The 54,578-nt window shown below is 69.4% G+C and carries 57 protein-coding genes, 1 tRNA gene and 3 pseudogenes (1 of these 61 running past the window's edge); 24 read left to right on the forward strand and 37 right to left on the reverse strand.

Annotation, left to right across the window (positions count from 1 at the left end; genetic code table 11):
* Positions 1–1,470: 1,470 nt before the first annotated feature.
* From MOX02_RS04550 to MOX02_RS04575, 6 genes are all read left to right on the forward strand, one after another.
* Positions 1,471–2,298, forward strand: a complete 828-nt coding sequence (locus MOX02_RS04550; RefSeq protein ID WP_238178803.1) for a hypothetical protein — start codon at positions 1,471–1,473, stop codon at positions 2,296–2,298.
* Positions 2,299–2,519: 221 nt separating this feature from the next.
* Entirely contained in the window at positions 2,520–2,879 is a 360-nt protein-coding gene (locus MOX02_RS04555) for a hypothetical protein (RefSeq protein ID WP_147024624.1), read from the forward strand.
* 301 nt (positions 2,880–3,180) lie between these two features.
* Complete coding sequence (locus MOX02_RS04560; protein ID WP_147024626.1) at positions 3,181–3,420, forward strand: DUF3302 domain-containing protein; 240 nt, start codon at positions 3,181–3,183, stop codon at positions 3,418–3,420.
* Positions 3,417–4,352, forward strand: a complete 936-nt coding sequence (locus MOX02_RS04565) for an HlyD family secretion protein (RefSeq protein ID WP_147024628.1) — start codon at positions 3,417–3,419, stop codon at positions 4,350–4,352. Before MOX02_RS04560 ends, MOX02_RS04565 begins: the two co-directional genes overlap by 4 nt.
* A 40-nt stretch (positions 4,353–4,392) precedes the next feature.
* Entirely contained in the window at positions 4,393–5,841 is a 1,449-nt protein-coding gene (locus MOX02_RS04570) for a DUF1254 domain-containing protein (RefSeq protein ID WP_147024630.1), read from the forward strand.
* A 71-nt stretch (positions 5,842–5,912) separates the two neighbouring features.
* Positions 5,913–7,361: a DUF1254 domain-containing protein gene (locus MOX02_RS04575; RefSeq protein ID WP_147024631.1), complete on the forward strand. Its 1,449-nt coding sequence runs from the start codon at positions 5,913–5,915 to the stop codon at positions 7,359–7,361.
* A gap of 36 nt (positions 7,362–7,397) precedes the next feature.
* Here the strand turns inward: MOX02_RS04575 and MOX02_RS04580 are convergent, their stop codons facing one another.
* The 9 genes from MOX02_RS04580 to MOX02_RS32010 all read right to left on the reverse strand — a co-directional run bounded on the left by MOX02_RS04580 (position 7,398) and on the right by MOX02_RS32010 (position 15,277).
* A complete protein-coding gene (locus MOX02_RS04580; protein WP_238178801.1) occupies positions 7,398–8,702 on the reverse strand; it encodes a hypothetical protein in 1,305 nt (434 codons plus the stop codon).
* Positions 8,699–9,364: a tetratricopeptide repeat protein gene (locus tag MOX02_RS04585; protein ID WP_147024632.1), complete on the reverse strand. Its 666-nt coding sequence runs from the start codon at positions 9,362–9,364 to the stop codon at positions 8,699–8,701. Before MOX02_RS04585 ends, MOX02_RS04580 begins: the two co-directional genes overlap by 4 nt.
* Positions 9,361–10,278 carry a VWA domain-containing protein gene (locus MOX02_RS04590; RefSeq protein WP_147024633.1) on the reverse strand — a complete coding sequence of 306 codons (918 nt, stop codon included), beginning with the start codon at positions 10,276–10,278 and terminating at the stop codon, positions 9,361–9,363. Before MOX02_RS04590 ends, MOX02_RS04585 begins: the two co-directional genes overlap by 4 nt.
* Positions 10,275–11,288 carry a VWA domain-containing protein gene (locus MOX02_RS04595; protein ID WP_147024634.1) on the reverse strand — a complete coding sequence of 338 codons (1,014 nt, stop codon included), beginning with the start codon at positions 11,286–11,288 and terminating at the stop codon, positions 10,275–10,277. Before MOX02_RS04595 ends, MOX02_RS04590 begins: the two co-directional genes overlap by 4 nt.
* Positions 11,289–11,290: 2 nt before the next feature.
* Entirely contained in the window at positions 11,291–11,785 is a 495-nt protein-coding gene (locus MOX02_RS04600) for a DUF4381 domain-containing protein (protein ID WP_147024635.1), read from the reverse strand.
* A complete protein-coding gene (locus tag MOX02_RS04605; protein ID WP_147024636.1) occupies positions 11,778–12,788 on the reverse strand; it encodes a DUF58 domain-containing protein in 1,011 nt (336 codons plus the stop codon). Before MOX02_RS04605 ends, MOX02_RS04600 begins: the two co-directional genes overlap by 8 nt.
* 14 nt (positions 12,789–12,802) lie before the next feature.
* Complete coding sequence (locus tag MOX02_RS04610) at positions 12,803–13,810, reverse strand: AAA family ATPase (protein ID WP_147024637.1); 1,008 nt, start codon at positions 13,808–13,810, stop codon at positions 12,803–12,805.
* A gap of 460 nt (positions 13,811–14,270) precedes the next feature.
* Entirely contained in the window at positions 14,271–14,687 is a 417-nt protein-coding gene (locus MOX02_RS04615; protein WP_147024638.1) for a Ros/MucR family transcriptional regulator, read from the reverse strand.
* 8 nt (positions 14,688–14,695) lie between these two features.
* The gene (locus tag MOX02_RS32010; RefSeq protein WP_238178799.1) at positions 14,696–15,277 is read right to left on the reverse strand and encodes a hypothetical protein; all 582 of its coding nucleotides are present in this window, start codon (positions 15,275–15,277) and stop codon (positions 14,696–14,698) included.
* Between the two features lie 205 nt (positions 15,278–15,482).
* On the opposite strand from MOX02_RS32010, the gene MOX02_RS04625 reads away from it, so the two are divergent.
* Positions 15,483–16,559, forward strand: a complete 1,077-nt coding sequence (locus tag MOX02_RS04625; protein WP_147024639.1) for an AraC family transcriptional regulator — start codon at positions 15,483–15,485, stop codon at positions 16,557–16,559.
* A 193-nt stretch (positions 16,560–16,752) separates the two neighbouring features.
* On the opposite strand, the gene MOX02_RS04630 is transcribed toward MOX02_RS04625, so the two are convergent.
* From MOX02_RS04630 to MOX02_RS32015, 10 genes and pseudogenes are all read right to left on the reverse strand, one after another.
* The gene (locus MOX02_RS04630; protein WP_238178797.1) at positions 16,753–17,766 is read right to left on the reverse strand and encodes a SphA family protein; all 1,014 of its coding nucleotides are present in this window, start codon (positions 17,764–17,766) and stop codon (positions 16,753–16,755) included.
* A 203-nt stretch (positions 17,767–17,969) separates the two neighbouring features.
* Positions 17,970–18,836 carry a DUF4344 domain-containing metallopeptidase gene (locus MOX02_RS04635; protein WP_147024641.1) on the reverse strand — a complete coding sequence of 289 codons (867 nt, stop codon included), beginning with the start codon at positions 18,834–18,836 and terminating at the stop codon, positions 17,970–17,972.
* Complete coding sequence (locus MOX02_RS04640; RefSeq protein ID WP_147024642.1) at positions 18,833–19,207, reverse strand: hypothetical protein; 375 nt, start codon at positions 19,205–19,207, stop codon at positions 18,833–18,835. Before MOX02_RS04640 ends, MOX02_RS04635 begins: the two co-directional genes overlap by 4 nt.
* Entirely contained in the window at positions 19,207–19,575 is a 369-nt protein-coding gene (locus MOX02_RS04645; RefSeq protein ID WP_238178796.1) for a hypothetical protein, read from the reverse strand. Before MOX02_RS04645 ends, MOX02_RS04640 begins: the two co-directional genes overlap by 1 nt.
* A 29-nt stretch (positions 19,576–19,604) precedes the next feature.
* Positions 19,605–19,970, reverse strand: a complete 366-nt coding sequence (locus MOX02_RS04650; RefSeq protein ID WP_147024644.1) for a hypothetical protein — start codon at positions 19,968–19,970, stop codon at positions 19,605–19,607.
* 47 nt (positions 19,971–20,017) lie between these two features.
* Positions 20,018–20,749 carry an aquaporin Z gene (aqpZ, locus tag MOX02_RS04655; protein WP_147024645.1) on the reverse strand — a complete coding sequence of 244 codons (732 nt, stop codon included), beginning with the start codon at positions 20,747–20,749 and terminating at the stop codon, positions 20,018–20,020.
* Between the two features lie 144 nt (positions 20,750–20,893).
* A complete protein-coding gene (locus tag MOX02_RS04660) occupies positions 20,894–22,567 on the reverse strand; it encodes an arylsulfatase (RefSeq protein WP_147024646.1) in 1,674 nt (557 codons plus the stop codon).
* Positions 22,564–23,534, reverse strand: a pseudogene (locus MOX02_RS04665) (formylglycine-generating enzyme family protein). The gene MOX02_RS04660 and the pseudogene MOX02_RS04665 overlap by 4 nt, the downstream one beginning before the upstream one ends.
* Positions 23,531–24,553 carry an HAD family hydrolase gene (locus MOX02_RS04670; protein ID WP_147024647.1) on the reverse strand — a complete coding sequence of 341 codons (1,023 nt, stop codon included), beginning with the start codon at positions 24,551–24,553 and terminating at the stop codon, positions 23,531–23,533. Before MOX02_RS04670 ends, MOX02_RS04665 begins: the two are co-directional and overlap by 4 nt.
* Before the next feature lie 28 nt (positions 24,554–24,581).
* Positions 24,582–25,148 (reverse strand): hypothetical protein, encoded by a 567-nt coding sequence (locus tag MOX02_RS32015; protein WP_238178794.1) that lies wholly within the window; start codon positions 25,146–25,148, stop codon positions 24,582–24,584.
* Positions 25,149–25,464: 316 nt separating this feature from the next.
* On the opposite strand from MOX02_RS32015, the gene MOX02_RS04680 reads away from it, so the two are divergent.
* The 3 genes and pseudogenes from MOX02_RS04680 to MOX02_RS04690 form a co-directional block, all read left to right on the forward strand.
* Positions 25,465–25,815 (forward strand): GCG_CRPN prefix-to-repeats domain-containing protein, encoded by a 351-nt coding sequence (locus MOX02_RS04680; protein ID WP_147024648.1) that lies wholly within the window; start codon positions 25,465–25,467, stop codon positions 25,813–25,815.
* Between the two features lie 286 nt (positions 25,816–26,101).
* Positions 26,102–26,200 carry a hypothetical protein gene (locus MOX02_RS32830; protein WP_308631793.1) on the forward strand — a complete coding sequence of 33 codons (99 nt, stop codon included), beginning with the start codon at positions 26,102–26,104 and terminating at the stop codon, positions 26,198–26,200.
* Positions 26,201–26,463: 263 nt separating this feature from the next.
* Positions 26,464–26,646 (forward strand): annotated as a pseudogene (locus MOX02_RS04690) (integrase core domain-containing protein); the annotation flags it as partial.
* A gap of 146 nt (positions 26,647–26,792) precedes the next feature.
* On the opposite strand, the gene MOX02_RS04695 reads toward MOX02_RS04690, so the two are convergent.
* Positions 26,793–27,011: a hypothetical protein gene (locus tag MOX02_RS04695; RefSeq protein WP_238178791.1), complete on the reverse strand. Its 219-nt coding sequence runs from the start codon at positions 27,009–27,011 to the stop codon at positions 26,793–26,795.
* Positions 27,012–27,137: 126 nt separating this feature from the next.
* Positions 27,138–28,145 carry a bile acid:sodium symporter family protein gene (locus MOX02_RS04700; RefSeq protein WP_147024650.1) on the reverse strand — a complete coding sequence of 336 codons (1,008 nt, stop codon included), beginning with the start codon at positions 28,143–28,145 and terminating at the stop codon, positions 27,138–27,140.
* Positions 28,146–28,232: 87 nt separating this feature from the next.
* On the opposite strand from MOX02_RS04700, the gene MOX02_RS04705 reads away from it, so the two are divergent.
* Complete coding sequence (locus MOX02_RS04705; protein ID WP_147024687.1) at positions 28,233–29,120, forward strand: LysR family transcriptional regulator; 888 nt, start codon at positions 28,233–28,235, stop codon at positions 29,118–29,120.
* Between the two features lie 64 nt (positions 29,121–29,184).
* Positions 29,185–29,466 (forward strand): annotated as a pseudogene (locus MOX02_RS32025) (transposase); the annotation flags it as partial.
* Between the two features lie 89 nt (positions 29,467–29,555).
* On the opposite strand, the gene MOX02_RS04715 reads toward MOX02_RS32025, so the two are convergent.
* Positions 29,556–29,849, reverse strand: coding sequence for a hypothetical protein (locus tag MOX02_RS04715; protein ID WP_244948428.1), 294 nt, complete (start codon positions 29,847–29,849; stop codon positions 29,556–29,558).
* 120 nt (positions 29,850–29,969) lie between these two features.
* On the opposite strand from MOX02_RS04715, the gene MOX02_RS04720 reads away from it, so the two are divergent.
* Positions 29,970–30,314 carry a hypothetical protein gene (locus MOX02_RS04720; RefSeq protein WP_147024651.1) on the forward strand — a complete coding sequence of 115 codons (345 nt, stop codon included), beginning with the start codon at positions 29,970–29,972 and terminating at the stop codon, positions 30,312–30,314.
* An 18-nt stretch (positions 30,315–30,332) separates the two neighbouring features.
* On the opposite strand, the gene MOX02_RS04725 is transcribed toward MOX02_RS04720, so the two are convergent.
* The 6 genes from MOX02_RS04725 to MOX02_RS04750 form a co-directional block, all read right to left on the reverse strand.
* Complete coding sequence (locus MOX02_RS04725; protein WP_147024652.1) at positions 30,333–31,907, reverse strand: SpoVR family protein; 1,575 nt, start codon at positions 31,905–31,907, stop codon at positions 30,333–30,335.
* A gap of 54 nt (positions 31,908–31,961) precedes the next feature.
* A complete protein-coding gene (locus MOX02_RS04730) occupies positions 31,962–33,263 on the reverse strand; it encodes a YeaH/YhbH family protein (RefSeq protein WP_147024653.1) in 1,302 nt (433 codons plus the stop codon).
* A gap of 111 nt (positions 33,264–33,374) precedes the next feature.
* Positions 33,375–35,327 carry a PrkA family serine protein kinase gene (locus tag MOX02_RS04735; protein WP_147024654.1) on the reverse strand — a complete coding sequence of 651 codons (1,953 nt, stop codon included), beginning with the start codon at positions 35,325–35,327 and terminating at the stop codon, positions 33,375–33,377.
* A 231-nt stretch (positions 35,328–35,558) separates the two neighbouring features.
* On the reverse strand, positions 35,559–36,005 hold the full coding sequence (locus tag MOX02_RS04740) for an Ig-like domain-containing protein (protein ID WP_147024655.1): 447 nt from the start codon (positions 36,003–36,005) through the stop codon (positions 35,559–35,561).
* A 126-nt stretch (positions 36,006–36,131) separates the two neighbouring features.
* Complete coding sequence (locus MOX02_RS04745) at positions 36,132–36,551, reverse strand: hypothetical protein (protein ID WP_147024656.1); 420 nt, start codon at positions 36,549–36,551, stop codon at positions 36,132–36,134.
* Between the two features lie 122 nt (positions 36,552–36,673).
* On the reverse strand, positions 36,674–37,381 hold the full coding sequence (locus tag MOX02_RS04750) for a glutathione binding-like protein (protein WP_147024657.1): 708 nt from the start codon (positions 37,379–37,381) through the stop codon (positions 36,674–36,676).
* Positions 37,382–37,533: 152 nt separating this feature from the next.
* On the opposite strand from MOX02_RS04750, the gene MOX02_RS04755 reads away from it, so the two are divergent.
* The 5 genes from MOX02_RS04755 (at position 37,534) to MOX02_RS04775 (ending at position 39,605) form a co-directional block, all read left to right on the forward strand.
* Positions 37,534–38,424, forward strand: coding sequence for an alpha/beta hydrolase (locus MOX02_RS04755; protein WP_147024689.1), 891 nt, complete (start codon positions 37,534–37,536; stop codon positions 38,422–38,424).
* A gap of 74 nt (positions 38,425–38,498) precedes the next feature.
* Positions 38,499–38,780, forward strand: a complete 282-nt coding sequence (locus tag MOX02_RS04760; protein WP_147024658.1) for a type II toxin-antitoxin system RelE/ParE family toxin — start codon at positions 38,499–38,501, stop codon at positions 38,778–38,780.
* A 35-nt stretch (positions 38,781–38,815) separates the two neighbouring features.
* Positions 38,816–39,100 (forward strand): HigA family addiction module antitoxin, encoded by a 285-nt coding sequence (locus tag MOX02_RS04765; protein ID WP_147024659.1) that lies wholly within the window; start codon positions 38,816–38,818, stop codon positions 39,098–39,100.
* Positions 39,101–39,190: 90 nt separating this feature from the next.
* A tRNA-Pro gene (locus MOX02_RS04770) sits at positions 39,191–39,267 on the forward strand.
* A 26-nt stretch (positions 39,268–39,293) separates the two neighbouring features.
* On the forward strand, positions 39,294–39,605 hold the full coding sequence (locus MOX02_RS04775) for an ETC complex I subunit (RefSeq protein WP_147024660.1): 312 nt from the start codon (positions 39,294–39,296) through the stop codon (positions 39,603–39,605).
* Positions 39,606–39,612: 7 nt separating this feature from the next.
* On the opposite strand, the gene MOX02_RS04780 is transcribed toward MOX02_RS04775, so the two are convergent.
* The 3 genes from MOX02_RS04780 to MOX02_RS04790 are packed head-to-tail and all read right to left on the reverse strand — an operon-like array spanning position 39,613 to position 41,986.
* Positions 39,613–40,086: a nucleoside deaminase gene (locus MOX02_RS04780; protein ID WP_147024661.1), complete on the reverse strand. Its 474-nt coding sequence runs from the start codon at positions 40,084–40,086 to the stop codon at positions 39,613–39,615.
* A 52-nt stretch (positions 40,087–40,138) separates the two neighbouring features.
* Positions 40,139–41,206 (reverse strand): spore photoproduct lyase family protein, encoded by a 1,068-nt coding sequence (locus tag MOX02_RS04785; protein ID WP_147024662.1) that lies wholly within the window; start codon positions 41,204–41,206, stop codon positions 40,139–40,141.
* A gap of 54 nt (positions 41,207–41,260) precedes the next feature.
* A complete protein-coding gene (locus MOX02_RS04790) occupies positions 41,261–41,986 on the reverse strand; it encodes an SHOCT domain-containing protein (protein ID WP_147024663.1) in 726 nt (241 codons plus the stop codon).
* A 164-nt stretch (positions 41,987–42,150) separates the two neighbouring features.
* Between MOX02_RS04790 and MOX02_RS04795 the strand changes: the two genes are divergently transcribed.
* The gene (locus MOX02_RS04795; protein WP_147024664.1) at positions 42,151–42,705 is read left to right on the forward strand and encodes a hypothetical protein; all 555 of its coding nucleotides are present in this window, start codon (positions 42,151–42,153) and stop codon (positions 42,703–42,705) included.
* A gap of 9 nt (positions 42,706–42,714) precedes the next feature.
* Here the strand turns inward: MOX02_RS04795 and MOX02_RS04800 are convergent, their stop codons facing one another.
* Positions 42,715–43,137 (reverse strand): CBS domain-containing protein, encoded by a 423-nt coding sequence (locus tag MOX02_RS04800; RefSeq protein WP_147024665.1) that lies wholly within the window; start codon positions 43,135–43,137, stop codon positions 42,715–42,717.
* A gap of 153 nt (positions 43,138–43,290) precedes the next feature.
* On the opposite strand from MOX02_RS04800, the gene glgX reads away from it, so the two are divergent.
* From glgX to MOX02_RS04815, 3 genes are all read left to right on the forward strand, one after another.
* Positions 43,291–45,570 carry a glycogen debranching protein GlgX gene (glgX, locus tag MOX02_RS04805; RefSeq protein ID WP_147024666.1) on the forward strand — a complete coding sequence of 760 codons (2,280 nt, stop codon included), beginning with the start codon at positions 43,291–43,293 and terminating at the stop codon, positions 45,568–45,570.
* A gap of 114 nt (positions 45,571–45,684) precedes the next feature.
* On the forward strand, positions 45,685–46,068 hold the full coding sequence (locus MOX02_RS04810) for a response regulator (protein WP_147024667.1): 384 nt from the start codon (positions 45,685–45,687) through the stop codon (positions 46,066–46,068).
* A gap of 62 nt (positions 46,069–46,130) precedes the next feature.
* On the forward strand, positions 46,131–48,098 hold the full coding sequence (locus MOX02_RS04815; protein WP_147024668.1) for an AI-2E family transporter: 1,968 nt from the start codon (positions 46,131–46,133) through the stop codon (positions 48,096–48,098).
* An 11-nt stretch (positions 48,099–48,109) separates the two neighbouring features.
* Here the strand turns inward: MOX02_RS04815 and MOX02_RS04820 are convergent, their stop codons facing one another.
* Entirely contained in the window at positions 48,110–48,364 is a 255-nt protein-coding gene (locus MOX02_RS04820) for a hypothetical protein (RefSeq protein WP_147024669.1), read from the reverse strand.
* Positions 48,365–48,670: 306 nt separating this feature from the next.
* Here MOX02_RS04820 and MOX02_RS04825 point away from each other — a divergent pair, with 306 nt between their 5' ends.
* Positions 48,671–50,293: a hybrid sensor histidine kinase/response regulator gene (locus MOX02_RS04825; RefSeq protein WP_147024670.1), complete on the forward strand. Its 1,623-nt coding sequence runs from the start codon at positions 48,671–48,673 to the stop codon at positions 50,291–50,293.
* A gap of 32 nt (positions 50,294–50,325) precedes the next feature.
* Positions 50,326–50,646: a plasmid stabilization protein gene (locus tag MOX02_RS04830; RefSeq protein WP_147024671.1), complete on the forward strand. Its 321-nt coding sequence runs from the start codon at positions 50,326–50,328 to the stop codon at positions 50,644–50,646.
* Positions 50,647–50,673: 27 nt separating this feature from the next.
* Here MOX02_RS04830 and MOX02_RS04835 read toward each other — a convergent pair whose 3' ends face one another.
* From MOX02_RS04835 to MOX02_RS04850, 4 genes are all read right to left on the reverse strand, one after another.
* Positions 50,674–51,747 carry a tetratricopeptide repeat protein gene (locus MOX02_RS04835; RefSeq protein ID WP_238178789.1) on the reverse strand — a complete coding sequence of 358 codons (1,074 nt, stop codon included), beginning with the start codon at positions 51,745–51,747 and terminating at the stop codon, positions 50,674–50,676.
* Positions 51,744–52,409 carry a thiamine phosphate synthase gene (locus tag MOX02_RS04840; protein WP_147024672.1) on the reverse strand — a complete coding sequence of 222 codons (666 nt, stop codon included), beginning with the start codon at positions 52,407–52,409 and terminating at the stop codon, positions 51,744–51,746. The genes MOX02_RS04835 and MOX02_RS04840 overlap by 4 nt, the downstream gene beginning before the upstream one ends.
* 21 nt (positions 52,410–52,430) lie before the next feature.
* Positions 52,431–53,504, reverse strand: coding sequence for a class II fructose-bisphosphate aldolase (gene fba, locus MOX02_RS04845; RefSeq protein WP_147024673.1), 1,074 nt, complete (start codon positions 53,502–53,504; stop codon positions 52,431–52,433).
* A gap of 134 nt (positions 53,505–53,638) precedes the next feature.
* Positions 53,639–54,578: the 3' portion of a phosphoglycerate kinase gene (locus MOX02_RS04850; RefSeq protein ID WP_147024674.1), read on the reverse strand. Its footprint extends 260 nt past the window's final position; the window shows 940 of its 1,200 coding nt (coding positions 261–1,200); its start codon lies off the right edge, out of view; it ends in the stop codon at positions 53,639–53,641.

Raw genomic sequence — 54,578 nt, forward strand, 5'->3', positions numbered from 1 at the left:
GTGGCTGGAACGTGCCAGCCCGTTGCGTGCGGCGCTCGTCTCCGCACGAGAGCCCGTGGCCAATGTTGCCGTCCCCAGAGCGGCAACGGACGAGAAGAGCAGGGTTCGTCGCGACGAGCCCGACTTACGGCGGCGATCTTCTTCCGTGCTGCCCATAGTCGGCACCTCCCAGACAGAATGCTGTGCGGGCAATCTTGGAATTTACATTGCAGCGCGGCAACCGCGGACCAAATATCGATGGGATCTTCGAAATATTCAAGCGTCAAGGCATGGGCCCCGGGTTGGGCCTTCCGACCTTATCGCGACGACCTGACCGGCTGACTTCGGACTGGGCCGATTGCGAGGATCAGCAAGGATCGGAGGATCTGGAGATGAGGCGAGGACAGAGATCGAGCGCCGAGCCAGCGGTGCTGACGCTGCATGTCCGCTTACCGGCAGCTTGAGTCCTGATCAGGACAGGCGGCTTTCGGCCAGATCCGGCCGGCAGCTTTGCGCCCAGTTTGGTCGTTCAGCCGACTCAGATGACCGCCCTGAAGCGGACATTCGTAGACTGAGCGTTATGGCGCGCGCCTACTTGAGTAAGGTCCGGGTGGGTCCATGAGCTCCAATGCCACGCGCGCTTGTCGACCAGAAGGACGAGGCCCAGCAGCGTCGTCGCATTACCGACCTGCCCAAGCTCTCGCCTCCGCGTTCCTTAGCTCGGCCGAACGGAACCCGTGGAGGAGCAGTCACATCACCCGATGTGTCTCGGCGTCCGCGAGAAGTGGCTTCCGCGAAAAGTTTGCCATCGGCCAACGCGCGGACCAGCGGACGGTGCAGGCGCACGACGCCATCGCACTTCAGCAGGCACTGTAAGGGTGTCCCCCACCTCAACGTTCGCGTGGAAGACGACTCGACGCTGCCGGGGCGCGTACAGGCGCGCGCCCTTGCCGAGGCGTTGCCACTCGGCACGGTCCACGGCCGCGACGAAGCTGCTGAAGTTCACACAGAACCTCGACCTCGTTCCTGAAGTCCATTCGTCGGCAACGAACATGTAACGGTTACAATTCCCGGATCCGGATGACAGGCGCATCATGGTGGCTATCGATCGAGGAGACCACTGTTGCCGCACCCGGAGGCTGCGATGGAGCACTCCCAGAAACGCGGTCTGGCGAGATTGCTGCTTCGCCACCCGGAGCGCCGGGATGAGCTTCGCCGGAAGTATGCGGAGAACGCTCACATCAGGGAACTCTGCGACGCTTACGAGGCTGCATGCGAGGCGGCGGAGTACTGGGCGAAGTCATCGGATTTGATCGGCCCCAACCGTGCGGAAGAGTATCGAGAGCTGGCCACAGCAACGGAAGGGGACATTCTTCACGTCCTCTCATAACCCTACAGTAAATATACGACACATTCATTTGTTGCTAGCGTATCCGGCAATCCGCTGCATGATCGCGGATGATTCGTTCGCAATCTACGGAGGGCAAGGCCGTGGATGAGCAATCGGCATCATCCTGCGACACTGACGAGACGACGGCCGTCGAAGCGGCTCTCAGCGCCCTGATCGTCACCGGCAACGTCCGGCTGTCGGAGCGCAACCGCCGTTTTCTATCGTTCGTCGTGACCGAGACGCTGGCCGGCCGGGGTCAGCGCATCAAGGCCTACACGATTGGGGTCGACGTGTTCGGTCGCAGCAAGAGCTTCGACCCGGACCGGGACCCTATCGTCCGGATCGAAGCGACCCGAGTACGGGCCGCGCTCGCCGAATACTACGACAGTTTCGGTGCCCGGGATGCGGTCAGGATCGTGCTGCGGCCCGGCTCTTACGTTCCCACCTTCGAGTTCTCGCATCCGGCCTCCGGTTCCGAGAGACCGCGGCTGCTGGAGAACGCGGCGGCCGCGCTCGACGGCCCCATCGCTGCGGACGAGCGAGCGGGTACGGTGATCGTCGTCACGCACCGGACCGACCGACGAGAGCGATGCTCGCTGGGGAGGGGCGAGATGTACGTCGAGGCGATCATCAAGGCCGTCGCCGACTTCGAGATCAAGGTGTTCCTGACGCCCCCGCCGGAACGCCGGATGGTTACACAGGCCATGAGAGAGCTGATCCATCGACCGGAGGCGGTCTTCGCCCTGGACATCGCCGTTCACGGGATCGCGGAAGGCAGGCGCTACTCGTGGTCGTTGTCCGACTTCCGCACCGGGGAGATCAAGGCCTCCGGCTTCGACGACAGGGCGGATGACGATCTGCCGGCCGGTGCGCAGATCGATGCGCTCGCAGCCGAGCTAGCGCAGAGGATCGCTGCCTCGGCCGGTTGAGATCGGCTGCAGCACTTTCGATGGCGACGCAAGCTTGTAACCGTAACGATCTCGGACCCGTTTCAGGCCTGCCTCGCTCGTTTTCGGCAGTTGAGGGAATGTTACGGTTACAGCCTCAAGTTGTTGTACGGCGCGTGCGATGGTCATCCGAGGGGCGGCTCGCCCCGATCCCGGCGATGGCTGCCTTCTGCGAGGCAGTCCCGACCGAGAGGAAACACGGGATGCGCCGTCACCGCCGTCTCTGGAGCTTGCTGGCTGCCGTGGCCTGCGCGGCCTCGTGCGCGGCGCTGCCGCAGGCCGCGACCCCACCTGCACCACCCGCGATATCTGCTGCAACGTCCGTCCTCGACCCGACGATGGTCGACCCGCTCGACCGGATGGGCCTCCGTCTCGCGGGTCTCACGTCATTCGAACGCGGCGCGAACACGACCGTCAGGTTCCTGCTCGAAATCGACCGGACGATCGAGATCGACGGGCGGGCTCGATACCTTGCCTGGCAGCCCGACAAGCCGCGCACACGGCACGCACCGCGCTTCCACGGCCATTCGGTCGAGTTCCTGGACGGGGCGCCACCGGGCTGACCACCCGTACGGCCTGGACGAGCCGAAGACCGGCCTCTCCCTCGATCAGGTCCAGCGCAACGTCGAGCCCGAGAAGGCGAACGCTGAACCAACCTCAGGTAGGACATCCCCGCACCGGCGCCTCGACGTTGCCGCCTACCCAAGGACACCGAGCGGGAACGTCAGGAGGAGAGCGCGATGAGAGCCCCGACGGCGCTCACGACGAAGCGGCCCGATGGTGACCGCTCGACCAGGAGATGGAGGGATGCCGTGACCGATTGAGGCGTGTCTGCTTGGCGTTCCAATTTCGAGGGCCGCGATCATGTCCTTCATCGACATCTTTGCCTGGATCGTCCTGCTGGTAGTGGTCGCGACGCTCGTCGCGGCTTTCGTCGCGCTCGGGGTCATGCCTGGCCGCATCGCGCGGCGCCGTGGCCACCCCTGGGCTCAGGCCGTCGCTGTCGGGAGCTGGGCGACGCTGATCTTCGGCTTCGTGTTCTGGCCGTTGATCCTGACCTGGGCCTACGTCGACGCCCCGGCCCGGCGGGAGGCGCCCCGATGATCGTCTTCCTGCTCAACAGCTACATCGCTCTCCTCGTACTCTTCGTCTGGCTCCGGTTCATCCCCTTCAACCTGTTCTGGAAGCTCTCGCCCGCGCTCGTCCTGATCGTGCTGCTGGTCGGGCTGTTCATCCCGATGGGCTGGGGGGCACCGTCCGGCCCGGCTGCGGTCCTGCGCAACTCGGTGCAGATCGTTCCCTCGGTCGCCGGCGAAGTCGTCGACGTGCCCGTCACCGCCAACACGCCGCTGAAGGCGGGCGACGTTCTCTTCCGGATCGATCCGATCCCCTACCAGGCGCAGGTCGACGCCATCGCGGCCCAGCTCAAGCTCGCGGAGACCCGACTCGGAGAGATGTCCCAACTTCAGAGCCGGGGGACCGGTCGCGCCTTCGACGTCGAGCAGCGTCAGGCCGAGGCCGACCAGTTGCGGGCCCAGCTCGACGGCGCCAAGTGGAACCTCGACAAGACCGTCGTCCGGGCCCCGACCGGCGGATATGTGACCAATTTGGCCCTGCGGACGGGTGCGCGGGTGACGGCCCAGGCGCCGGTGATGGCCTTCATCGACACCGCTGACACGCTCATCGGTGCGGAGATCCCTCAGGTCTACGCCCGCTACATCGAACCTGGGCAGCCCGTCGAGATCACCTTCAAGATGCTTCCCGGCGAGATCCATTCGGGCCGCGTCGAGGCGGTGCTGCAGGCCGTCGCCACCGGCCAAGCGCAACCGGGCGGCCTCGCGGTGGCGCCGCCGGAGCTGCAGGCGGCCCCGTTCGTGGTCCGGTTCGCGCTCGACGACGGCGCGGTGGCCCACCGCCTGCCGGCAGGCAGCACCGGGACGGCCGCGATCTACACGGAGCATGTGACGGCCGCGCATGTGATCCGGAAAGTCGTGCTGCGGCAGACCGCCATCCTCAACTACGTCAACCCGTTCTGAACGCGACCGGCAGGCCGGAACGGACGCTGGGAGAATGACGATGAGACGCTCCGTCCCGCTGTTGCTGGCAGCCTGCACGCTCTCCGCCGACCTGACACTGCCGGCACGCGCCGACACGCTCTATGCCTTCAGGGATGGCTATCCGACGCCGGAGACCTCGACGCGGGCGCGCAACGACGCCGACCTGGCGCGCGCGGTCACGGCCTACCGGTTCTGGTACCCGACGGTCTCCGTCGAAGGCATCTTCAACGGCAACCGGGTCGCCGGCATCGAGGACAACAAGGCGATGGGCATCGCTGCGGCCGGCCCGAAGCAGGTTGGTTTCACCCTCAATTCGGACACCCCGTACGGCTCGGCCGCCCTCGATCTCTCGCAGGGCCCGATGGTGATCGAACTCCCCCCGGGACCCTACATCGGCCTTGTCGACGACCATCACCAGGGCTGGGTGCTCGACCTCGGGATTCCGGGGCCGGACGCTGGACAGGGCGGCAAGCATCTGGTGCTGCCACCGGGATACGAGGGAGATGTCCCCGCCGGCTACTTCGCCGGCCGGTCCCTGTCGAACAAGGTTCTGCTGGCGGTGCGGGCGCTGCCGGTCGACGCCGACGTGCCCAGGGCCATGGACGCGCTGCGTGCCATCAAGGTCCACCCCCTGTCGGCGTCGGCCAACCCGCAACCGATCCGGTTCGTCGACACGACCGAGGTCGACATGGACAGCACCTCCCTGCGTTGGGAGGACAACCTCCAGTTCTGGCAGGTGCTGAAGAGAATCATCGACGACGAACCCGTGGTCGGGAAGTTCCTGCCGATGTACGGGCTGCTCGCGACGCTGGGCATCGAGAAAGGCAAGCCCTTCGCTCCCGACGCGCGCATGACGGAGATCCTCGAACGGGCCGCCCGGACGGGCCGCGACCAGTTGCTGGTCTCCGCCTTCGACAGCGACCGACCCGACCGCCTCGCCTGGCCCGGCCGAAAGTGGGAATGGGCGGGCCTCGTCCCGGGCAGCGCGCAGTTCGAGACGCCCTCAGGCATCGACCTCGAGGCGCGGGACCGCTGGTTCGCCCAGGCGATCGTCACCTCTCCGGCGATGTTCCGCCGCTCGGCCGGTGCCGGCTCGCTGTACTGGCTCGCCGCCCGCGACCGGACCGGCGCCTACCTGGATGGCGGCAAGACCTACAAGCTCGTCGTGCCGCAGCCCGTTCCGGACAAGCTGTTCTGGTCCGTGACGGTCTACGACGCGCAGACCCGGTCCGAGGTGCGAACCGACCAGGGCAAGGCGGCTCTCCGCTCCCTGTTCGAGCTGAAGGACGCCTCGAAGACGGAGCCGACGAGCCTCTACTTCGGTCCGACGCCGCCTGCCGGCCAGGAAGCGCGCTGGATCAAGACGGTGCCGGGACGCGGCTGGTTCACGTACATCCGCATCTACGGTCCCGAGCAGGCCGCCTTCGACGGCAGCTGGAAGCCGGACGACTTCGTCGAGGTCAAGTAGAGAGCCCCGATCAGGCCGATCATCCCCGCCGGCATCCGGCGCTCATTCGTGCAGACATGCGGAGCTTCTCGATGCGCGCCTGGCTCGGACGTCCCTCGCCGTCCCCGCTTCGAAAAGCGGGCACCGTTGCCGTTCTGGCCTGCGGGCTGGCCTCGCCCGCCGGCGCCGAGGATGAGGCCGCACCGGAGCTTGTCCGCCGCACCGTCGAGCGCCGTGCCATCGAGGCCGTCATCTGGGGCATGCCGGCCGTCAATACGGACCTGATGCTCCAGGCCATGCTGCGAAGCACGAGCGCGAAGCCGAACGAGATCGTGTTCTGGTCCCGGCCGGTCAACTGGAAGAACCAGACGCTGACGCCGAACCCGGATTCGATCTACTTCATGTCCTTCTGGAACGTGAAGGACGGCGGCCCGCTCGTCATCGAGATACCTCCGGCCGAGGGCGGAGCCATCGCGGGCAACATCGTCAACGTCTGGCAGATGCCCCTCGAGGATGCCGGGCCGGAAGGCGCCGACAAGGGCGCGGGCGGCAAGTATCTGATCCTGCCGCCAGGCTACGCAGGCGCGCCGCCCGAGGGCTACATCCCGCTCCGATCGGACACCTACAGCGGCTTCGCGCTGCTGCGCTCGAACCTCGCCAGCCACGCGGACGCCGACGTCGCCAAGGCGGTCGCCTACGGCAAGCGGATCAGGGTCTACCCGCTGGCACAGGCGGCCCAGGTGCCCGAGACGCGGTTCACGGACGCCTACGACGTGCTGTTCGACTCCACGATCCGCTACAACGCGAGCTTCTTCGGCAATCTCGACCGCGTCGTGCAGAACGAGCCGTGGCTCGACCGCGACCGCGTCATGATCGACCAGCTCAGGACGCTCGGCATCGAGAAGGGCAAGCCGTTCAACCCGGACGCGACGATGCGAGCAACCCTCGGCGACGCGGCCCGCGAGGCGCATGCGCTTCTGTCCCGGCGCTACGACGCGGGCTTCCCCGTCATGAACCCGGGCATCCGGTGGTTCCCGGCCGCCATGCAGGAGGTCGTGAAGGCCGTGCAGGAGGGTTACGCCAACCTCGACGCCTATCCGGTCGACGCCCGGGGCGTCACCTACACGCTGGGCTTCACCGGCATCAAGCGCATCGGGACGGCGCAGTTCTACCTGATGGCGAACAAGGACCGGGAGGGCGCGCCATTCGATGGCGCGGCCAGCTACCGCCTGCATGTGCCGCCGGACGCCCCGGTCCGGCAGTACTGGTCGGTGACGGTCTATGATCGGGACACGCACGCGCTCATCCGCGACCTGCCGCGCGCGAGCGTCGCCTCGATCAGTCCGGGCGTGCGGGAGAACGCCGACGGCTCGGTCGACGTGTACTTCGGCCCGAAGGCCCCGGATGGCGATGAGGCGAACTGGGTCCCGACCGTTCCCGGCCGTAAGTTCGAGCTTCTCTTCCGCCTCTACGGCCCCGAGAAGGCGCTCTTCGACAAGTCCTGGAAGCTGCCGGACGTCGAGAAGGTGGCCGCGCGTTGATGGCAGTCCGAGCGAGGTCCAGGCCGGTGTATCCGCTCACCGTCCCGATGGACCGGCACGGTATGTCGGCAAGGGTGGATTGAGCGGCGGCAGATCGGCCGGCCGCACGCGAACAGGCGGCTGCCTCAGATCGCGATGAACCTCCGAGACGCCGTCCCGAAGCGTGCGGCCCCGCTCGACCGACCAGTCGCCATCCACTCCGAACAGGGCGCGCTCGAGCTGCTCGATTGGCAGAGCGAGACGCCGGTCCTCGCGGATCCTCCGACAGGCACCGGGCGGCAGCCGCCGCAACCAGATCGTCAGGGCCTCGTAGGTCGCCCGTGCATCGCCGGTCCGCGCCACGCGCCGCAGCTCCGACCGCGCGGCATCCTCGGATGCGGCATGGTCCGCTCGCCAGCGATTCCACCGGGCAGCCACCCGCTTCCGGAGGAGCCAGACCAGGACGCCCCCCAGGAGCACGGCACAGAGCATCGTGATGGCGGTCCAAGACCACCGCGTTCCTGCGGCGAGCCGCGGCCCTGTCGGCGCCACGGCCCCAGTCAGGGAAACCCGGACACCCGGGAGCGTCTCGGTGCGGGCCTGCCGACCGCCGAGGTCCCACCAGGGCTGCACGATGGACGGGAGATCGTACGCGCCCAATGTCTCGAAGACGTAGGTCACCCGGTCGATGCGCTCGCCGGTGACGGAGCCGCGGTTGACCCGGTCCGCGGAGCGAGGCGCATCGCGGTAGAGGCGGACGCCATCCGGCTCCGGGAAGGCGAGATCCGGCATGCCCATGGCGGGAACGTCGGCCGCTTGGCGCGTCACCGTGCGGATCAGTGCGTCGCCAGCCTTGAGTTGCGTCCGGCCCGGATCCGGCTCCCACGTCTGCGATACGGTCACCTCAGTCGCGGCGATGACGGGGCCGGAGGCGTCGATGCCCGGCGGGACCGCGACGGCGATGCGTTGCGGCTCGCCCCTCGCAGCCCCGACGACATCGCCGGCCGCGTCGATGAGCGTGATCTCGGCGGCCGGGATCTCGATGGCGCCCCCGCGCCGGGGAAAGACGACGAACTCGAACTGCTGACCGACGTAGGCGTGCCCGCCGATCTCGTCACGCACGGTGACGCCCTGCGTCTCGAAGCGGAGGGTCTGCGCGCCGGGCGCGTCGCCGAGCCTGACGCGGGGCGGGCGCGGCATGCTGCCGGCGAATAGCACGTCCACATGGAGGCGAATGGGCTGGCCCACGACGACGCCAGAGGCCGGATCGATCCCGGTTCTGACGACGACGTCGGCAGCCCATGCCGGCACCATGACCGCGCAGACGGCCGCGGCACAGACAGGCTGCGCCAGCCACCTCACGGCTTCGTCTCCGGAGGCGGGCCCGTGGCAGCCGCGGAGGCCGCCTGAAGCTGATAGGCGAACTTCACCTTGAGGAAATCGGCCGGCCGCGTCTGGACGCGCCTCAGCCACAGGGCGCGGACGGCCTCGTCGGACATCGGCGGCGCGTCGCCCTGGACGACGGTGTCGGTCCCGCCCTTCCTGCCCTTGTCGAAGACGATCGCGTCGGGGCTGCTCTCCGTGTCGCCGGTCTCGCCGCCCTCCTGGCGGACCCGCTCCGCCCGGATGCGGGCGACCGCGCGGTTCGCCTCGGCGTCGGCCCAGCCGGGGTGAAGCACCAGCGCGCGATCGTAGCGCCGCACCGCATCGTCGTACCGGCCCAGCATGACCAGGGCGTTGCCCTGGTCGTAGGCACCCTCGGCCGTATCGGTCCCGCCGAAGGTCTGCGCGGCGCCCTTGAAGTCGCCTGCCCGGAACAGGGCGATGCCGCGCCAGAGCGGATCGCGGAAGGCGGCTGCCGCCCTGCCCGGCGCGTCGCGCGCCATCAGGACGCGGCCGCGCTGGTCGGGCGTCAGGAACAGGTTCTCCCAGCCGACGCGGGCGGCGGTCGCGGCCAGCGCCAGGATCACGATCGCCGAGACCACGGCGTAGGGATGCGCGGCTATCCTGCGAAGGCGGATCATGCGATCACCCATCCGCGCCGAAACCAGAGGAGCGTGAGAAGGGCGAGGAGCGGCGTCAGCCAGTAGCCCGCCTCCTTCCAGTGCTGCCCCTCTCCCGCGACGTCCACGATCCGGCCGGCCCGGTCGAGCCGTCGGGCGACGGTCTCGACGTCGCTCCGATCGACGGTGGTGGCCACGAGATCCGCGCGCAGCGCCCGCTCCGCGTCCTCAAGGCGCCCCGGATCCAGCTCCGGCGGCAGCAGCGCGAGGATCGTCGCCGGGTGGGTCAACGTGGTGCCGGCGAGGCGGTCGATCTGCTCGCCTGCCGCGGCATCGGCCATCACCAGGATCGAGCCGCCGCGCCGATGGCCCGCGAGAATGGCGTCGGCCAGCGCCACGGCGTCGGCGAGATCATCGCCCTCCTTCGGCATGATCTCGGGTGACAGAGCCTTGGCGAGGTCCAGGACGACGGAACCGTCGGGGGTCGGGGGCAGAACCAGATGGCTGGCGCCCGAGTAGGCGATCAGGCCCGTCGCCGCGCCCTCGCGCAGGCCGAGCAGGTCCGACAGCTTCTGGCGGGCCCGGTCGAGCCGGGTCGGCGCCAGGTCTGCCGTCGCCATCGACGGCGTGACCTTGAGGACGATCATGGCCGGCGGCTTGGCGTCGGCGAAGGGCGACGGCTCGACCTCCCAGGCCGGTCCCGCGACCGCGATCGTGCCGAGGATCCAGGCCATGAGGAGCAGCGCGTTCGGCGTCACGCCGGACGATCGCTCCCGACCGACGAGCAGATGCCTCAGCAGTGCCGGATCGATGACGCCGCGCCAGCGCTCGTTCTCGTCCGAGCGCCGCCGCTCCAGGTACCAGAGCGCGAGCGCCGGCAGGAGCAGAAGGAGCCAGACGGGTCGCTCGAAGTGGAAGGCGGCCAGTGCGCTCACGGCGCGCCCTCCGGGACATGCGGATCCGGACGGACTTGCGAGCGCCACGACCAGAGCAGGCGGAGAGCCTGTGCCAGCAGTGAGAACACGAGAGCCGCCGCGAGCGGCACCCAGAAGATGTCGCGCTTCGGCCGGACCGTGACCGTATCGATCCTGCGCGTCTCGATCGCGTCCAGGCGCGCGTAGATCTGCTCCAATCCGGCGCGGTCGAGAGCGCGGAAGTAGCCCCCGGCCGTCGCCAATGCCACGTCCCGCAGGGCCGCCTCGTCGAGCTTGTCCTCACCCACCGTCGTCGGATCTCCCATGGCAACGGTATGGATGACGATGCCCTTGTCCTTGGCCACGCCCGCCGCCTCGGAGGGCGGCACCTGGCTCGCCGTGTCGTTGCCGTCCGTGAGCGCGATGATGGTCTTCGTCTTCACCGTGCTGCGGTCGAACAGGCCGATCCCGAGACCGATCGCATCGCCCAGTGCGGTGCGCGGACCCGCCATGCCGACCACGGTGTCACGCAGCATCGCGCGGCAGAGGTCGAGGTCCGTTGTGAAGGGTACGAGCGCGAAGGGGGCGTCGCCGAACACGACGAGCCCGACCCGGTCGCCCTTGCGGCGTGCCAGGAACTCGTCGAGCACCCCCTTCACCGCCGTGAGGCGATCCACGGTCCGGCCTTCGGCATCGACGAAGTCGCGCGTGTCCATCGAGCCCGAAAGGTCCACGAGGAGCAGGAGGTCGCGCGTGGGCTCGTCGCGATGCAGTGGCGGCTCGATCCACTGGGGCCTCATCATCGCGGCGAGCACCAGTCCCCAGCACAGTGCCAGCACGACAAGGCGCGGAAGGCTCCGTGTGGCGACGACCCCACCTCGATGGGGCTGTTGCCCCGTCAGGGCAACGAGCCTCGCGAAGAACGGCACGCGCAGCCCGGCGCGCGCCGTCGAATGGGCCGGCAGCAGCCACCGGACCAGGAACGGCAGCAGGATCAGCAGGGCGAGCCAAGGATACGCGAAGGTCAGCATGATCAGGGCGTCTCCGCCCTGACCGATGTTCGATGGTCACAGACCCAGATTCGGGCTTGGTCGACGAAGCGTCGGATCTCCTCGACGTCGGGAATCCGGCTGCCGTAGGCGTCGAGGAGGGGTCTCCGCAGCGCTCCGGCGTCGATCCGGCCGCCTCCCGTCTCGACGACGAAGTCCGCCCATCCGGCTCCGGTGAGAGGCGCCACGTCCTCGCGGGGGAAGGCCGCCAGGGCGGCTCGCTTCATCACCTGCGACACCTGCTCCACTGCGCGGATGTCTGGACGCAACGAGGCCGCCACGGCATCGAGCTCGGTCAGGGCCGCGCGCCGGTAGGCGTTGGCCCGCCGCCGCCGCACCGCCTCCCGCAGCCAGACCGCCCCCGTTGCGGCGATGCCCACCGCGATGATCCAGACGCCCGGCGCCAGCGGCCAGAACGGCACCGGATCCGGCACGGCCAAGTCGCGCAGGTTGGCAAGGCTTCCCGGGTCGTCAGTCATCGCGCGCTCCGCTCGCAGAGACAGCCCGCCGTTCGGTCCGCTTCCCGATCAGCTCCCGCAGCTGGGCTGCGGCATCCCGGTCGGTGGAGAGGCCCAGGACCGGGATGGCACGCCGCCGCGACAATCCGGTCAGGCGCGCGCGCCAGGCAGCCCGGTCCTCCGCATATCGCCGGCGCAGGCCCGCCGAGGAGGAATCGGCCTCCACCTGCGCCTCTCCCGAGCTGAAGACCGCGCGTCCCACGTCCGGAAGCTCCAGCTCCAGCGGGTCGTGGATGTGGATCGCCAGGACGTCGTTGTGGGCCGTCAGCCGGGTGACGAGGCGCGCGGTCTCCGCGTTCTCGCCGGCGGCATCGGTGATCAGGCAGACGAGCCAGTCGTGCGTGGCCATGCGCTCGGCCCGATGCAGGGCCTCGTTGAGCTGCCCCTCGGCACCCGGCAGGGGAGCGCCGGCCCCGAGTGCCCCGTTCTGCCGCGCGACCTCCGCGATGACCCGAACGGCCCCGGCGTCGCGGGCCTGCGGCCCGACCGAGACCATGTCGCGGTCGCCGAACACGATCGCGCCGACCCGGTCGCCGAGCGAAGTGACGCGCCACGCCGCGAGGGCCGCCGCCTCCGAGGCCACGACCGATTTCATCGCCCGGCGGCTGCCGAAGAACATCGCGCCGCGCTGGTCGGTGACGAGAAGGACGGGCCGGTCGCGCTCCTCCGAGTACACCCGCACGTGCGGCGTGCCGAGCCGGGCGGTCGCCAGCCAGTCGATGGTGCGAGTGTCGTCGCCCTCGGCGTAGTGGCGCAGCTCCTCGAAGTTCAGCCCGCGTCCGCGCAGGCGGGAGGCGTGCCGGCCCGAGAGCAGGCTGTGCACGGGCTGCCGCGGCAGGAAGCCGAAGCCCCGGGCCTGGTGCCGCAACCGCATCAGCTCGTCGAGGGTGACGAAGGCGCGCGCCTCTGCGATCGGTGTCGCGCTTCCCTTGCCGTCACGCGTCCGCTCCCTCAGCCGCGCCATCGCCCGCTCCCGGGTCAGGCCGCCACGGCGACCTGCCTCACCACCTCGTCGAGGACCCCGTCCGGCGTCACGCCGTCCGCGCCCGCCTCGTAGCTGAGCGAGACGCGGTGCCGGAGGCAGTCGTGCGCGACCGCCTGCACGTCCTCCGGCGTGACGAAATCGCGTCCCTTCAGCCAGGCGTTCACGCGCGCGCAGCGGTCGAGGGCGAGCGAGCCGCGCGGGCTGGCGCCGATGGCGATCCAGGCCTTCAGCTTGTCGCCGAACTCGGCGGGACGGCGCGTCGCCGCGACGAGGCCGACGATGTAGGCCTCGACGGCCTCCTTCGTCGTCACGCGGTCGATCTCGGCGCGGGCGGCGACGATCGTCCGCTGCGGAATCTTCGGCGGGGTGTCGGTGGACGCACCGGCGGTGACCCGCTCCGACCGGACCAGCTTGAGCACCTTCACCTCGTCGGCATCGGACGGGTAGTCGATCCGGACGTGCATCAGGAACCGGTCCATCTGCGCCTCGGGCAGCGGGTACGTGCCCTCCTGCTCGATGGGGTTCTGGGTGGCGAGCACCATGAAGATCGGCGGCAGGTCGTAGCGCTTGCCGGCGACGGTGACGTGCCGCTCCTCCATCGCCTCCAGGAGGGCGGACTGCACCTTGGCGGGCGCGCGGTTGATCTCGTCGGCCAGCACGAGGTTGCCGAAGATCGGCCCTTTGCGGAACTCGAACTGGCCGTCGCCGCGCAGGATCTCGCCGCCCGTCACGTCGGACGGGAGCAGGTCCGGGGTGAACTGGATGCGGCCGAAATCGCTTTCCAGGTTCTTCGACAGGCTCTTGATCGCCCGGGTCTTGGCCAGCCCCGGCAGACCCTCGAGCAGCACGTTGCCGTCCGCCAGGAGAGCGATGACGAGGCGCTCGACGACACGCTCCTGGCCGATGATGTCCCGGTTGACGCGCGCCTGCAGGTCGAGGATCGCGGACCGTGCCGCCGATCCGCTGCTGCTCTCGCCTCGTTTCGCACCGTCCTGGAACATGCCGGTGTGCTCCCGGCAGGAGTCTGGACGAAACGGCGGGCAAGTCAGCCGTGTAACCGTAACAGACTTGCGCGTCCGCCACGTTCCGTCGGATCCGCGCAGGCGGAAGCGCCAGAACGATGCTGCGGGGCCCACCGCCGCGTCCGAGCGGCTGCGTCCGTTCGGGTGATCCGGGATGCGGGCACCCGGGCTGTAACCGTTACAGGATCCGCACGGGTGCCGGCGGTCTGTCGATCGATGTCCCGAAACGGACGCCGGCCCGGCAAACCGCATCGCCATCGCTACGCAGGAACAGGACGCCTCGGGCTCGCCCGACCGCGTGAGGTCACGCGTCGCCCCGTTGCGGCAGGTGAGCCAACGATGGACCCGACGCGGAAGCTCATCGTCGACCTGCATGCCGCGGCTCTGGACCACGATCGGACGGCGCCCTTGGCGCTTCGCGCCTCGACCGCTCCGTGCCTCAGCGGCGATCACGATGCGGCGGCACGCCGAGCCGATGCATCTTGGCCAGATCCGAGCGCCGTTCGCTGTAGGCCTCGGCGACCATCGGGTAGTCCTTGGGCAGGCCGTAGCGCTCCCGATAGGCGTGCGGGTTCAAGCCGTGCTTGGTCAGGTGCCGCTTCAGCGTCTTGTAGGACTTCCCGTCGATGAAGCTGATCAGCCCGTCCGGGGTGATCGATCTCCTGATCCTTGCCGGAGTGGGCAGATCGGCCGGCGGTGTCGCTGGCATCGACGGTGTTGCGAGCGCCGCGAACGCCCGGTGCACAGTCTCGATCAGGTGCGGCAGGCCGGCGGCAGGCAGATGATTGTTCGCCGCGTAGGCCACGACGACGTCCGTCGTGATGGCCGCCAGGCTGTGGTCGGTGCTGCTCGACATCGTTGATCTCAATTCCTCTCCGCGAGGCGCCGGCAGAACCACGCCTCGGCTTCCTCGAGCGTGGCGAACACCCGATCCTCGTCCGGCACGCACGGATCGAAGCCGGCCTCCAGATGCCACCCGCCCGCGAGGTCCTCGCCGCGGCACTCTGCCGACAGCCGGACCAGGACCGCCACGAGCCTGCCGCCGGCTTCGACGCGCACGCCCTCCTCGCCCGCGCTCCCCGTCGCCGGGCGGATGGGCGCGAGGACGAGAGGGCGTGCGCTCGGCCGGTCATTGCCGGGGTCGGTCATGAGCTGCTTCGTTGCGGCCTCCGCCTCCTGCAGATCGGCGCAGGCCACGCTCTCGACCGATCGTCCGCACAGTCGGTCGTAGAGCTCGACGCGAAGGCGGGCTTCTTCCGGCGGCGCATCGGCCGGCAGGATTTCGACGAGGCGGAGGTCGCGGGTCGGGAAGCTGGCGATGACGGCCGTCCTGATGCCGTCCACCTGCGCGTGTTGGAGGATCAGCCGCGTGTAGGCCTGGACCAGCGCGCGCTGAGGATCGGGAACCGGAGGGTCCCAGCGGATTCGCCTGGAGGCAGCGGGCATCGCGGATCCTCGCGGAAGCGGATGTGACGACGAGGCGAACCGGACAGCTCCGGGTGCCGACGAGGACCCCGGCTGCTCTTCGGACGCTTCCTCCGGCGTGCCCGATCCGGCCGCCGGAGGCAGCGTCCCTAACAGGACCAAGGCTCGCCTGTTTTGCTATTCTCGGCCAAAACGAGGGGCTTTCCCGGCCAAGGCGGGAGGTCGGATGTCACGCCTCGACGGAACTGCGACCTGGTCGCAAAGCACGCGACCCCGGCCGCACCAGGCGCCGGCGCCACCGAGCGCGACGGGCACCCTCGCCCGGCTGGTCGTCGCCCACGCGGCCGAGGCCGGCCTGGACATCCGACCGCTTCTTCGGCGGACCGGCCTGACGCCGCGGCAGATCGAGGACCGGCAGGCCCGCGTCGGCGCGGCCGGTCAGGCCATGCTGCTCGATCTCGTGGCCGGGTGTCTCGGGGACGATCTGCTCGGCTTCCGTCTCGGCTGCAGCTTCGAGGTGCGCGAGATCGGTTTGGTCTACTACGTCATGGCCTCCGCCCCGACGCTCGGCGACGCCTTCCGACGCGCCGAGCGCTACAGCGCGATCACGAACGAGGGCATCGTCCCGACCCTCTCCGGATACGGCGGGATCCGGATCCGCATCGACTACGTCGATGTGCCGAGGCACGAGGCCCGGCAGCAGACCGAGTTCTGGCTGACGGCGATGGTCAGGGTCGCCCGCGAGCTATCCGGTCGGCGCCTTCGTCCGACGACCTTCGCACTCGCGCACGGACGGCATCCGGGCAGCCGGACGATGGAGGCTTTCCTCGGCTGCCCGATCGCGTTCGATGCTGAGGCGGACGAGATCGGCTTCCAGGCCGGAGCGGCGGAAACGCCTCTGGCGGGCGCGGATCCCTATCTGCATCAGCTGCTTCGGGGCTACTGCGAGGAGGCTCTGTCCCACCGCGACCGCCCGCGCGAGAGCCTGCGAACCCGAGTCGAGAACGCGGTCGTGCCTCTGCTGCCGCATGGCCGCCCGCTCGTGGACGACATCGCCCGATCGCTGGGGATGAGCCAGCGCACGTTGTCCCGCAGGCTCGCCGGCGAGGGCCTCACGTTCGAGAGGGTGCTGGAGGAACTGCGCCGGGATCTCGCCCTGCGCTACCTGCGGGACGACCATCTTCCGACCTCGCGCATCGCGTGGCTGCTCGGCTTCCAGGAGGTCGCCGCCTTCACGAACGCCTTCCGGCGCTGGACCGGCCGGACGCCGTCCCAGGTGCGATCGGGCCGCCAGCGATCTTAAGGCTCGGAGCAAGGCCGTGCGACCCGATGGATCGCGTTCCGACTCGCTTCATGCTGCGGGTCGGATGACGCGCCTCGATTGCCTCACCCTCAGCCGACACGCCATTCTCCCCAGTCATTCGCACCCTGGCCCAAACACGAGCCTGGAAGATCTCGGGTGTGCTCAGCAATCCGCCACCCAGGCGCCACGCCGCTCAGGACTTCGTCACCGGAGGTCTGGGTTCCGGCGCGGCCTTGGGCGGCGGCACCCAGAGCGGGAAAGAGACCTCCAGGAAGCCGATGGTGCCCTGGAAGCGGTTCTCGACCTCGACCTCGCGCAGCACCTTCAGCCGCGTGGTGACCGGCACCTTGCCGAACTCACCGCTCACGCCGATCGTGCCGCCAACTGCCGTGGAGCGGCCCTTGAAGGGCCCCAGCCGGGCACCCGGTCCGCTGTCGCCCGTGATCTGCTGGTAATGCGACGCGATGATGCCGACCGAGACGTCCTTGGAAAGATACTTCGAGGCCGAGACGTCGACGTGGAACTCGGTGCCCGTCACGTACTGCGTCGCCGGGTTCCTGCCGTTGAACGTGAAGCCGGCCGCGGCGGACAGCTCGATGCCGAGCGCCGGATCGAGGTAGGTCGCCGCCGCCGAGACATCGCCGATGTAGCGGTTCAGAGCGATGTTCGAGAGCTGGCCCGGCTCGTAGCCCCCACCCGGGATGCTGAGCACGCCCGCGAGCTTCCAGTGCCAGTTGCCGGCGTGCCAGCCGAGGCTCGCCGAGACGATGGGGTCGCCGGGATTGAGGGTGGCGTCACCCACCGAGGCGCCGACCGGCCGGCCGAAGGCCTGGTTCACGAGGGGACCGTTGAGGAGTACGCCCGCGCGCACGGCCGGCTCGCCGAACGGCATCACGAAGGCGACGGCGAGACTGCCGCCGCCGATCTCGACTGGCGTGACCCAGAGCGCGGTCAGGAAGTCGGCCCACAGGTTCACCTTGGCGTCGGCGATGATGTTGCCGCCGAGCTGGGTCTGCCGGTTGCCGCCGATCCGGCCGTTGTAGAAATAGGCCGTGCTGTCGAAGTAGAGGCCGGGCGGCGGCACAATGCCGCCGAGCGGTACGGACTGACCCTCGATGTAGAAGCTGAGGCCGCCTTCGGCCGCCTGGGCGGCGGGAACGGAGAGAAGCATCCCGCTCAGGGCGAAGCCTCGGGCGAGCTGACGCACGGACGATCGCATGATGACCCCCACGTACGGCCCCTGACCTTGCGCATGATCCAAGATTGAAGAACGTAATCAGAAGACTTCCCGAAGCGCCGCATGTAAACCCTAAGTTCGCAGCTTCCTGTGGGAGTATGTCCGCAAGGCAACAGTGGCGCTCGCCCGCTCGCTTGCGGCGGGTCGTGTTGCGGCCTGCACGTTCCCGAGCCTTACCGACCTCGCGCCGCCCGCCGGAACGCGTGCTGCAGCCGCTTTCCGGGGCCGGGCTTCACGCGCAGGTGCGGCACGATCAGCCTCTCGAAGGCGAAGGCGACCTGCTCGTACTCCTCGGAGCAACCCTCGGCCCGCTCCTTCGGCAGGTAGCCCTTGGCGACGATGTAGCCGAAGGCGCTCTTGTTCGATCCGTAGGCCAGACAGGCGAGATTGTAGAAGCGCTGCCAGAAGAGACCGTGCACGTCCGCGAACGCTCCCTGGTCGACCGTCTCGTCCTTGCCGTTCGTCGCGAAGAAGTAGGCGCTGCCGTTGACGACCGTGCGAGCCTCCCTGCCTCCGAGTTGGAGCAGGGCATAGGCCGCGACCTGATCGGCCGCATCCTCCTCGCGCCCGAGAATGGGGATGTCGAGGAGGTCGAACAGGGCGTGCCCGCTCTCGTGCATGAGGATCTGGGCGACCGGACCCCTCAGCGCCTCCTGGCGCGTGACGCCGGCGGGTGACGTGGTCTTCGGCGCGGCCTTGCGGACGCTCTCGACCAGTTCGTAGCAGAGCGTGACGCTCCGGCTCTCGGGCGCGTACCAGGCGTTGAGCTCGCCCGCGCATTCCTTGAGGCGGTAGGTCAGGCGGGTCGGCAGCCGCGCGAGGCCGACGATCGCCCCGATCCGCTCCAGCACGCGCTGGCGACGCATGTCCTCGTAGATGGCGCGGTAGGCCGCCTTCTTCGGAGCCTCGTAGACGACGCGGATCCGGCCGGCGTCGACGTGCCTGGCCGTTTGGGCCGCCTCCGCAGGACCTGGCGGTGGCGCAGCGCCGATGAGAAGTGCCAACCCGAACAGACCGGAGAGGCGTCCTCGCACCCTCATCGGGGCCGGTCCCGTTCCGGCTTGCCGATCCGCGCCAGGGAGCGAACGGCAAGCCGATCGACCTTCACGATGAGATGGCCGTTGCGGCGCGCCAGCCTGTCGACGGGAAGCGCGATCTCGCCGCCGCCCATCACGCTTCGGAGCCGGATCACCGCCATCTCGCGCGAGTCGTCGGAGACGGCCCCTATCCGCACCACACGTCCGGCCGCATGTCCGTCGAACGTGTGAACGGTCCGCTGCAGCATCCCACGCCAGAGGCCGTCCGCGATCTCGCGGTACGTGCGACCGTCGTGCCCGTTCGAGGAAGTCGGAACCGTCGGCATCGGAATTCCTCCGTCGGAGGCGGCATGGGCGATGTCACGGACATCCATCAGCGGCCGCCCGTCGCGGCGTCCAGGCGCGGCATGGCCAGGATCGCAGCGCGGTCGTCCGTCGAGACGAGGCGGTCCTTCTGCCGAGTCAGGCGGTAGAACGGGAGGGCGATCGTCCCGCCTCCCATCAGGTAGCGCACCTCCACGACGGCGAGTTCGTGCATGCCGTCCGGCGACGCGCGCACGTCCGCGATGCGACCGATGGCGTGGCCATCCGCGGTGTAGATCCACTTTCCCCTCCCGGACCGCCGCAGGCTCTCCGCGAGGATCTGGTAGTAGGCGTTGTCCCAGCCGTCGGAGGGCGACGCCGGAACAGGCGCCTGCGCAAGAGCCGAGGTCGGGGCGAGGGCGACCAGAAGCCACGGCACGCCAGCCCACGGTCGCGTTCGCCCGGACATCAGGGCTTCTCCTCCGACGCTTCCTTCAGGCGGTTCATCCTGCGGATCGCGGCACCGTCCTCCTCGGCCATGATCCGGCTCTCCCGTCGACTGAGATGATGGAGCGGGAGCGTGATCCGGCCGCCACCCATCCGGGGGCTGCGGCGGATGATGGCGACCTCGCCGATGCCGTCCGGCGCTTGGCGGACGGCGCCGAGGTGTCCGATGAAGCGGCCGTCCGCCGCGAAGATCGCCCATCGCTGCCCGTCCCGTCGCAGATCGCCGGTGACGATCGGGCGGCCGACGCTGGTCGAACCGGGCAGGCCCGGATCCGGGGCCGCGGGCTGGCCCGAGGCGACACTCACGACGCCGGCGGCTGAGAGCACCGAGGCTCCCACTCTGATCCAACATCCCGCCATGGCGCGGTGTCCCCTCAACGCGCGGTCGCGCCCGGCAGTCCGGTGACCTCGGCCGACGGCTCCGCGCTGATCCAGTGGTAGAGGATCCCGCCCATGACCCCGCCGAGGATGGGTGCGACCCAGAACAGCCAGAGCTGGGCCAGCGCCCAGCCGCCCGCGAACAGGGCCGGACCGGTGCTGCGCGCCGGGTTGACCGACAGGTTCGTGATCGGGATGCCGACGAGGTGGACGAGCGTCAGGCAGAGCCCGATGGCGAGCGGCGCGAAGCCGACCGGCGCCTTGCCGTGGGTCGCCCCCATGATCACGAACAGGAACATCATGGTGAGCACGACCTCGGCCACGAGGCACGAGGCGAGGCCGTAATGCCCGGGCGAGTGCTCGCCGTAGCCGTTGGCGGCGAAGCCCTTGGCCGGGTCGAACCCGGGCGATCCGCTCGCGACGGCGTAGAGGAGCGCTGCGGCGGCGATGCCGCCGACGACCTGCGCGATCACGTAGGGTGCGATGTCCTTCGTCGGGAAGCGCCCGCCGGCCGCGAGCCCGCAGGTGACCGCAGGGTTGAGGTGGCAGCCCGAGATGTGGCCGACCGCGTAGGCCATGGTGACCACGGTCAGGCCGAAGGCGAGGGATACGCCGAGCAGCCCGATTCCGACCTGCGGAAAGGCCGCCGCGACGACGGCGCTGCCGCAGCCCGCGAAGGTGAGCCAGAACGTGCCAATCGCCTCGGCGGCGCACTTGCGGATGTCCATGGTCCTCTCCTGCGCTTCTGAGCGGTGTGCGCCGCCGGAGCGGCGCGAACCGAACCGCCGGTCCCAGGCAAGCTGCCGGACCCCGGCTGCGGCTGCATGCCGGAGGTCCGGCGAACCCGGGTGCCTCCGGAAACCGATGACGGTTCATCGGCTGGGTGCTTCGGTCGCCTTCTGCATCTTCTCGATGATCTGATCGACGCTGAAGCTCGCTGCCCTCTGGCGGGGCGGGAAATCCTTGAAGGTCGCCAGGAACTTGCCCACTTCCTCCTGGGCGGCGAAGATCAGGTAGGGTTGCGAGACGAACCAGTCGTAGTAGGTGTTCGAGGTGATATCCGCTCGCTCGTAGGGATCGGCCCGCAGATCGAACAGCTTCGGCAGGCGCAACGTCGTGAACGGCTCAGCCCAGACACGCATCGTGCCGGGCGCGCGCTGCTCCTCGAAGACGATCTTCCAGTTCTCGTAGCGCATCGCCACGAGGTCGCCGTCGTCGTTGAAGTAGAAGAACTCCTTGCGGGCGCCCGCTGGCTGCTGGCCCGTGAGGTACGGAAGCTGGTTGAAGCCGTCGAGGTGGACCTTGAACGTCTTCGTCCCGGCCGTGTGGCCCTTCAGCAGCTTGTCCTTGATCTCCGGGTCGCCCGCGGCCGCCATCAGGGTCGGCAGCCAGTCAAGCCCGCTGACCATCTCGTTTGAGACGGATCCCGCCTGGATGCGACCCGGCCAGCGGATCATGCAGGGCACCCGGAAGGCGCCCTCCCAGTTCGTGTTCTTCTCGCTCCGGAACGGCGTCATCGCACCGTCCGGCCAGGAGTTCATGTGCGGGCCGTTGTCTGTCGTGTAGAGCACGATGGTGTCGTTCGCGATGCCGAGGTCGTCGAGCTTCTTCAGGATCTGCCCGATGTGACCGTCGTGCTCGACCATTCCGTCCGCGTACTCGGTCCGCGCAGTCAGGCCCGGCGGGCTGCGGCGGTTCTCGGCCACATGTGTACGGAAGTGCATCCGGGTCGAGTTGAACCAGCAGAAGAACGGCTTGTTGGCCCGGGCCTGCCGCTCGATGAAGTCGATGGCCGCCGCCGAGGTTTCGTCGTCGATCGTTTCCATCCGCTTCTTGGTCAGCGGTCCGGTGTCCTCGATCTTGCCGTCGGCCGACGTCTTGAGGACACCGCGCGGCCCGAACTTCTTCCGGAATTCGGGACTGCGCGGATAGGTCCGCTGCTCCGGCTCCTCCTCGGCGTTGAGGTGGTAGAGGTTGCCGAAGAATTCGTCGAAGCCGTGGTTCGTCGGCAGGTACTCGTCTCGGTCGCCGAGGTGGTTCTTGCCGAACTGACCCGTGGCGTAGCCGAGCGGCTTGAGGAGTTCGGCCAGGGTCGCGTCCTCCTTCTGCAGGCCCACGGTCGCACCGGGCACGCCGACCTTCGACAAGCCGGTGCGCAGCGTCGCCTGGCCGGTGATGAAGGTCGACCGCCCCGCCGTGCAGCTCTGCTCGGCGTAGTAGTCGGTGAACATCATGCCCTCGCGGGCGATACGGTCGATGTTGGGCGTGCGATATCCCATCAGCCCGAAGGTGTAGGCGCTGATGTTCGACTGACCGATGTCGTCGCCGAACATCACCAGGATGTTGACCGGGCGGCCCGAGGCGCCGGTGCGGACGGGTGCGGGTTGCGGCGCCGGAGCGAGCTGCTGAGCCTGCGCGATCGCGGGTCCACCGCCGGCGACAGAGGCGGCGAGTGCCGTTCCCCCGAGCAGGATCCTCCGGCGGTCGACTGTCTTTGCGGGCGTCTCCTCATCCGAGGAGGTCTTCGGCAGCAGGGAATCGGTCATGGTCCTCTCCTTCTGACGAATCGGAAGCCGATGTGGCTGGTTGAGGTGTCCACCGGATGCGGATGGCGCGCGGCCGGGCGGTAGCGGCGGCAGTAGTTCGGGGCGCACAGGTGCGAGCCGCCCTTCACCACCCGTCGCGGGATTCGGACCCGCGGTTGGCCAGGATCGTAGCTCCCGTCCTCGGATCCGCCGCGCGGGTTCCGAGGCACGCAGCAGGCCTTCGGGGCCTCATCGGGGTGCCGCGGCGCGAAGAAGTCGCTCGTCCACTCCCAGACATTGCCGATCATGTCGTGGAGCCCGTAGCCGTTCGGCGGGAAGGCGGTGACGGGGGACGTGCGCTCGTAGCCGTCCTCGGCCCGGTTCTCGTGCGGGAAGGCGCCCTGCCAGGTATTGGCCATGTGCCGGCCGCCGGGCGCGAACGCGTCCCCCAGGCGAACGCGGCTCCGTCGAGGCCGCCCCGCGCGGCGTATTCCCATTCGGCCTCGGTCGGGATCTCCTTGCCGGCCCAGGCCGCGAAGGCGGCGGCATCCGCGTAGGCGACGTGCACCACCGGATGCTCGTCGAGCCCGGCGATGGAGGATCCGGATCCGTAGGGCCGCCGCCAGTGCACGCCGAACTTGAAGCGCCACCAAGCACGGAAATCGCGCAGGTCGACCGGTCCCTTCGGCGGCTTGAACACCAGCGAGCCGGGCTGCAGCATGTACGGCAGCGCGCCCGGATAGTCCTTCGGGTCCGGCCGCCGCTCGGCCATCGTCACGTAGCCGGTGGCGCGGACGAAGGCGCGGAACTGAGCGTTTGTGACGGGGGTGCGGTCGATCCAGAATCCATCGACCTGGACGCGGTGGACCGGGGCTTCCTCCGGATAGTGCCCGTCCGAGCCCATGCGGAAGGTGCCGCTAGGCAGGAACACCATGTCCCGTGTCGCATCCGACGCGTCGGGCCGGTCGAGAAGGGTCGCGCCCGTCATCGCTCGCTCCTCGCCGGGGGCGGGACGACCACCGTCCAGTCCCGCTGCAGGTCGACGACGGCCCATCCCCGCGCGGCGGCTTCGTCGAGGGCCTTGTCGAGGCGGCCGACAGGGGACTGCCGGTCGTAGGCGTATTCGCGCTCGGCATCGGTGTGGTGGACAAGGTCCATGAACCGAGCGCCAACACCGCCGGCGGTCCACTCCAGCATCTGCAGATCGCCGTCCGAATTGCCGAAGGCGAGGATCGGGCGCCGCCCGATAAAGCGGTTGATGCCCGAAGGCTTGCCGGGCCCGTCATCGATGAACGCGACCTTCGGCTCCTTCTCGAGCACGGGCAGGCCGCCCGCCTTGATCTCGAACTTCGTCACGCCGGACGAGCCGACCACCTGCTCGGGCGGGATCCCGTAGGCCCGCTCCGCGAAGACGCGCATGAACGCGGCCCCGCCGCCGGAGACGATGTAGGTCTTCCCATTGGCGCGCAGAAGGCCGAGTAGCTCGAGCATCGGTTGGTGGACGAGACGGTCGTAGGGCCGGTCGATCCGCGGGTGGCGGGCGGTCTTCAGCCAGTCGGCGACAATCCGGTTGAACGCGCCCGTGGTCATGCCGGCATGTGTGGCGGCCAGGATCTGCAGGAGACCCTTCTGGCCGGCGGCCGCGACCGCCTCGGGGTCGTTCTCGATGACGCCCTTGAACGGCTGCGTGTCGCGCCACTCGGGATGCTCGGGCGCGAGCGCCTTCACTCGATCGCGGGCGAAGGCAGCCTGGAAGTAGGACGGCTGCTCGGCCCAGAGGGTGCCGTCGTTGTCGAAGACGGCGACGCGCTCGGCCGGAGGGATGAAATCCAGGGTCCCCTCTCGGGTGACGCGCCCGACGAAGTCTACGAGCGCCTGCTTCGCGGCACCGTCGCGCCAGGACGGCAGCGGATCGGCGGATTGGCCATGGGCCGCAGTCACCAGGGCGGCGACCATCAGCGCACCGAGAAGCGGCAGGCGGTTCAGCAATAGGGCCAGGCGAGCCATCGGCGGCCTCTCACCGTGAAGCGGACGTCTACGGGCAGCGATCCCGGAAGCCCTTCGTGCGGGACGCATCGGTATCGTACCAGCAGTAGCCCGGCGCCGGCGGGGCACCGGCCCAGGCGGCCGCTGTCGCCGCGCCGACGATGCCGATGGCGGCGCCCGCCGCGACGGCCGCACCCGGCCGCCACCACGCGCCGTTCGGCCGGTAGACGCCTCCGACCATGCCATTCCGGCGCACGACGCCGCGAGGGGCAAAACCGCCCGCGATCCCGCGCCTTCCGCCGCCCGCGATCGGCCGGCGAACGCCGCCGCCGTGCCAGCCGGGTCGGCCATAGCCGCCGGCGATGCCGCGGCGACCGATGCCGCGCCCGCAGCCGCCCATCCGGCGACCGGCGAATCCGCTGCGGAAGCCGCCGGCGCGACGACCCGCGACGCCTCCCCGGACGCAACCTCTGCCGCGGAAGGCGCGCCGCTGCACGACCCGATTCATCGCGGTGTCTGAGGTCGGTATGGCGACGGCTGACGGGCTCAACGGAGCGACGCTCGCAGTCCCGGTATGGGCAGGAGCAGAGAGCGCGACGATGGTCAGCCAGAGCATGCGAGGACGACTTTTCATCCCGTCTCCTCCCGCCACGCTTCGAGATGGATGTTCGGCCTTGTTCGACCGAAGTTGGGCAACACCGGAAGTCGATCAGCCGATCTCGCCGGGGTCGGCAGCCTCACCTCGTCCGGATGATCCTCGGCAGATCCCGCGTCGAGTGTCCACTCTGTTACGGTTACATTGGTGACACCGCTTGCGATCCGCGATCTACCTGCCACGTGGTGAAGCACATGCGTGCGTCGGATCCGACGTGGATGCATCGTCGGAATAGCCGTGTGTCCCGCCGGCTCCTGTTGCAGCTGGAGTGATCGCGATGAAACCCAGGCGGCTGACGATGATTGCGGCCCTCGTGCTCGGGGCTCTGCTCGGCATGGGTCGGCTTGAGAAGGGCGGCATCGGCGTAGGGACCGCCGAAGCCGCGGGAGGCTGCGGGATCGGCTTCCACCGCGGGCCCTACGGTGGCTGCCGACCGAACTACTACGGCGGCTATTACGGCCCCGGCTACTACGGCTTCCGCGGCGGCGGGGTCTACGGGTACCGCGGCGGCTACTATGGCCGACGCGTTTACGGCGGGCGCGTCTATCGCGGGGGCGGCTTCTACGGGCGACGCGCGGTCGGCTTCCGCGGCGGCGGCTTCCACGGGGGCGGCCGCTTCCGGCGATAGTGCAACTGCGCGAGGTCTCCCGACAGCGGGCGGAAACCTCGCAGCAGATGCACGCCTCCTGCCCTTCCGACCTTGTTCCGGAGATCCAAGGCGAAAAGTCCTCGGAATTGATGCCAGCGTCACGCGACATCGCCGCGGCAAGGGCCGCAGGCGCAGGTCCCACCCACTGCCTCCGACACCCTGCGACTCATGAATCTGCGGTGGCGCGCCGCAAACTGTCTCTCAGTCCTCCCAGATCTATCTCCTCCACAACCCGCTCAGGATCGAACACGTCAAACCGCAACTGCTGGGTCACTGTGGAACAACGCCCGGCCTCAACTCCGTCTATATTCACCTCAACCCGCATCATCTCGGCCAAGGACGTCGACGTCCTGTTCGTAGCTGACCCCGGAACGGACGGTCCTTCAACTCTAGGACGTGTACGAACTGCTACGGTCGCTGCATATTGCGGAGGTGACCTGACCGGCTGGCTTCGGACCGGGCTGATCGCGAGGATCGGCCCGATCCAAAGGAGTTGGACATGCGGCGAGGTCAGAAGACGAGCGCAGAACAGGTCGTATTGAAGTTGCGCCAGATCAAGGTGCAGACAGCCCGGGGCAAGACCATTGCGGTTGCGTGCAGAAAGGCGACATCTGCAAGCAGAGCTACAAGGACGCGTGCCTACGCCAGGAGATCTTCTACTGGCAGACGGAGGCACAGGCTGTGATCGGCCTTCGGCAAGCCACTTACAGCCGCGTCCGGCCGCACTCGTACTCGGGCTACCGACCGCTCGCGCCCGTCAGCCTCCCGGATTTGGCCTTTCGCCCAGCCAGGGCCGCTACCATGCAGTAGCCTCGCGACTGGCTCGGTCCAAAAGACCGGTCAGGTCACGCCTCTGCCGGTCGTCCAGCAGATCCGAACGGCTTCTCAAAGACGGCCATTCCTCGTCTGAGCGTTGCAGAAGCGCAGGGTGCAATGATCGCCCATCTCTCAGGCAGCTACGGCGTGACACCGTCGCCGTCGCTAAAGAGCCCCGCGGTCAGGGCAAGTGGAATGTTGGGGTTGGCGTAGAAGCGTGGAAAATTCTGACAAAGGAGCATGGCCCCAAGCACCAGTGCTGTTGTGAGAAGCAGGGCGCCGAGGCCCTCCGTGATTTGCTCTGCCCACCTCTGCAGTCGCTGAATAAGCATGAGACCCATGACGAAGATCGCAGCCATGGCGACAGGGACCACAGGAGCAGTCATTGCGAGTAGGCTCCTCGACTACGTTCAGGCTCGATCGACCACAAAGTTGATGGGGTCCGAACAGCAGGCTGGATCATGCCAGCAATTCCTGCCGAACCTTCAAAGAGGCGCCACAGCACCCTCTACCCGCCAGCGCATTGTCCTGCGGCGGGCATACCGCTGTGCCAGGGCCGCGCAGGCGAAGAGCTGGGCTTGGTGGAACAACATCAGGGGGAGCACGATCAGGCCGACCGCGTGGCCAGGAAAGAGGATGCTGGCCAAAGGAATGCCGCCCAACATGCTCTTGTTGGTCCCGCAGAAAGCGATGGTGATCTCGTCCTCCCTGCTGAACCCGGCGGCACGGCTGGCAAGCACGTTGATGGACAGAACCGCTCCGAGAAGAGCCAGGTCAGCCGCGAAGACCATGAGGAGTGAACCGAGGTCGATCTGGCGCCAGATTCCCACCACCATGCCCGCGCTGAACGCGGCATAGACCACGAGCAGAATGGAGCCGCGGTCGACCACCGCGGTCAAACGCTTATGCCGAAGCAGCCAGGCTCCGACGAATGGGCGCGCGGCCTGCCCGAGAGCAAAGGGAAGCACCAACTGCAGCAAGATGTTTTTCACGGCCTGAAGACCGAATCCGCCGTCGTTGTCGGCGCTCAGCAGCACTCCGGTCAGCGCTGGCGTCAGCACCATGCCGAGGAGGGTAGACACGGAGGCGCTGCACATGGCCGCCGGAACGTTGCCACCCGCAGTCGAGGTGAAAGCAATCGACGCCTGCACCGTGGAAGGCAGCACGCAGATGAACATGACACCCAAGGCGAGGGTCGGATCGAGCCAGCCCCGCAGAGCGGCGGTCAGCGCGAGGCCAAGCGCGGGAAACAGAACGAAGGTGCTCCCCAATACAGCCAGCTGTAGCCGCCAATGCAGCAGACCGGCCGCTACCGCGGTCGGCGCGAGGCGCGCGCCATAGAGGAAGAACAGCAGCGCCACCGCTCCGAAGACCGCGGCGCCCGCAATCTGCGCGCCCTCGCCGCGCGCGGGCAGGGCTGCCGCCAGGGCCACGGTGCCGACCAGCAACAGCAGGAATCGATCGACGCGGGCAAGGAACAGGAGAGGGTTCATCCGAGAGAATGTCCGCCAGTCAGGCCGGCACCAGGAATAAGCCTCTGCGCGCCCTATCGGCAGGCATATCGGCTATCATGCCTCATGATGACCAACCTGAACGTCGACCTGCTGCGCTCCTTCCTGTTGTTGGCTGAAGGCAGCAGCTTCACCGGCGCTGCCCACCGCCTCGGGGTGCGGCAGTCCACCGTCAGTCAGCACATCGCCCGGCTGGAGCACGCGCTCGGTCGGCCCCTGCTGCTGCGGGATACGCACCGAGTTGCGCTGACACCCGACGGTCAGGCTCTGGTCGGGTTCGCACGCGGGGTGGTGGAGGCGCATGACCGGCTGCGCGAGTTCTTCTCGCCCGGTGGGCTGCGGGGTCGCATCCGCCTTGGCGTCTCGGAGGATTACACCCTGACTGCGCTCACCCAGGTCCTGGCGCGCTTCGCCGCTCGCCACCCCTCGGTGGACCTGCAGCTGACGGTGGGGCTGAGCCGGACGCTGTACCAGGGGTACGACACCGGTGAGCTTGATGTGATCTTCTGCAAGCGCCGAGCTGGCGATCCGCGTGGAGAGTCGGCTTGGCGCGAAGACTTGGCCTGGGTCGGGCGGCCCGGCTTTGTCCCTGACCCGGGTCTTCCGCTGCCGCTGGTGCTCTACCCGCCACCCTCCATCACCCGCACGCTCGCGGTGGACGCATTGGAAGCGGTGGGTCGGTCCTGGCGGGTTGCGTGCACCACGGGCGGCATGACGGGGCTGTGTGCGGCCGTCGAGGCGGGTCTGGGCGTCTCACCGCATTCCGCCCGGTTGCTGCCGGCAGGGCTCGCTCCGGTCCCGGACGTAGCTGGGTTGCCGCCGCTGGGCGCGGTCGAGTTCGTGGTGCTCGGCCCGGGCCGGCACCATGCAGTCGCCACGGCCTTGCTGGACACGCTCTTGGCCAGCACGGACGAGCTGCAAGGGGGCCTCGGCGGCTCGGCCTTCCACTCCAACTGACTCTCACGCCAGCTTGGTTGCGCTCCGAAGAAGCGATCCGGTGTTCCAACAGGGCTTGTTCTTTCCGGGCCTTCCACGAGCTGACGTACCTCAGTTGGCGGATCGCGGCTACTCCAGCCATCGCTTCCGTCGGCAGATTGCGGAGGCCGGAGCAGAGCCGGCCATCCCGTCCAAGCGCAACGAAGCCCCGGTGCGCTGCCCGGATTGGATCTGTGTCAACCGCAACAGTGTCGAGCGGCTCTGGGCGCGATTGAAGGAGTGGCGCGCTATCGCGACCCGCTACGAGAAGACCGCCATCAGCTTGAGCAGCGTCCTCTGCCTCACCGCTGCACTCGACCACCTCAGGTCACGACAGACCCTAGGGGTCGGAGGTTCGAATCCTCTCGCTCCGACCATTCTTCGCCTGCCGAACCTCGGGCCCGTCGGACCATCCCGTCAGGGCGACTTGCCGCCGAGCGAGACGCAGGCCCGCACCATCTCTTCGAGCCGCAGATCCTTGGTGTCGCCGATATTGGCGGTCTCCTCAAGGCAGCGCATGAAGAATCGGTTATCGAGCTCCGGCGAGAGCGCCACGAAGGCTTTTCCCATCCGGTTCGTGAAGTCGATCTTCTCGTCCATGCTGGCTCTCGGCCAGCGCGATGCCTTGTCATCCATGTCGAGCCGGGTGGCTTGCGCAGAAGCTATCGGGCAAATCATCCCTAATAATGAGTTCATAAGTAGGCGCCGCATCGGATATGTTTCTCCTCTGACGATTTCGACTGGACCGCGTCTGGACGGGAGAAGTCAATCCTGGCTCTAGTACCTCGATGATGCCCGATCTTCAGAGCATCGACGTCGAGAGGATGCCTGATGAGGGTCGTGTTGCGTCTGGCGGTCGTGGCCTGGCTCGGCGCGGGGCTCGCCGCGGGCGCGGAGGAGCCGGCGCCGCCCCGGGAGACCGCGGCGAAGATCGCGGGCCTCGCGGGCTTCGTGAATCTGTCCTGCCCGGATCTGCGCAGCGATCCCGTCCGGCTCCAGGCCGTGATGCGCTCCCTCGGGGTCGAGATGGCGGATCTCGAGTTGGGCAGGCTGCGGCTCTCCGCGCAGGGCTACATTGAAGCCTACCGTAGGGACGTGCCGCGGAGCTGCGCCCGCGCCGCCTCCCTGTTCGGCCGCGACGGAACCGTGATTCGCGGCCTCGTCGTGCCGCGCTGAGCGGCGACGGGAACCGACCTAGAAGAAGATCGGCCGGGCGCTCGCGGTGTGCTCGGCGAGGACCGCGCCGGTGGCCGGATCGACTTCCTTCAGCACCGCGTCGTAGCCCCAGAGATCGGCGAGGTGCTGGAGCACGCGCCGCGCGTCGTCCTTCTGCAAGGTGATCCGGTTGAGCGCCTTGTGGTGGAGGATCAGGCGGCGGTCGCCCTCGAGATCCACGTCCACCACCTCGATGTCGGGATCGAGCCAAGCCACGTCGTACTGCCGGGCGAAGGAGCGGCGCAGGCGCCGGTAGCCGCGCTCGTCGTGGATCGCCTCGACCCGCAGTTCCGGCTCGTCCGGATCGTCGATGACGTGGAACAGCCGGAGATCCCGGATCAGCTTCGGCGACAGGAACTGCGCGATGAAGCTCTCGTCGCGGTAGTTCTCCCAGACGTCGCGCAGCACGCCCATGCCGTCGCCGACGCCCGCGATCTCCGGGAACCAGGCCCGGTCCTCGTCCGTCGGGTTCTCGGCGATGCGGGCGATGTCCTGCATCATCGCGAAGCCGATCGCATAGGGGTTGTGGCCACCGTAGGACCGGTCGTCGTAATTCGGCTGGCGGATCACGTTGGTGTGCGACTGCAGGAACTCCAGGTAGGCCGCCTCGCCGATCTGCCCCTTCCGCGAGAGCGCGTTCATGATCCGGTAGTGGACATAGGTCGCGCAGCCCTCGTTCATCACCTTGGTCTGCCGCTGCGGGTAGAAGTACTGCGCCACGAGGCGCACGATCCGCAGGATCTCGCGCTGCCAGGGCCGCAGCCGCGGGGCGACCTTCTCGAGGAAGTAGAGGATGTTCTCCTGCGGGAGTTCGAGGAGCGCGCGGCGCCGCTCGGCCGCCGCGTCCGAGCGCACGGCGCCGGGCTTCGAGGGCAGCGTGCGCCAGAGGTCGTTGTAGATCTGCTCGCCATGCTCGATCCGCTCGCGCTCGCGGCGCTGCTCGGAGGCGAGGTCCGGCCGCTTCTTGCGGGGGTAGCGGTGCACGCCCTGGCTCATCAGCGCGTGGGCGGCGTCGAGAACCTGCTCGACGGCCTGGTGGCCGTGGCGCTCCTCGCAGCGGGCGATGAAGCCCTTGGCGAAGTCGAGATAGTCGAGGATGCCCTCGGCGTCGGTCCACTGCCGGAACAGGTAGTTGTTCTTGAAGAAGTGGTTGTGGCCGAAGGCCGCGTGCGCGATCACGAGCGTCTGCATCGTGGCCGTGTTCTCCTCCATCACGTAGGAGATGCACGGGTCGGAGTTGATGACGATCTCGTAGGCGAGGCCCATGAGCCCGCGGCGGTAGCCCGCCTCGTGCTGGGCGAAGTGCTTGCCGAACGACCAGTGCTTGTAGAACAGCGGCATGCCGATCGAGGCGTAGGCGTCGAGCATCTGCTCGGCCGTGATGATCTCGATCTGGTTCGGATACCAGGACAGGCCGAGCTCCGGGCCGGCCACGGCCTCGCAGGCGTCGTGGATGCGCCGGATCGTGTCGAAGTCCCAGTCGTTGCCCGAGAACAGCAGCTCGGACGAGCCGGAGATCCTCTGGGGCGTCGCGCGGCTCAGGCTGCCGACCATGAACGGGCCTCTCTCACAACGTTGGCGTTCCCGCGAGGGGAGGGGCCGGAACGCTCAAGCCTCGGCTTCCGCCCGCGCTTCCTTGCGCCCGAACAGCTCGCGGAAGACGGGGTAGATCTCGCGGCGGTGGTTGACCTTGCGCATCGCGATGGCGCCGCCCGACTTGGCGATGCTCTCGTAGGTGCGCCACAGGGTCGTGCGATGCTCGACGAAGCCGGCCCGGGGGCCGTTCTCGTCGCCGACCTCGAGGTAGGCGAAGTGCTGGCAGGCCGGCAGGATGTGGCTGCGCAGGAGCTCCGTCGAGGTCGGCCCGTCCGAGGAGACGTTGTCGCCGTCGGACGCCTGCGCGGCGTAGATGTTCCAGTCGTTCGGGTCGTAGCGCTCGGCGATGACGCGCTTCATCTCGACGAGGGCCGAGGAGACCAGGGTACCGCCCGTCTCGCGCGACCCGAAGAACGTCTCCTCGTCCACCTCGGTCGCCCGGTCGGTGTGGCGGATGAAGACGATCTCCACGTGCCGGTAGCGGCGGGTCAGGAAGATGTGGAGCAGGATGTAGAAGCGCTTGGCGAGGTCCTTCATGTGCTCGGTCATCGAGCCGGACACGTCCATCAGGCAGAACATCACCGCCTGCGCCACGGGGCGCGGGTAGGGCTCGAAGCGGCGGTAGCGCAGGTCGATCGGGTCGACGTAGGGGATGCGCTTCGAGCGCTCGCGCAGCATCTCCAGGTTGAGCTTCAGGTCGGGCAGTGCGGGGTCGCCCTCCCGCGTCTCGGCGATGCGGGCCTCGAGCGCGGCGAGCTCGTCCGGCTTCGGGCGCTTGAGCGCGATGCGCCGCGACATCGAGTTGCGGAGCGTGCGGGTCAGCGCGAGGTTCGCGGGCGAGCCCGTCACGGTGTAGCCGGCCCGGCGCAGGCCTTCGGTCTCCACCACCGCGAGGCGGCGCTTGGCGAGGTCGGGCAGCTCCAGATCCTCGAGGAAGAGCTCCAGGAACTCCTCGCGGGTGAGCACGAACTGGAAGGCGTCCTCGCTGTTCTCGCTGCCCTCGCCGCCCTCTCCCGCACCGCCGCCGCCGCCGCCGCCCGGGGGGCGCTCGATGAGGTCGCCCTCCACGTAGGTCTTGTTGCCCGGCAGGATGTGGTCCTGCAGGCCGGTGCCGGGCTGGCGGGAGAAGCGGGGCTCACGCACCCCGTCGGCGGGCACGCTGACGCGCCCGTCCTTGCCCAGGTCCTTGATGTCCTTCTCGCGGGCGGACTCGCGCACCGCGCGCTGGGCCACATCCTTGACCCGGCGCAGGAAGCGCTGCCGATTGGCGAGGCTCTTGCCGCCTGGATTGAGACGACGGTCGACGATGTGCATCCGGTGTCTACGCCTTCGCCCTCATGCCCCGACCGGTCCCATCGTCCCGGCCGGGCGCCCACTACGCTGGCGACGGAGGGTTCGTCCGGAACCGTGCCCCCGGCGGGGGCCTCACCCCGCCTGCTTCACCCGCATGTACCACTCGACGAGCCGCCGCACCTGCCGCTCGGTGTACCCCCGCTCGACCATGCGCTCCACGAACTCGCCGTGCTTCTTCTCCGTGTCGCCGTCCTTCTTCGAACCAAAGGAGATCACGGGGAGCAGTTCCTCGACCTGGCTGAACATGCGCCGCTCGATCACCTCGCGCAGCTTCTCGTAGCTCGTCCAGCTCGGGTTGCGGCCGCCGTGCTGCGCCCGCGAGCGCAGGGCGAACTTCACGACCTCGTTGCGGAAGTCCTTCGGGTTCGCGATGCCGGCCGGCTTCTCGATCTTGGTGAGCTCCTGGTTGAGGAGCTCGCGGTTGAGGAGCTGGCCGGTCTCCGCGTCCTTGAAGTCCTGATCCTCGATCCAGGCGTCCGCGTAGTCGATGTAGCGGTCGAACAGGTTCTGCCCGTAATCGTGGTAGGATTCGAGGTAGGCCTTCTGGATCTCGTGGCCGATGAACTCCGCGTAGCGCGGCGCCAGCTCGGACTTGATGAACTCCAGGTAGCGCTTCTCGGTCTCCGGCGGCAGCTGCTCGCGGCGGAGCGACTGCTCCAGCACGTACATCAGGTGGACCGGGTCAGCCGAGACCTCCGTCGTGTCGTGGTTGAAGGTCGCGGCCAGCACCTTGAAGGCGAAGCGGGTCGAGATCCCGTCCATGCCCTCGTCGACGCCCGCCGTGTCCTTGTACTCCTGCATCGAGCGGGCGCGCGGGTCGACCTCGCGCAGGCTCTCGCCGTCGTAGACCCGCATCTTCGAGAACAGGTTCGAGTTCGCGTGCTCGCGCAGGCGCGAGAGAACCGAGAAGCGGGCCAGCATCTCCAGCGTGCCCGGCGCGCAGGCCGCGTCGGAGAGCTCCGAGCCCTTGATCAGCTTCTCATAGATGCGCTGCTCCTCGTGCACGCGCAGGCAGTAGGGTACCTTGATGACGTAGATGCGGTCGATGAAGGCTTCGTTGTTCTTGTTGGTCTTGAAGGTCTGCCACTCGGCCTCGTTCGAGTGGGCGAGGATGACGCCCGTGAACGGGATCGCGCCGATGTTCTCGGTGCCGACGTAGTTGCCCTCCTGCGTCGCCGTGAGCAGCGGGTGCAGCATCTTGATGGGCGCCTTGAACATCTCGACGAACTCGAGGATGCCCTGGTTCGCCCGGTTCAGCCCACCCGAGTAGGAGTACGCATCGGGGTCGGCCTGGCTGAGGGTCTCCAGCCGCCGGATGTCGACCTTGCCGACGAGGGACGAGATGTCCTGGTTGTTCTCGTCGCCGGGCTCGGTCTTGGCCACCGCGATCTGGCGGAGCCGCGAGGGCCGGACCTTGATGACGGTGAACTTCGAGATGTCGCCGTTGAACTCGTCGAGGCGCTTGAGCGCCCAGGGGCTCATCAGGCCGGTGAGGCGGCGGCGGGGGATGCCGTAGCGGCCCTGGATCTCCTCGCCCATGATCTCGGGGTCGAACAGGCCGAGCGGGCTCTCGAAGACCGGCGAGACCTCGTTGCCCGCCTTCAGCACGTAGATGGGGTGCACCTCCATCAGCGCCTTCAGGCGCTCGGCGAGCGAGGACTTGCCGCCGCCGACGGGGCCGAGCAGGTAGAGGATCTGCTTGCGCTCCTCCAGGCCCTGCGCCGCGTGGCGGAAGAAGGAGACGATGCGCTCGATCGTCTCCTCCATGCCGTAGAACTCGGCGAAGGCCGGGTAGGTGCGGATCGTCCGGTTCATGAAGATCCGGCCGAGGCGGGAATCCTTCGATGTGTCGATGAACTCGGGCTTGCCGATGGCCGCCAGGATGCGCTCCGCGGCGCTTGCGTACATCAGCGGCTCGTCGCGACAGGCCTCCAGATACTCGGAGAGGCTCATCTCGGTGTCACGCCGGGCTTCGTACCCGCGGGCGAAGCTCTGAAACAGGTCGTTCGTCGACTGCAACGGCATTCGAAAACCCCTTTCCCGACGTCAACAGCTTCATCCTGTCTCGCCTCGGATGCAACTGACAGGCCCGCTTTTGTCGCAGTGCGGTCAACACGCGGTGCATGCGTGTGATGCTTGCAACACTCCATCGGTCCGGGCGCCGCTTACACAAAAACTTCGCTCCGGCGCACCGCGGAGGATTTTAGTCCAGCGCGCCGGAAATCTGTGCATAACCAAGCTCAGCCTGCCCAAAAATCAGAGATCGGTGCTCTCCTTCTTGGCATCGCCGTCCTTCTTCGCTCCGGCCGCCTCGACCGTGATGCGGATATTCTGCGTCTGAACCTGCCCGTCGGCGTTCTTGACCTCGAACGTGACCTCGTCCGAGCCGGTGTAGTTGGGCTTGGCCTGGTAGAACAGGGCCTGAACGGACGCCTCCTTGTTGGGGCAGCGGAAGCTCGCCGGCGTCTTCAGCTTTCCGGTCTTCGAGACGGTGGCGCCGTTCTTCGGGGCGGCCGTGATCTTGAACTCCGGCATCGGCCCTTCCGAGCAATCCTTCTTGAGGTTCGGCGCGATGGCGAGGCGCACGGACTTGCCGCTCGCGACGGTCTCGCTCTTCGTGATCGTGGTCTGCGCGGTCGCCTGGGAGGCGGCCAGGAGAAGGCTCGCGGTCATCAGGGCAACGAGCGGGCGCACGGCTGTCATAGGGCGGGTCTCCCACGCTCAGCTAACGTCCGGCCGGATCCTGCCGCCGACGGGATCGATGCTGGCCGCTCCGATGTGGGGATGGCGCCCGCGGGCGTCGAGGTGAGGAGGCGGAAATCGGCGCCGCTATTCCTGCAGCACCGCCGCCACCGCCCCCGTGACGCGGGCGATCTGGGCGGCGTTGAACTCGCCCGCCAGCGCCAGGGCGAGGCCGCGCTCGATCCGCTCCCGCTCGCCGATGTCGGCGATCGGGGTCGCGGGGATCTCGTTCTCCTTGAGGCGGCAGGCCTTGCGGATGGTCTCGGCTGCCCGGAGCAGGGTCTCGCGCTCGGACGGGTTGAGGTCCCAGAGCGGGTTGCGCAGGCGGCTGATCACGCGCTTGGCGTCGCGGTACTCCCGGTCGACAGTGGTCAGCGCCTCGATCTGGCTGACGAGGAACATCAGCTCCAGCACCTCGGCCGCCGCCTCCGGGCAGATGCGGACGATCCGCATGACGCGGCTGATCAGCTCCTGGGTCGGCGACATCTGGCGACGGGGCGCGGTCATGGGCCGGTAACGCAAAGGCCACCGCAAAGTTCGACCGCGAACCCGCGAAAAGGCGCGCGGCCGGAAGGGGATACGGCGATCCGGCGGGGCTCCGGCGGCCGGCTGGGCCGCCGGGACCCCGGTCAGCGCCGCGTGCTCGACGCCGTCTGCCCGAACATCACCTTCTTGGCGTCGTCGCTCATCGGCTTGCCGTGGTCCGGGTTGACCTCGGCCGCGCGCGCGTAGGCCGCCTTCGTGGCGGGACGCTTCGCGATTGCCTCGAACCAGCGCTTGAGGTTCGGGTGCGCGTCGAGGTCCTGGCCCTGCTTCTCCCACGGCACGATCCACGGGTAGGCCGCCATGTCGGCGATCGTGTAGTCGGGCCCCGCCACGAAGGCGCGGTCGGCGAGCCGCCGGTCGAGGACGCCGTAGAGCCGGTTCGTCTCGTTCAGGTAGCGGTCGATCGCGTAGGGCACCTTCTCGGGCGCGTACTGGGTGAAATGGTGGTTCTGGCCGAGCATCGGCCCGAGCCCGCCCATCTGCCAGAACAGCCACTGCAGCGTCTCGGCGCGGCCGCGCAGGTCCGGCGGGAGGAAGCGTCCCGTCTTCTCGGCGAGATAGAGAAGGATCGCGCCCGACTCGAACAGCGCGAGGGGTTCGCCCCCGCCGGCCGGCTCGCGGTCGACGATCGCCGGCATCCGGTTGTTCGGGGCGATCTTCAGGAAGTCGGGCTTGAACTGGTCGCCTTTGCCGATGTTCACCGGCCGGATCGCGTAGGCGAGGCCGGTCTCCTCGAGGAACAGCGTCACCTTGTGGCCGTTCGGCGTCGGCCAGTAGTAGAGATCGATCATCGGGACTCCGGTGCTCTCGCGTCTGCGCTCTCGCCGCCCTCGCGGCGCAGGTGGGACGCATCCGTACCGAGGTCAAGCGCGTCCCCCAGGGCGCTTGGAGCACGAGGCCGGCCGTGACAGCCTCCGCCATCCCGTCCGGCTCAGGCACCGCCATGGCGTCATCCGAGATCGACCGCGTCCGCGCCCTCCTCGCCTCGCGACCGCGCCCAACCGGCCTCGCCGAGCGGCGCGAGCGGCTCGACTGGCTCGGCAGCCTCTCGACCCTGCCTCAGGACGTGCGCGCGGAACCCGCGGAGGCGGGCGGTGTGCCGGCGGAATGGACCGTGACGCCCGGCGCGGATCCGGGCCGCGTCCTCCTGTTCCTGCACGGGGGCGGCTACGTCTCCGGGTCGCTGGCGAGCCATCGGGTCATGGTGGCGCAGGCCGGCCGCGAGGCGGGCGCCCGGACCCTCGCCCTGGCCTACCGGCTGGCGCCCGAGCACCCCTTTCCGGCAGCGCTGGAGGACGCGCTCGCGGCGTACAGCTTCCTGCTGGCCTCGGGCGTCGAGCCGGGCCGCATCTGCCTCGCGGGCGAGAGCGCCGGGGGCGGGCTCGCGCTCGCGACGCTCGTGCGCCTGCGCGAGGCGGGCACGCCGATGCCCGCCTGCCTCTGGTGCGCCTCGCCCTGGACCGACCTCGCGATGACGGGCGCCAGCATCGACGCCAGGGACGCGGTCGACCCGATCATCCACCGGGGCTACCTGGAGGACCTCGCCGCCGCCTACCTGAACGGGGCGGATCCGGGCGGCCCCCTGGTCTCGCCGCTCCACGCCGACCTCCGCGACCTGCCGCCCACACTCATCCAGGTCGGCTCCGCCGAGACGCTCCTCGACGATTCCGTGCGCCTCGCCCGAGCCCTCGCGGCGGCGGACGTGGCCGTGACCCTCGCGGTCTGGCCGCACATGATCCACGCCTGGCACCTGTTCCACCAACAGTTGAGAGAGGGGCGGGACTCGCTCGCGCAGGCGGGGCGCTTCGTCCGGGCCCACACCCGCGAAGCGTAGATGCAACGCGCGCGACGCAGACGGTTGCGCGCGATCCGAAGAGCGTTACGTATTGCGGAACACGTAACACCGCCATGATCAGGTCCTTCCGTTGCGCTGAGACCCGCGCGCTGCACGATGGCGGTCGTTGCCGGAAGACCTGGGAGGCTTTCCGGACGGTCGCTCCGCGCAAGCTCGACATGCTCGATGCCGCGGACGAATTTCGGGACCTGCGAAGCCCGCCCGGCAACCGGCTGGGAAAGCTGAGCGGAGACCGTGACGGGCAGTGGAGCATCCGCATCAACGACCAGTGGCGGCTCTGCTTCCGCTGGGGCGCGACCGGGCCCGAGGACGTGGAGATCGTCGACGATCATTGAGCGGGGGCGCCTGCACCGTCCGTCAGGAGTGAAGCATGGCCCGCATTCGCACGCATCCTGGAGAGGTTCTGCGCGAGGAGTTCCTCGTGCCGTTGAGCCTGAGTGCGACGCGGGTCGCCGCCGAGATCGGCGTGCCCGCCAATCGCCTCACCGAGCTCATCCGCGAGCGCCGCGGCATGACCGCCGACACCGCGATCCGGCTGGCGAGGCGGTTCGGCACCACCCCGATGTTCTGGATGAACCTTCAGGTGGCGCGTGACTTGTCCGAGGCCGAGGCGGCGCACGACTATTCGGACGTCAGGACTCCGGAGGTCGCCTGAACTCTCCGCTGTCGATGCGGGCGGAAGCGTCGCGTGTGTTGCGCCGGAACGGCCGAAACGGTAGACCCGCTGTGCCCACGCGAGGGCTGTCGGGGTGTGGCGCAGTCTGGTAGCGCACCTGGTTTGGGACCAGGGGGTCGTAGGTTCGAATCCTATCGCCCCGACCATCATCTTCGGAGCCTGTCAGGACCCCATGTCGAGCGCACGCATCTTCCAGCCCTCGAAGGATGCCTCGCAGTCGGGCCTCGCCCGCACGAAGACGTGGCTCCTCGAATTCGACCAGACGAGTCCTCGCGAGACCGACCCGCTCATGGGCTGGGTCGGCTCGTCGGACATGCTGCAGCAGGTCAGGCTCGAGTTCGACACCAAGGAGGAGGCCGTGGCCTACGCCAAGCGGGCCGGCATCGCCTACCGGGTCGAGGAGCCGCACAAGCCGATCATGCGCAAGGGCCTGTCCTACTCGGACAATTTCAAGTTCAACCGCACGGCCCCCTGGACCCACTGAGGGCGGCTCAGCCGGCCTGCCGGTCGCGCCAGACCGCGTAGGGCGGCGTCTCGCCCTCGGGGCGGATCTGGGCGAGGCGCATCGGCTGCTCGGCCAGCGGCAGGCACATCTCCGCGTAGAGGCCCGCCGTCTGGAGGCCGTATCGGTCGGCCTCCTCCGCCGCGTAGGCGAAGTAGCCCTCCCGGACGCCGGACAGGCGCATCGCCGCGTGGCACATCGGGCAGGGCTGCCCGCTCGCGTAGACGATGCAGCCCGCGAGATCCTTGCTGCCGAGGCGCCGGCTGACCTCGCGCAGGGCCACCATCTCGGCGTGGTCGGTCGGATCGTTGGTGCGGTGGATCGTGTTGACCGAGCGCGCGAGCACCACGCCGTCCCGGACGATCACGGCGCCGTAGGGCGAGCCGCCCTCGTCCGCGTTGGCGCGGGCGAGCGCGACGGCGTCGCGGATGTGGCTCTCGTGCTCGCTCGTGGGCTGTCGCATGCGTGCCTCCGGGTTGCGCCCTCGGCAACGCGCCCCCGGCGCCCGCGGTTCGTCAGAAGGCGTAGCGCACGGTGCAGTAGGGCATGTGCTCGGCGAGCAGCGTCTTGAAGGCGGCCAGCCAGCGACCCTTCCAGCCGCTGCGGTAGCGCAGGTTCTCACCCCCGCCCTCCGAGCGCTTCGCCTCCTGGATGTCCGGCCGCCAGAGCAGGGCCTCGGCCTTCGGGTGCCAGCCGAGATTCACCTCGTGCAGGGCCGCGTTGTGCGTGAGCAGGATGATCTCGCACCTGAGCTGCGCTTTCGCGGCCGGCGAGAGCGCGTCATCGAGCGTCTCGAACAGGGCGCGCCAGTCGTCCTCCCAGCGCTCGTAGAGGATCACCGGCGAGAAGTTGACGTGGACCTCGTAGCCCGCGGCCACGAAGTCGTCGATCGCGGCGATGCGCTCGGCGATCGGCGATGTGCGCACGTCGACGACCCGCGCGATCCGCTCCGGCATCAGCGAGAACCGGATGCGCGTGCGCCCCTGCGGGTCGTAGGCGAGCAGGTCGCGGTTCACGGCCTTCGTCGCGAAGGAGGCCTTGGCGTTCGGGATGCCGCGGAAGAGGGCGACGAGGTCGCGCACGCCGCCGCCCAGCAGCGCGTCGACGGACAGGTCGCCATTCTCGCCGATGTCGTAGACCCAGGCGGCGGGGTCGATCTGGTCCGGCTCCGGCAGCCGGCCCTGGCGCGCCGCGTGCCGCCGGATCGCCGCGCCGATCGCCTCGGTGTTGACGAAGAGCGAGATCGGGTTCGCGTAGCCCTTGCGGCGCGGCACGTAGCAGTAGGCGCAGGCCATGGCGCAGCCGTTCGAGGTCGAGGGCGCGATGAAGTGGGCGCTGCGGCCGTTCGGCCGCATCGTGAGCCCTTTCTTGACGCCGAGGACGAGGACAGAGCGCTTGATCCGCGTCCAGTCCTCCACCGACCCGGCATTGCCGTGCAGGGTCGGGATGTTCCAGTGCGACGGGACCGGGATCCGTTCCGCGTCCGGGTAGCGCGCCAGGATCTCGCGGCCGAGCGGGAAGTCCGCGGCTGCGGGCTCGTGGTAGATCGTGCGGATGTCGATCAGGTCGCGGATGTCGGCCATGCGGAGCCCGGCGCGGCGGGCGATGGCCGCATCACGACATATGGGTCTTGCGCCTCACAGGCGGGAGAGCAGGTCGGCTTTCTTCTCCGTGAATTCCACGTCGGTGAGGACGCCCTTGCGGTGCAGGTCCGCCAGCGCCTCGATCGTCCTGAGGATCTCGGCGCTGCCCTCGCGGGAGGTCTCCGGCGCCGCCTGCGCCGCGGCGCTCCCCCGTTCGGTCGACGCCTCGGATTCGGGCTCCGGGCCGCCGACCCGCCTGAGGCTCGCGAGATCGACGGCACCGAGCGCGCTCGTGAACCGGACGAGGCCGTTCGCCTGCGAGACGCCGGAGATCGCGTGCGCGCCGGTGTCGTAGAGGGTGACGCCCTCGCGGGACTCGACGGCGAGGCGGCGGGTCGCCGGGAAGTAGGCGTAGCGCAGGCCGTCCTGCGAGCCCGCCACCGAGGGCGCGCCGAGATCGCCCGGCCACCAGCCGCCGGAGGCGCCCGCGCGGGCGCTGTCGGAGGCGGTCCAGCCGCCCGGCGGGAGGGAGGCGGCGAGCTCCGCGCAGAGGGCGCCGATCCGCGCCTTCAGCGCCTCGTCGAACATCCGCCCGACCATCACCATCCCGCCCGCGAACCATTGGCCCATGCCCCCGAGCTCCGGGTGGTCGAACTGCGCCATGGTGCCGTGGCCCGCCTCCAGGGCGCGCAACAGGTGGCGCACCGCGTCGAGGCTGACGCCGTGCCGGTCGGCGATGATCTGGAGGCCGGACCGCTTCTCGGCGCCGTCGTCGATCATGGTACACGCTCCGTCGGGCCGCGCAGGGCGCCTCCTGCCCTGGTCGGCCTCTTGCCGCCACCCTATCACGGGGAGAGGGCGGCGCGGCATCTCGGGCCGCGGCGGGCGGATCTGTACGGGAGGCGGCGTGTTACCGATCGTCGAAGGGACCCTGGCGGCGGGGCGTGCCGATGCTCGGTGAGATGGTCCGGAGCCTGATCGGGCGATCGCTGCCGGACGAAGAGGCGCCGCGGGCCGAGCCCGCCGCGGGTCGGACGGTCGGGGCGCGGCCGGATGCCCGCACGCCGGTCATCGACGGCATCGGGCAGAAGGTGCTGCACGCCTGGCTGCAGAACCGGCACCAGACCCTGGTGCCCCTCACGCTCAACCTCCGCTCGCTTCAGCCGGAGGAGCGCGCCCTCGTGCTGCGCGTCGTGGCGGCCGCTGTCGCCGCCGGCGGCCGGGCGCCGGACCTCGACCTCGCGGACGCCGCGCTCGCACGCATCGGCGCCCGCGACGAGGACCGGCGCGCGCTCCGCGCGGCGCTGGAGGCCGGCGAGGCGCGCGGCCTCTACGAGGCCGTGCAGGCGGCCGGGATCGGCACCGTCGCCTACGGCGCCGCCCTCCTCGCCGTCGATCAGCGCAGCCGGCTCAACCAGCTCTTCCTCGCCTGGCTCGCCGCGCGGCTCGCGGTCTCGGACGACGCCGCCGCGAGCCTGCACCGGCGCTACCGCGTGTGAGCGCGGCGCTCAGGCCTCCTCGGTCATCGCGCGCAGCGAGGTCTGGAGGGCGTCGCTCCCGAGGAGGAGCGCCCGCGACAGGTCGGCGAGGGTGATCCAGCCCGTGACCGCTCCGCCCGCGTCGCGCACCGGCATCCGCCGGATGTGGTGGGCCGCCATCAGGTCCATCACGGCGCGCACCGTATCGATCTCGCTGCAGGCGACGACGGGGCGGGAGAGCACGGCGCCCACCCGGGTCTCGTTCGGGTCGAGGCCCGCCGCCACGACGCGGTAGAGGAGATCGCGGTCCGTCACCACGCCCTCGAGCTCGGCGGCGCTGCCGACCGGCAGGGCACCCACGTCGAGCTCTCCCATCAGGATCGCGGCGTCCCGCGCGCTGGCATCCGGCCCGATGAACTCGACGTCCCGGCTCATCACCTCAGACACCCGCATGCGACCCCTCTTCGAACTCTGTTGTGCAGCGCGAAAAATTCTTCCGGCGACGGAGCTTCGCCGCGGCCGGCACGTTCTGTTCCGGTTCGGGTGCCCTGCCTGCGACCCGAGGGCGGCATCGCCGCGGGGCGGCACCGATCTTCCGGAGTGAACATGGTCGAGCATACCAGAAACGGGTCGGCGCAGGCTGCCGGCACGCGCGCGGCGCGGGCCCGCATCCGCGAGGGGCTGCCATATCCGCGCGGGGCGACCTGGGACGGGCTCGGCGTCAACTTCGCCCTCTTCTCCGCCCACGCCACCAAGGTCGAGCTCTGCCTGTTCGACGATGCGGGCGAGCAGGAGATCGAGCGGATCGAATTGCCCGAGTACACCGACGAGGTCTGGCACGGCTACCTGCCCGACGCCCGCCCCGGCACGATCTACGGCTACCGCGTCCACGGCCCCTACGAGCCCGATGCCGGCCACCGCTTCAATCCGAACAAGCTGCTGATCGACCCCTATGCCAAGGGTCTCGTCGGCTCGATCGAGTGGAACCCGGCCCTGTTCGGCTACAAGATGGAGACGGGCGACGACCTGACCTTCGACGATCGCGACAGCGCGCCCTATACGCGCCGCTCCCGCGTCATCGACCCGGCCTTCACCTGGGGGCGCGACCGCAAGCCGGACGTGCCGTGGGAGAAGACGATCATCTACGAGGCCCACGTGAAGGGCCTGACCAAGCTCCACCCCCAGGTTCCGGAGCGGCTGCGCGGCACCTATGCGGGCCTCGGCAACCCGGCGGTGCTCGACTACATCAAGAGCCTCGGCGTCACCTCCGTCGAGCTTCTGCCCGTGCACTCCTTCGTGCAGGACGACTACCTGCAGCAGAAGGGGCTGGTGAACTACTGGGGCTACAACACGATCTCGTTCTTCACCCCCGCCCGGCGCTACGCCGCGGTGCCGGACTTCGCCTTCTCCGAGTTCAAGGAGATGGTGGCGCGGCTTCACGGGGCCGGCCTCGAGGTGATCCTCGACGTCGTCTACAACCACACGGCCGAGGGCAACGAGAAGGGTCCGACCCTCTCGTTCAAGGGCATCGACAACGCCTCGTACTACCGCCTGCTGCCGGGCCAGAGCCGCTACTACATCAACGACACCGGCACCGGTAACACCTTCAACCTGTCGCATCCGCGGGTGCTGCAGCTCGTCACCGACTCGCTGCGCTACTGGGCGACGGAGATGCGGGTGGACGGCTTCCGCTTCGACCTCGCCACCATCCTGGGCCGCGAGCCCTACGGCTTCGACGAGGGCGGCGGCTTCCTCGACACCTGCCGGCAGGATCCGGTCCTGAACTCGGTCAAGCTCATCGCCGAGCCCTGGGATTGCGGGCCGGGCGGCTACCAGGTCGGCGGATTCCCGCCGGGCTGGGCGGAGTGGAACGACCGCTTCCGCGACGACGTGCGCGGATTCTGGAGGGGCGACGAGGGCCTGCTGCCGGCGCTGGCCTCCCGCATCACCGGCTCGGCAGACAAGTTCAACAAGCGCGGGCGCCGCTCCTGGGCCTCGGTGAACTTTCTCACCGCGCACGACGGCTTCACGCTGAACGACACGGTCTCCTACAACGACAAGCACAACGAGGCGAACGGCGAGGGCAACCGCGACGGCCACTCGCACAACCTCTCCTACAATTACGGCGTCGAGGGCCCGAGCGACGACCCGGAGATCCGGGCCGTGCGGCTTCGCCAGATGCGCAACATGCTGGCGACCCTGTTCCTGTCCCGGGGCACGCCGATGCTGCTCGCCGGCGACGAGTTTGCGCGCACGCAGCAGGGCAACAACAACGCCTACTGCCAGGACAACGAGGTCTCCTGGATCGACTGGCAGGGGATCGGCCACGAGGAGCGCGACCTCGCCGAGTTCGCGCAGCGCCTGATGCTGCTGCGCAACGCTTTGCCGATCCTCACCCGCGGCCGCTTCCTCAGCGGGGCCTTCGACGAGGATCTCGGCGTCAAGGACGTGACCTGGCTGCGCCCGGACGGCGAGGAGATGACGGCCGAAAGCTGGAACGACGGCGGCGCGCGCTCGCTCGCCGTCCTCCTCGAGGGACGCGCGCAAGCGACCGGCATCCACCGTCGCGGCGGCGACGCCACCCTGCTCATCCTCTTCAACGCCTACCACGACCTCGTCTCGTTCACCCTGCCGGAATCGGTCGGCGGCAGCGCCTGGACGCGGCTGATCGACACGAACCTGGCCGACAACCAGGAGGTCGAGAGCTTCAAGGTCGGCGAGCGCTACGACGTCACGGGCCGCTCGATGCTGATGTTCGTGCTGAAGCCCGAGGACACGCCCGGCGACGCGCCGACCGAGATGGAGCGCTCCTACCAGCACGTGATGCAGGCCTACGACCGGGCCAACATCGAGACCGTACGGTTCAATCTCGACGCGGAGGATTGATCCGGGCGGCCCCGCCGGGGCATCCGGTTTCGGTTTAAGCTCATGGGACGTTTGCGTGCCGCCGCGCGTTGGGTGCAGGCGCGTGGCGGCGCGCGCGAGAGGGGTGACCGCGTCATGGCCAAGATTCTGCTGGTCGAGGACCACGAGGAGATCTGGGACTTCCTGTCCCGCCGCCTGAAGCGGCGCGGCCACGAGGTCGTGCTGGCCCATGACGGCGAGGCGGGGGTGCAGCAGGCGCGCGCCGCGCGGCCGGACGTCATCCTCCTCGACATGAACCTGCCGGTCCTCGACGGCTGGTCCGCCGCGCGGGCCCTGAAATCGGGCAGCGACACCCAGCGCATCCCCATCATCGCGCTCACCGCCCACGCCATGTCGGGCGACCGCGACAAGGCCATCCAGGCGGGCTGCGACGACTACCACCCCAAGCCCGTCGACTTCTCGAAGCTTCTGAGCCAGATCAGCGCCGCTCTCGGCGAGGCGGCTCCCGCTTCGGACTGACAGGTTCCGGCGCGGGCCGCACCCGCCGCGTAGTCGAGGCGTACCGAGGTGAAGACTGACCCATGAGCGACGATCCCGTCACCGCCCAGCGGCTCAGGCGGGCGCTGCCGCTCTTCGCCGCCCTGGCCTCGTTCCTCCTCGTCGTCGCCGTCATGGCGGCCCTCTATTTCGGGCGCGAGATCCTCGTGCCCGTCACGCTGGCCATCCTCCTCAGCTTCGTCCTCGTGCCCGCCGTGCGGGCCCTGCGCCGGATCGGCCTGCCGCGCGTGCCGGCCGTGTTGCTGGTCGTCACGGTCGCCTTCGGGGCGCTCGTCGGCGTCGGCCTGCTCATCGCCAACGAGGGCGCGCAACTCGCTTCCGACCTGCCGCGCTACCAGATCACCATGCGCGAGAAGATCTCGTCGCTGCGCGGCGCCACCGAGAGCCAGGGCACGCTCTCGCGCTTCATCGACATGGTCCAGGATCTCGGCGCCGAGCTCAGGCCCGGAAAGGATGCCGAGCCCGGCAAGGAGGGCGAGAAGCCGCTCACGGTCGAGATCCGCCAGCCCAAGGCCGGGCTCATCGAGACGCTCGGCACCCTCGCGGCACCCGTCCTGCACCCGCTCGCCACCACCGGCCTGATCCTCATCTTCACGATCTTCATCCTGCTGCAGCGGGAGGACCTGCGGAACCGGATGATCCGGCTCGCGGGCTCGGGCGACCTGCGCCGCACCACGGCCGCCATCGACGACGCGGTGAGCCGGCTCAGCCGGTTCTTCCTCGCCCAGCTCGCCCTCAACATCGCCTTCGGCGTGGTGATCGGCGCCGGGCTCTGGCTGATCGGCGTGCCGAGCCCGACCCTGTTCGGCGTGCTCGCCGCGATCCTGCGCTTCGTCCCCTACATCGGCGCGGTGATCAGCGCGCTCCTGCCCCTGGTGCTGGCTGCCGCGGTCGATCCCGGCTGGACCATGGTGATGGCCACGGCGGCGCTGTTCCTGGTGGTCGAGCCGATCTGCGGCCACGTCATCGAGCCGCTGCTCTACGGCCACTCGACGGGCCTCTCGCCCGTCGCCGTGATCCTCGCGGCGACGATCTGGACCTACCTGTGGGGGCCGATCGGCCTCGTCCTGGCGACCCCGCTCACGGTCTGCCTCGTGGTGCTCGGCCGCCACGTGGAGCGCCTCTGGTATCTCGACGTGCTCCTCGGCGACCAGCCCGCTCTCAGCCCGCCCGCGATCTTCTATCAGCGCATGCTGGCGGGCGATCCCGCGGAGGCGATCGATCAGGGCCGCGAGTTCCTGAAGGAGCGCGCGCTCGTCACCTACTACGACGAGGTGGCGCTGGCCGGCCTCCTGATGGCGCAGGACGACCTCTCCCGCGGCTCCCTCGATCCGGAGCGCCAGGCGGAGGTCGGCGCGGCGATCCGCGCGGTCGTCGACCGGCTCGGCACGCTGCCTGTGGCGCGCCGCGCGCGCCGCGGCTCCGCCCGTGCCGGCAGCTCCGAGGCCGCCGCGGCCGTAGCCGCCGCCGGTCCCGACCGGCAGGCCGCCGGGATCGTGCTCCGCTCCGAGGACCTGCCTCCGCGCTGGCGCGGGCCAGCTCCGGTGCTCTGCGTGTCGAGCCGCGGCCCCTTCGACGAGGCGGCGACGCTGATGCTGAGCCAGATTCTGCAGCGCCACGGCCTCGCCTCGGAGGTCATCGCGATGAGCGCCCTGCGCGAGGGCGAGCGCCCGCAGAACTCGGATTTCGCCCTGATCTGCTTCTCCTACCTCGAGCCCGTCAGCCTGTCGCAGATCCGCTTCACGGTGCGGCAGGCCCGCGCCGCGGTGCCGGGCGTGCGCATCCTCGTGGGCTTCTGGCGGGAGCGCGATCCGGCGACGCTGGAGCGGCTGCGGCGGGCCACTTCCGCCGACATCCTCGTGACCTCCCTGAACGACGCGCTCGCCGCCTCGATCGAGGAGGCGAGGCGCCCCGCCACCGCGCCGCCGGCCGGGCGAGCGGCGAGCACTCCCGCCTTCGAGGCGCGGGCCGCCGCGGCACTGCCGGCGTGACCGACGGACCCCTAGTCGACCGGCGGCATCAGCTTCACCGCGACGCCGTGCGAACCACTCTCGAAAACGTGCGCGACGTCCTGGACCTGCCAGCGCGCGGGTTCGGCCTCGAAGGCCAGGATGACGCACTCGCCGACGCGGGGCAGCGGCTCGCCGGGCTGGAAGACGACAGTTCTACGGTAGGTTGCCGCCGCAGCGCCCAATCCACTGCGATTCGCCATGAAGACGACGTCGAAGCCGGCCACGACAAAATCTTCGCGTGTCATGATATCCGCCTCCGGACCTCCCATTGTACAGACGACGACCCTGGATCGCGGCGCTCGACACTCGCGCTTTCTGACTATGGCGAGCTTGGCCGGAAATAAAGCCTTCCCGCACGGGCGCCGACGATTTTGTCGCTTCGGGCGGGATGCGAGCGCCTCCCCGCGCGTCGGGGGCTCGATTTTCGGGCCGCGCGCCACAGGTCAGGTCCGGGCGCCTGTCGACTCGCGAGGGTGCGCCCTCTACAAGCGAGACCTCACAGCTGCGCGCCTCGGGCCGAGCGTACCAGATCCCGTGTGACAAGCCCGAGCATGTCCGAATCGCCGGAAAAGCCCCCGATCCGCAACTCGACGCGCATCGCTTCGGGATCTCACGAAGATTTCGGCGATCCGCGCAGCGACATCTTCTTCGCGGCGGTCGAGACCACGCGGATGCCGATGATCGTCACGGATCCGCGCCAGCCCGACAACCCGATCGTGTTCGCCAACCGGGCGTTCATGTCGATGACCGGCTACGCCAAGCACGAGCTCCTGGGCCGCAACTGCCGCTTCCTCCAGGGGCCGGAGACCGATTCGGACACGATCGGGGAGCTTCGCGCGGCGATCAGGGAACGGCGGGACTTCTCGACCGAGATCCTGAACTACCGCAAGAACGGCACCACGTTCTGGAACGCTTTGTTCGTCTCGCCGGTGTTCAACGCGAAGGGCGAGCTCGTCTACTACTTCGGCTCGCAGCTCGACGTCTCCCGCCGCCGCGACGCCGAGGACGCGCTCGGGCAGGCGCAGAAGATGGAGGCGCTCGGCCAGCTCACCGGCGGCATCGCGCACGATTTCAACAACCTGCTGCAGGTCATCGTCGGGTACGTGGACATCCTGGCGAGCGGCCTGGAGAACCCGAACGCCGACCGCGGGCGCCTGGGCCGGGCCGCCGAGAACATCCGGCAGGCGGCGGACCGGGCGACCACGCTGACGCAGCAGCTCCTCGCCTTCGCCCGCAAGCAGCGCCTGGAGGGCCGCTCGGTCAACCTGAACGCCCTCGTCGACGGCATGACCGAGATGGTGGAGCGCTCGCTCGGAGAGGCCGTCACCGTCGAGAAGCAGCTCGCCGAGGGCCTGTGGAACTGCCGCGTCGACCCGACCCAGGCCGAGGTCGCGATCCTCAACGTGCTGATCAACGCCCGCGACGCCATGCCGGAGGGCGGCAAGGTCACGATCACGACCGAGAACCGGCAGGTCGACCCGAGCGAGATCACCGGCATCGGGCCGCTCCAGGCGGGCCGCTACGTCTCGATCAGCGTCACGGACACCGGCACCGGCATTCCGCCGAACGTGCTCGCCCGCGTGATGGACCCGTTCTTCACCACCAAGGACGAGGGCAAGGGCACGGGCCTCGGCCTCTCGATGGTCTACGGTTTCGCCAAGCAGTCGGGGGGCGCGGCGCAGATCGAGTCGACGGTCGGGGAGGGGACGACCGTGCGGCTCTCCTTCCCGGCGACCTCGGGCGAGGACCACCAGCCCAAGCGCGCATCGACCCGCGCGATCGACCGGCCCGGCACCGAGACCGTCCTCATCGTGGACGACCGCGAGGACGTGGCCGAGCTTGCCCGCACCATCCTGCGCGACTTCGGCTACACGACCCTCATGGCGCGCAACGGCCGAGAGGCCCTGGAGGTGCTCGAGGGCAACGAGACGGTGGACCTGCTGTTCACGGACCTGATCATGCCGGGCGGCATGAACGGGGTCGTCCTCGCCCGCGAGGCGCGCAAGCGCCGGCCGCGCCTGAAGGTCCTGCTCACCACCGGCTACGCCGAGGCGAGCCTGGAGCGAACCGACGTCGGTGGTTCGGAGTTCGATCTCCTGAACAAGCCCTACCGGCGCACCGAGCTCGTTCGGCGCGTGCGCGCGGTGCTCGACGGGCCGACCGGGGTCGGCTGAGGCCGGGGGGGCGATCGGTGAGGAGTCGAACCATGCCCCGCGGCGACAAGTCGAAATACACGGACAAGCAGATCCGCAAGGCCGAGCACATCGCCGAATCCTACGTGGATCGCGGGGTGCCCGAATCCGAGGCGGAATCGCGCGCCTGGGCGACCGTCAACAAGGACGACGGGGGCGGCAAGAAGGCGGGCGGCTCCGGGCGTGGCAAGGCGACGGGTCATCCGGCCGCCCACAAGGGCGGCGCGGCGGGCGGCAAGGCGTCCGGCTCGCGCACGGCCGCCCAGCGCTCGGCCTCGGCCAAGAAGGCCGCCGAGACCCGCAAGCGCAACGCCGCCGCCCACGCCGCGCACTGAGGCGTCGGCGCAGCAGGCGCGGCCCCGCTACTTCACGTTTGCCCGGTCGCCCGCCAGCCGCTCGGCGCGGGCCCGCTCTTCCGTGCTGAGCCCGGTCAGGGTCTGGTCGAGCCAGGAATCCGAGAGGCCCTGCGCGGCCGCCGTGAGGTTCCAGGCCGCGGCCTCGACGATGTTCTTCGGCACGCCCCGGCCCACCGCGTAGAGCCGGGCGACCCGGTTCTGCGCGATGGCGTTGCCGCGCGAGGCCGCGTGCAGGAAGTAGCGGGCGGCGCGCGCCTCGTCCTTGGGCAGGCCGATCCCGTTGAACAGCAGGATCGCGAACTCGACCTCGCCCGCGAGGTCGCCGTTGTCGGCGGCGCGGCGGAACCACTCGGCCGCCTGCGACGGGTCCTTCGGCACGCCCCGCCCCTGGAGGTAGAGCACGCCGAGATCGTGCTGGGCCGGGCCGATCTCCGCCTCCGCCGCCTTGCGGAACAGGGTCGCGGCGCGGGCTTGATCCGCCTCCGCGCCGGTGCCGAGCAGGATCAGGGCGAGGTTGTAGGCGGCGGTGGGCTGGCCCTTCTCGGCCGCCTCCTCCAGCCAGCGCCGGCCCGCCTTCGGGTCCTTCGGCATGCCGCGCCCGTCCATCGCCATCAGGCCGAGGGAGGCCATGGCGGCGGACTCGCCCTGCGCGGCGGCGAGCCGGTACCACTCGGCGGCCTTCACGGGGTCCTGCTTGGTGCCGAGCCCCTGATTGTAGAGCTCGCCGAGCAGCGTCATGGCCGCGCCGTCCTTGCGGTCGGCCTCGATGCGCTTCGTCGCCTCGCGGAAGGCGGTGAGGTACTGCCCGCGCTGGTAGGCGCCGTAGGCGAAGTCCGGCGTGCTGCCGGTGGCGGGCGGGCGGGCGCCGCCCGCGTAGTTCGGGGTGTAAGGGCTCGGGAGGTCGCGCACCGGCGCCTTGAGCACCTCGGGCGCGTTCGGCGGGCGCGGCGTCTGCGGCGCGCCCGCACCGGGCTTCTGCGGGGCCGGGTTCTGCGCCGGCGGGGTCGGCGCGGCCGCGAGGTCGGCCGTCTGCCCGATCAGGCAGGCGAGGAGCGCCGCGGCGCGCGGGATCCGCCTCAAGACGCGGCCCCGGCCAGGGCGGCCTGCGCGCGCTCGACCGCCTCCGGCCCCGCCGTCCAGATCGCGGCCTCCAGGCCGAGGAACTCCGCGCCCGTTCCGGCGAGCGCCGCGATCTCCGCCTCCGCGGCGGCCACCGCGATGCAGGGCGTCTCGAAGATCTCCGCCCACCACGCCGAACGCTCCAGCACGCCCGCCGGGTCCGGGGCCGCCCCGTCCGGGTAGAGGCCGCCGAAGGCGAGGTAGTCGATTCCCGCCTCGCCGGCCTCCATCGCGCCGTGCCGGTTCTCGATGCCGCCCGTCCCGAGGATGCGCCCGTCCTTCAGGCGCTCGCGCAGGTCGCGCAGGAGGGCGGCGCCCGGCCTGTCGAGGTGCACGCCGTCCGCGCCGCCGCGCGCCGCGACGCTCACGATGTCGCCCTGGAGGCCCGGACAGGCGACGACGAGGGCGGCGCCCCGCTTCTGCGTCACGGCGGCGACGCGCTTGACGAGGCCGACGAGGGTGCGCTCGTCGGCCGGCGCGAGCCGCAGGATGAGCGCCGCCACGTCCCCCGCCGCGCAGGCCGCGTCGAGGGCGGGCAGCAGCGGGTCGAGCTGCCCCGCCTCGAGCCGGTGCGGCGTGAGGAGCGACAGGCGGGTCGTCGGGTCCGTCCGAGTGTCCGTCATGGCGTTCCGCGGGCGCGGCCCTCAGCGGGCCGCGTCGATCTTCTGGGCGAGCGAGCCGTCGGCGTAGCGCTTGGCCATCGCCGCGGTCGAGATCGGGCGGATCTTCGAGCCCTGGCCGGCCGTGTTGAACTCCTCGAAGCGCTGCTTGCAGAGCTTCGTCATCGCGTCCATGGCGGGCTTCAGGTACTTGCGCGGGTCGAACTCGGCCTTGTTCTCGGTGAGCACCTTCCGGATCTGGCCCGTCATCGCCATCCGGTTGTCGGTGTCGATGTTGATCTTGCGCACGCCGTGCTTGATGCCGCGCTGGATCTCCTCCACGGGCACGCCCCAGGTCGGCTTCATCTCGCCGCCGTACTGGTTGATGATGTCCTGCAGGTCCTGCGGCACCGAGGAGGAGCCGTGCATGACGAGGTGCGTCGTCGGCAGGCGCCGGTGGATCTCCTCGATCACGTTCATCGCCAGCACCGCGCCGTCCGGCTTGCGGGTGAACTTGTAGGCGCCGTGGCTCGTGCCCATCGCCACGGCCAGCGCGTCGACCTGGGTGGCGGCCACGAACTTCACGGCCTCGTCGGGGTCGGTCAGGAGCTGGTCGTGCGAGAGCTCGCCCTCGGCGCCGTGGCCGTCCTCGGCCTCGCCCTTGCCGCTCTCCAGGGAGCCGAGCACGCCGAGCTCGCCCTCGACGGAGACGCCCGCCCAGTGCGCCATCTCGGAGACCTTGCGGGTGATCTCGACGTTGTAGGCGTAGTCGGCCGGCGTCTTGCCGTCCGCCTTGAGCGAGCCGTCCATCATCACGGAGGTGAAGCCGTACTGGATCGCCGTGGCGCAGGTGGCTTCGCTGTTGCCGTGGTCGAGGTGCATGCAGACGGGGATGTGGGGATAGATCTCCACGAGGCCGTCGATCATCTTGGCGAGCAGGACGTCGTTGGCGTAGGCGCGCGCGCCGCGGCTCGCCTGGAGGATCACGGGGCTGTCGGTGGCGTCCGCCGCCGCCATGATGGCGAGGCCCTGCTCCATGTTGTTCATGTTGAAGGCCGGCACGCCGTACTCGTACTCGGCCGCGTGATCGAGAAGCTGCCTCAACGTGATCCGCGCCATCTCTCAACTCCTCGTCGTCTCGGGCCTGCCGTCAGGCCGTATATAGGCGCGGCGACGCTCCGAACGGAGCGGTCCGCGGGATCTTTTCGCAGATAAAAGCCCGCCCGGACGGGCGGGCGGCGGAGCGCCGGGACCTACTTCGCCCGCAGGGCCTCGACGCCCGGCAGCTCCTTGCCCTCGAGCCATTCGAGGAAGGCGCCGCCCGCGGTCGAGATGTAGGTGAAGTCCTCGCCCGCCCCGGCATGGTTGAGCGCCGCCACCGTGTCGCCGCCGCCGGCCACCGAGACGAGCCGGCCCGCCTTCGTGCGCTCGGCCGCGTGCCTGGCGGCCGCCACCGTCGCGGCGTCGAAGGGGGTCAGCTCGAAGGCGCCGAGCGGACCGTTCCAGACGAGCGTCGCCGCGGTGTCGATCGCCGCGTCGATCTCCGCGACGGAGGCCGGCCCCGCGTCGAGGATCATGCCGGTCTCCGGCACCGCGTCGACGCTGACCGTCTCGTGTGCCGCGTTCGCCTTGAACTCGGAGGCGACCACCGCGTCCACGGGGAGGATGATGCGGCAGTCCGCGGCGCGGGCGGCTTCGAGGATGCGGGTGGCGGTGTCGGCAAGGTCGCGCTCGCAGAGCGACTTGCCCACCCCCTTGCCCTGCGCGTGCAGGAAGGTGTTGGCCATGCCGCCGCCGATGACCAGCATGTCGACCTTCGAGACGAGGTTCTGCAGCAGGTCGATCTTCGAGGACACCTTGGCGCCGCCGACGAGGGCGATAACCGGGCGGGTGGGCGCCTCCAGCCCCTTGGTGAGGGCGTCGAGCTCGGCCTGCATCAGCCGGCCGGCAAAGGCCGGCAGCCGGTGGGCGAGCCCTTCCGTCGAGGCGTGCGCGCGGTGGGCGGCCGAGAACGCCTCGTTGACGTAGATGTCGCCGTTGCGGGCGAGCGCGTCCGTGAAGGCCGGGTCGTTCTTCTCCTCGCCCGGGTGGTAGCGGGTGTTCTCGAGGAGGAGCACGTCACCGTCCTTCAACGCGGCCACCGCGGTCTCGGCGGCCTCGCCGACGCAATCCTCCGCGAAGGCGACAGGCCGG

Source organism: Methylobacterium oxalidis (assembly GCF_007992195.1).
Lineage (GTDB): Bacteria > Pseudomonadota > Alphaproteobacteria > Rhizobiales > Beijerinckiaceae > Methylobacterium > Methylobacterium oxalidis.

Coding starts and splice junctions, on each gene's coding strand:
- MOX02_RS04775 (WP_147024660.1), top strand. CDS start 39,294: ATGTCGAGCGCACGCATCTTCCAGCCCTCGAAGGATGCCTCGCAGTCG.
- MOX02_RS04725 (WP_147024652.1), bottom strand. CDS start 31,907: ATGGTCGGCAGCCTGAGCCGCGCGACGCCCCAGAGGATCTCCGGCTCG.
- MOX02_RS04740 (WP_147024655.1), bottom strand. CDS start 36,005: ATGACAGCCGTGCGCCCGCTCGTTGCCCTGATGACCGCGAGCCTTCTC.
- MOX02_RS32015 (WP_238178794.1), bottom strand. CDS start 25,148: ATGCTCTGGCTGACCATCGTCGCGCTCTCTGCTCCTGCCCATACCGGG.
- MOX02_RS04680 (WP_147024648.1), top strand. CDS start 25,465: ATGAAACCCAGGCGGCTGACGATGATTGCGGCCCTCGTGCTCGGGGCT.
- MOX02_RS04735 (WP_147024654.1), bottom strand. CDS start 35,327: ATGCCGTTGCAGTCGACGAACGACCTGTTTCAGAGCTTCGCCCGCGGG.
- MOX02_RS04565 (WP_147024628.1), top strand. CDS start 3,417: ATGATCGTCTTCCTGCTCAACAGCTACATCGCTCTCCTCGTACTCTTC.
- MOX02_RS04820 (WP_147024669.1), bottom strand. CDS start 48,364: ATGACACGCGAAGATTTTGTCGTGGCCGGCTTCGACGTCGTCTTCATG.
- MOX02_RS04800 (WP_147024665.1), bottom strand. CDS start 43,137: ATGCGGGTGTCTGAGGTGATGAGCCGGGACGTCGAGTTCATCGGGCCG.
- MOX02_RS04700 (WP_147024650.1), bottom strand. CDS start 28,145: ATGAACCCTCTCCTGTTCCTTGCCCGCGTCGATCGATTCCTGCTGTTG.
- MOX02_RS04670 (WP_147024647.1), bottom strand. CDS start 24,553: ATGGCTCGCCTGGCCCTATTGCTGAACCGCCTGCCGCTTCTCGGTGCG.
- MOX02_RS04730 (WP_147024653.1), bottom strand. CDS start 33,263: ATGCACATCGTCGACCGTCGTCTCAATCCAGGCGGCAAGAGCCTCGCC.
- MOX02_RS04720 (WP_147024651.1), top strand. CDS start 29,970: ATGAGGGTCGTGTTGCGTCTGGCGGTCGTGGCCTGGCTCGGCGCGGGG.
- MOX02_RS04715 (WP_244948428.1), bottom strand. CDS start 29,849: ATGCGGCGCCTACTTATGAACTCATTATTAGGGATGATTTGCCCGATA.
- MOX02_RS04785 (WP_147024662.1), bottom strand. CDS start 41,206: ATGGCCGACATCCGCGACCTGATCGACATCCGCACGATCTACCACGAG.
- MOX02_RS04840 (WP_147024672.1), bottom strand. CDS start 52,409: ATGACGGACACTCGGACGGACCCGACGACCCGCCTGTCGCTCCTCACG.
- glgX (WP_147024666.1), top strand. CDS start 43,291: ATGGTCGAGCATACCAGAAACGGGTCGGCGCAGGCTGCCGGCACGCGC.
- MOX02_RS04585 (WP_147024632.1), bottom strand. CDS start 9,364: ATGATCCGCCTTCGCAGGATAGCCGCGCATCCCTACGCCGTGGTCTCG.
- MOX02_RS04755 (WP_147024689.1), top strand. CDS start 37,534: ATGGCGTCATCCGAGATCGACCGCGTCCGCGCCCTCCTCGCCTCGCGA.
- aqpZ (WP_147024645.1), bottom strand. CDS start 20,749: ATGGACATCCGCAAGTGCGCCGCCGAGGCGATTGGCACGTTCTGGCTC.
- MOX02_RS04660 (WP_147024646.1), bottom strand. CDS start 22,567: ATGACCGATTCCCTGCTGCCGAAGACCTCCTCGGATGAGGAGACGCCC.
- MOX02_RS04830 (WP_147024671.1), top strand. CDS start 50,326: ATGCCCCGCGGCGACAAGTCGAAATACACGGACAAGCAGATCCGCAAG.
- MOX02_RS32010 (WP_238178799.1), bottom strand. CDS start 15,277: ATGCCCGCTGCCTCCAGGCGAATCCGCTGGGACCCTCCGGTTCCCGAT.
- MOX02_RS04560 (WP_147024626.1), top strand. CDS start 3,181: ATGTCCTTCATCGACATCTTTGCCTGGATCGTCCTGCTGGTAGTGGTC.
- fba (WP_147024673.1), bottom strand. CDS start 53,504: ATGGCGCGGATCACGTTGAGGCAGCTTCTCGATCACGCGGCCGAGTAC.
- MOX02_RS04615 (WP_147024638.1), bottom strand. CDS start 14,687: ATGTCGAGCAGCACCGACCACAGCCTGGCGGCCATCACGACGGACGTC.
- MOX02_RS04780 (WP_147024661.1), bottom strand. CDS start 40,086: ATGCGACAGCCCACGAGCGAGCACGAGAGCCACATCCGCGACGCCGTC.
- MOX02_RS04575 (WP_147024631.1), top strand. CDS start 5,913: ATGCGCGCCTGGCTCGGACGTCCCTCGCCGTCCCCGCTTCGAAAAGCG.
- MOX02_RS04745 (WP_147024656.1), bottom strand. CDS start 36,551: ATGACCGCGCCCCGTCGCCAGATGTCGCCGACCCAGGAGCTGATCAGC.
- MOX02_RS04705 (WP_147024687.1), top strand. CDS start 28,233: ATGACCAACCTGAACGTCGACCTGCTGCGCTCCTTCCTGTTGTTGGCT.
- MOX02_RS04750 (WP_147024657.1), bottom strand. CDS start 37,381: ATGATCGATCTCTACTACTGGCCGACGCCGAACGGCCACAAGGTGACG.
- MOX02_RS04605 (WP_147024636.1), bottom strand. CDS start 12,788: ATGGCGCGGCTGAGGGAGCGGACGCGTGACGGCAAGGGAAGCGCGACA.
- MOX02_RS04600 (WP_147024635.1), bottom strand. CDS start 11,785: ATGACTGACGACCCGGGAAGCCTTGCCAACCTGCGCGACTTGGCCGTG.
- MOX02_RS04625 (WP_147024639.1), top strand. CDS start 15,483: ATGTCACGCCTCGACGGAACTGCGACCTGGTCGCAAAGCACGCGACCC.
- MOX02_RS04635 (WP_147024641.1), bottom strand. CDS start 18,836: ATGAGGGTGCGAGGACGCCTCTCCGGTCTGTTCGGGTTGGCACTTCTC.
- MOX02_RS04695 (WP_238178791.1), bottom strand. CDS start 27,011: ATGGCTGCGATCTTCGTCATGGGTCTCATGCTTATTCAGCGACTGCAG.
- MOX02_RS04790 (WP_147024663.1), bottom strand. CDS start 41,986: ATGATCGACGACGGCGCCGAGAAGCGGTCCGGCCTCCAGATCATCGCC.
- MOX02_RS04610 (WP_147024637.1), bottom strand. CDS start 13,810: ATGTTCCAGGACGGTGCGAAACGAGGCGAGAGCAGCAGCGGATCGGCG.
- MOX02_RS04815 (WP_147024668.1), top strand. CDS start 46,131: ATGAGCGACGATCCCGTCACCGCCCAGCGGCTCAGGCGGGCGCTGCCG.
- MOX02_RS04595 (WP_147024634.1), bottom strand. CDS start 11,288: ATGCTGACCTTCGCGTATCCTTGGCTCGCCCTGCTGATCCTGCTGCCG.
- MOX02_RS04765 (WP_147024659.1), top strand. CDS start 38,816: ATGGCCCGCATTCGCACGCATCCTGGAGAGGTTCTGCGCGAGGAGTTC.
- MOX02_RS04640 (WP_147024642.1), bottom strand. CDS start 19,207: ATGGATGTCCGTGACATCGCCCATGCCGCCTCCGACGGAGGAATTCCG.
- MOX02_RS04825 (WP_147024670.1), top strand. CDS start 48,671: ATGTCCGAATCGCCGGAAAAGCCCCCGATCCGCAACTCGACGCGCATC.
- MOX02_RS04555 (WP_147024624.1), top strand. CDS start 2,520: ATGCGCCGTCACCGCCGTCTCTGGAGCTTGCTGGCTGCCGTGGCCTGC.
- MOX02_RS04760 (WP_147024658.1), top strand. CDS start 38,499: ATGATCAGGTCCTTCCGTTGCGCTGAGACCCGCGCGCTGCACGATGGC.
- MOX02_RS04570 (WP_147024630.1), top strand. CDS start 4,393: ATGAGACGCTCCGTCCCGCTGTTGCTGGCAGCCTGCACGCTCTCCGCC.
- MOX02_RS04810 (WP_147024667.1), top strand. CDS start 45,685: ATGGCCAAGATTCTGCTGGTCGAGGACCACGAGGAGATCTGGGACTTC.